This window comes from Mycolicibacter algericus DSM 45454 (assembly GCF_002086455.1).
GTDB lineage: Bacteria > Actinomycetota > Actinomycetes > Mycobacteriales > Mycobacteriaceae > Mycobacterium > Mycobacterium algericum.
Genome location: NZ_MVHC01000016.1, coordinates 1 through 57671, shown reverse-complemented (window position 1 = coordinate 57671; position 57671 = coordinate 1). Strand labels below are relative to the sequence as shown.

General features: G+C 69.2%; 49 protein-coding genes (1 of these 49 running past the window's edge). 20 read left to right on the top strand and 29 right to left on the bottom strand.

Annotated elements, in window-relative coordinates:
* Together cysD and BST10_RS14920 are read right to left on the bottom strand one after the other, a co-directional pair.
* Positions 1–432 carry the start of a sulfate adenylyltransferase subunit CysD gene (gene cysD / locus BST10_RS14925; protein ID WP_235673564.1) on the bottom strand. It extends 516 nt beyond the left edge of the window, so only the first 432 of its 948 coding nucleotides appear in the window; it begins with the start codon at positions 430–432; its stop codon lies off the left edge, out of view.
* Positions 433–656: 224 nt separating this feature from the next.
* A complete protein-coding gene (locus BST10_RS14920) occupies positions 657–1148 on the bottom strand; it encodes a beta-class carbonic anhydrase (RefSeq protein WP_013828219.1) in 492 nt (163 codons plus the stop codon).
* A gap of 219 nt (positions 1149–1367) precedes the next feature.
* Between BST10_RS14920 and BST10_RS14915 the strand changes: the two genes are divergently transcribed.
* From BST10_RS14915 to BST10_RS14900, 4 genes are read left to right on the top strand one after another with little or no spacing between them, the layout of a single operon-like run.
* Positions 1368–2345: an ABC transporter permease gene (locus tag BST10_RS14915; protein WP_083038637.1), complete on the top strand. Its 978-nt coding sequence runs from the start codon at positions 1368–1370 to the stop codon at positions 2343–2345.
* Entirely contained in the window at positions 2342–3226 is an 885-nt protein-coding gene (locus tag BST10_RS14910; RefSeq protein ID WP_013828217.1) for an ABC transporter permease, read from the top strand. The genes BST10_RS14915 and BST10_RS14910 overlap by 4 nt, the downstream gene beginning before the upstream one ends.
* Positions 3223–5052 carry a dipeptide ABC transporter ATP-binding protein gene (locus BST10_RS14905; protein WP_083038635.1) on the top strand — a complete coding sequence of 610 codons (1830 nt, stop codon included), beginning with the start codon at positions 3223–3225 and terminating at the stop codon, positions 5050–5052. The genes BST10_RS14910 and BST10_RS14905 overlap by 4 nt, the downstream gene beginning before the upstream one ends.
* Before the next feature lie 2 nt (positions 5053–5054).
* On the top strand, positions 5055–6761 hold the full coding sequence (locus BST10_RS14900) for an ABC transporter family substrate-binding protein (RefSeq protein ID WP_019737061.1): 1707 nt from the start codon (positions 5055–5057) through the stop codon (positions 6759–6761).
* A 105-nt stretch (positions 6762–6866) separates the two neighbouring features.
* On the opposite strand, the gene BST10_RS14895 is transcribed toward BST10_RS14900, so the two are convergent.
* Together BST10_RS14895 and BST10_RS14890 are read right to left on the bottom strand one after the other, a co-directional pair.
* On the bottom strand, positions 6867–9545 hold the full coding sequence (locus BST10_RS14895) for an AAA family ATPase (RefSeq protein WP_083038633.1): 2679 nt from the start codon (positions 9543–9545) through the stop codon (positions 6867–6869).
* Entirely contained in the window at positions 9542–10687 is a 1146-nt protein-coding gene (locus tag BST10_RS14890) for a metallophosphoesterase family protein (RefSeq protein ID WP_083038632.1), read from the bottom strand. The genes BST10_RS14895 and BST10_RS14890 overlap by 4 nt, the downstream gene beginning before the upstream one ends.
* 233 nt (positions 10688–10920) lie before the next feature.
* On the opposite strand from BST10_RS14890, the gene BST10_RS14885 reads away from it, so the two are divergent.
* Complete coding sequence (locus BST10_RS14885) at positions 10921–11427, top strand: SixA phosphatase family protein (protein ID WP_083038630.1); 507 nt, start codon at positions 10921–10923, stop codon at positions 11425–11427.
* A 31-nt stretch (positions 11428–11458) separates the two neighbouring features.
* Here the strand turns inward: BST10_RS14885 and BST10_RS14880 are convergent, their stop codons facing one another.
* From BST10_RS14880 to BST10_RS14850, 7 genes are all read right to left on the bottom strand, one after another.
* The gene (locus BST10_RS14880; protein ID WP_013828203.1) at positions 11459–11620 is read right to left on the bottom strand and encodes an excalibur calcium-binding domain-containing protein; all 162 of its coding nucleotides are present in this window, start codon (positions 11618–11620) and stop codon (positions 11459–11461) included.
* A gap of 169 nt (positions 11621–11789) precedes the next feature.
* Entirely contained in the window at positions 11790–12194 is a 405-nt protein-coding gene (locus tag BST10_RS14875; protein ID WP_197912079.1) for a type II toxin-antitoxin system VapC family toxin, read from the bottom strand.
* Complete coding sequence (locus BST10_RS14870) at positions 12187–12435, bottom strand: type II toxin-antitoxin system Phd/YefM family antitoxin (RefSeq protein ID WP_083038628.1); 249 nt, start codon at positions 12433–12435, stop codon at positions 12187–12189. The genes BST10_RS14875 and BST10_RS14870 overlap by 8 nt, the downstream gene beginning before the upstream one ends.
* Positions 12436–12797: 362 nt before the next feature.
* On the bottom strand, positions 12798–13061 hold the full coding sequence (locus tag BST10_RS14865) for a hypothetical protein (protein ID WP_083038626.1): 264 nt from the start codon (positions 13059–13061) through the stop codon (positions 12798–12800).
* The gene (locus BST10_RS14860; RefSeq protein ID WP_013828181.1) at positions 13058–13291 is read right to left on the bottom strand and encodes a hypothetical protein; all 234 of its coding nucleotides are present in this window, start codon (positions 13289–13291) and stop codon (positions 13058–13060) included. Before BST10_RS14860 ends, BST10_RS14865 begins: the two co-directional genes overlap by 4 nt.
* Positions 13292–13346: 55 nt before the next feature.
* A complete protein-coding gene (locus BST10_RS14855) occupies positions 13347–13889 on the bottom strand; it encodes a DUF3558 domain-containing protein (protein WP_083038624.1) in 543 nt (180 codons plus the stop codon).
* Positions 13886–14383, bottom strand: coding sequence for a DUF3558 domain-containing protein (locus tag BST10_RS14850; protein WP_109559532.1), 498 nt, complete (start codon positions 14381–14383; stop codon positions 13886–13888). The genes BST10_RS14855 and BST10_RS14850 overlap by 4 nt, the downstream gene beginning before the upstream one ends.
* A gap of 173 nt (positions 14384–14556) precedes the next feature.
* Here BST10_RS14850 and BST10_RS14845 point away from each other — a divergent pair, with 173 nt between their 5' ends.
* The gene (locus BST10_RS14845; protein WP_083038622.1) at positions 14557–16299 is read left to right on the top strand and encodes an ABC transporter ATP-binding protein; all 1743 of its coding nucleotides are present in this window, start codon (positions 14557–14559) and stop codon (positions 16297–16299) included.
* The gene (locus tag BST10_RS14840; RefSeq protein ID WP_083038620.1) at positions 16296–18233 is read left to right on the top strand and encodes an ABC transporter ATP-binding protein; all 1938 of its coding nucleotides are present in this window, start codon (positions 16296–16298) and stop codon (positions 18231–18233) included. The genes BST10_RS14845 and BST10_RS14840 overlap by 4 nt, the downstream gene beginning before the upstream one ends.
* Positions 18234–18405: 172 nt before the next feature.
* Here the strand turns inward: BST10_RS14840 and BST10_RS14835 are convergent, their stop codons facing one another.
* Positions 18406–19434, bottom strand: coding sequence for an Acg family FMN-binding oxidoreductase (locus BST10_RS14835; protein WP_264079495.1), 1029 nt, complete (start codon positions 19432–19434; stop codon positions 18406–18408).
* 222 nt (positions 19435–19656) lie between these two features.
* Positions 19657–20769, bottom strand: coding sequence for an adenylate/guanylate cyclase domain-containing protein (locus BST10_RS14830; RefSeq protein ID WP_083038616.1), 1113 nt, complete (start codon positions 20767–20769; stop codon positions 19657–19659).
* A gap of 33 nt (positions 20770–20802) precedes the next feature.
* Between BST10_RS14830 and BST10_RS14825 the strand changes: the two genes are divergently transcribed.
* From BST10_RS14825 to BST10_RS23320, 4 genes are all read left to right on the top strand, one after another.
* Complete coding sequence (locus BST10_RS14825) at positions 20803–21957, top strand: MalY/PatB family protein (protein ID WP_083038614.1); 1155 nt, start codon at positions 20803–20805, stop codon at positions 21955–21957.
* 9 nt (positions 21958–21966) lie between these two features.
* Positions 21967–22413 (top strand): HIT family protein, encoded by a 447-nt coding sequence (locus BST10_RS14820; protein WP_083038612.1) that lies wholly within the window; start codon positions 21967–21969, stop codon positions 22411–22413.
* A gap of 3 nt (positions 22414–22416) precedes the next feature.
* Positions 22417–22875, top strand: coding sequence for a nitroreductase family deazaflavin-dependent oxidoreductase (locus BST10_RS14815; protein WP_083038610.1), 459 nt, complete (start codon positions 22417–22419; stop codon positions 22873–22875).
* A gap of 132 nt (positions 22876–23007) precedes the next feature.
* On the top strand, positions 23008–26424 hold the full coding sequence (locus tag BST10_RS23320; protein ID WP_163762302.1) for a PecA family PE domain-processing aspartic protease: 3417 nt from the start codon (positions 23008–23010) through the stop codon (positions 26422–26424).
* Here BST10_RS23320 and BST10_RS14805 read toward each other — a convergent pair.
* From BST10_RS14805 to BST10_RS14795, 3 genes are read right to left on the bottom strand one after another with little or no spacing between them, the layout of a single operon-like run.
* Positions 26421–27452, bottom strand: coding sequence for an LLM class flavin-dependent oxidoreductase (locus tag BST10_RS14805; RefSeq protein ID WP_083038608.1), 1032 nt, complete (start codon positions 27450–27452; stop codon positions 26421–26423). The two genes, BST10_RS23320 and BST10_RS14805, sit on opposite strands and share 4 nt — an antisense overlap.
* Positions 27453–27473: 21 nt before the next feature.
* Entirely contained in the window at positions 27474–28292 is an 819-nt protein-coding gene (locus BST10_RS14800) for a uracil-DNA glycosylase (RefSeq protein ID WP_083038606.1), read from the bottom strand.
* A 41-nt stretch (positions 28293–28333) separates the two neighbouring features.
* Positions 28334–29215, bottom strand: coding sequence for a helix-turn-helix domain-containing protein (locus tag BST10_RS14795; protein WP_083038604.1), 882 nt, complete (start codon positions 29213–29215; stop codon positions 28334–28336).
* Positions 29216–29387: 172 nt separating this feature from the next.
* Here BST10_RS14795 and BST10_RS14790 point away from each other — a divergent pair, with 172 nt between their 5' ends.
* Positions 29388–31346, top strand: coding sequence for a hypothetical protein (locus BST10_RS14790; protein WP_083038602.1), 1959 nt, complete (start codon positions 29388–29390; stop codon positions 31344–31346).
* Positions 31347–31355: 9 nt separating this feature from the next.
* On the opposite strand, the gene BST10_RS14785 is transcribed toward BST10_RS14790, so the two are convergent.
* A complete protein-coding gene (locus BST10_RS14785) occupies positions 31356–32468 on the bottom strand; it encodes a hypothetical protein (protein ID WP_083038600.1) in 1113 nt (370 codons plus the stop codon).
* A gap of 96 nt (positions 32469–32564) precedes the next feature.
* On the opposite strand from BST10_RS14785, the gene BST10_RS14780 reads away from it, so the two are divergent.
* The 3 genes from BST10_RS14780 to BST10_RS14770 all read left to right on the top strand — a co-directional run bounded on the left by BST10_RS14780 (position 32565) and on the right by BST10_RS14770 (position 35876).
* Complete coding sequence (locus BST10_RS14780; protein WP_235673563.1) at positions 32565–33926, top strand: FAD-binding oxidoreductase; 1362 nt, start codon at positions 32565–32567, stop codon at positions 33924–33926.
* 136 nt (positions 33927–34062) lie between these two features.
* Complete coding sequence (locus tag BST10_RS14775; RefSeq protein ID WP_109559531.1) at positions 34063–35274, top strand: cytochrome P450; 1212 nt, start codon at positions 34063–34065, stop codon at positions 35272–35274.
* Positions 35274–35876, top strand: coding sequence for a TetR/AcrR family transcriptional regulator (locus tag BST10_RS14770; RefSeq protein WP_083038594.1), 603 nt, complete (start codon positions 35274–35276; stop codon positions 35874–35876). Before BST10_RS14775 ends, BST10_RS14770 begins: the two co-directional genes overlap by 1 nt.
* A gap of 93 nt (positions 35877–35969) precedes the next feature.
* Here BST10_RS14770 and BST10_RS14765 read toward each other — a convergent pair whose 3' ends face one another.
* Positions 35970–37109, bottom strand: coding sequence for an acyltransferase family protein (locus tag BST10_RS14765; RefSeq protein WP_083038592.1), 1140 nt, complete (start codon positions 37107–37109; stop codon positions 35970–35972).
* Complete coding sequence (locus BST10_RS14760; RefSeq protein WP_083038590.1) at positions 37106–38851, bottom strand: DEAD/DEAH box helicase; 1746 nt, start codon at positions 38849–38851, stop codon at positions 37106–37108. Before BST10_RS14760 ends, BST10_RS14765 begins: the two co-directional genes overlap by 4 nt.
* Positions 38852–38970: 119 nt before the next feature.
* On the opposite strand from BST10_RS14760, the gene BST10_RS14755 reads away from it, so the two are divergent.
* Positions 38971–39531, top strand: coding sequence for an LppP/LprE family lipoprotein (locus BST10_RS14755; protein ID WP_109559530.1), 561 nt, complete (start codon positions 38971–38973; stop codon positions 39529–39531).
* Between the two features lie 9 nt (positions 39532–39540).
* Here the strand turns inward: BST10_RS14755 and BST10_RS14750 are convergent, their stop codons facing one another.
* Entirely contained in the window at positions 39541–41631 is a 2091-nt protein-coding gene (locus BST10_RS14750) for an MFS transporter (RefSeq protein ID WP_205277377.1), read from the bottom strand.
* Between the two features lie 265 nt (positions 41632–41896).
* On the opposite strand from BST10_RS14750, the gene BST10_RS14745 reads away from it, so the two are divergent.
* The 3 genes from BST10_RS14745 to BST10_RS14735 all read left to right on the top strand — a co-directional run bounded on the left by BST10_RS14745 (position 41897) and on the right by BST10_RS14735 (position 47467).
* Positions 41897–42679 carry a hypothetical protein gene (locus tag BST10_RS14745; protein WP_083038588.1) on the top strand — a complete coding sequence of 261 codons (783 nt, stop codon included), beginning with the start codon at positions 41897–41899 and terminating at the stop codon, positions 42677–42679.
* A gap of 119 nt (positions 42680–42798) precedes the next feature.
* A complete protein-coding gene (locus BST10_RS14740; protein WP_083038586.1) occupies positions 42799–46485 on the top strand; it encodes a multifunctional oxoglutarate decarboxylase/oxoglutarate dehydrogenase thiamine pyrophosphate-binding subunit/dihydrolipoyllysine-residue succinyltransferase subunit in 3687 nt (1228 codons plus the stop codon).
* Between the two features lie 157 nt (positions 46486–46642).
* Positions 46643–47467, top strand: coding sequence for an SDR family NAD(P)-dependent oxidoreductase (locus BST10_RS14735; protein WP_083038584.1), 825 nt, complete (start codon positions 46643–46645; stop codon positions 47465–47467).
* Positions 47468–47477: 10 nt separating this feature from the next.
* On the opposite strand, the gene BST10_RS14730 is transcribed toward BST10_RS14735, so the two are convergent.
* From BST10_RS14730 to BST10_RS14720, 3 genes are all read right to left on the bottom strand, one after another.
* Positions 47478–48338: a glycine betaine ABC transporter substrate-binding protein gene (locus tag BST10_RS14730; RefSeq protein ID WP_083038582.1), complete on the bottom strand. Its 861-nt coding sequence runs from the start codon at positions 48336–48338 to the stop codon at positions 47478–47480.
* Positions 48339–48345: 7 nt separating this feature from the next.
* The gene (locus BST10_RS14725) at positions 48346–49533 is read right to left on the bottom strand and encodes an NAD(P)-dependent malic enzyme (RefSeq protein WP_083038581.1); all 1188 of its coding nucleotides are present in this window, start codon (positions 49531–49533) and stop codon (positions 48346–48348) included.
* Positions 49534–49603: 70 nt separating this feature from the next.
* Positions 49604–50593 (bottom strand): malate dehydrogenase, encoded by a 990-nt coding sequence (locus BST10_RS14720; RefSeq protein ID WP_013828153.1) that lies wholly within the window; start codon positions 50591–50593, stop codon positions 49604–49606.
* A 169-nt stretch (positions 50594–50762) separates the two neighbouring features.
* Between BST10_RS14720 and corA the strand changes: the two genes are divergently transcribed.
* The gene (gene corA / locus BST10_RS14715; protein ID WP_083038579.1) at positions 50763–51797 is read left to right on the top strand and encodes a magnesium/cobalt transporter CorA; all 1035 of its coding nucleotides are present in this window, start codon (positions 50763–50765) and stop codon (positions 51795–51797) included.
* Positions 51798–51898: 101 nt separating this feature from the next.
* Here the strand turns inward: corA and BST10_RS14710 are convergent, their stop codons facing one another.
* The 6 genes from BST10_RS14710 to BST10_RS14685 form a co-directional block, all read right to left on the bottom strand.
* Entirely contained in the window at positions 51899–52507 is a 609-nt protein-coding gene (locus BST10_RS14710; RefSeq protein ID WP_083038577.1) for a suppressor of fused domain protein, read from the bottom strand.
* Positions 52504–53646, bottom strand: a complete 1143-nt coding sequence (locus BST10_RS14705; RefSeq protein WP_083038575.1) for an ABC transporter ATP-binding protein — start codon at positions 53644–53646, stop codon at positions 52504–52506. The genes BST10_RS14710 and BST10_RS14705 overlap by 4 nt, the downstream gene beginning before the upstream one ends.
* Positions 53647–53650: 4 nt before the next feature.
* Positions 53651–54478, bottom strand: a complete 828-nt coding sequence (locus BST10_RS14700) for a carbohydrate ABC transporter permease (RefSeq protein ID WP_083038573.1) — start codon at positions 54476–54478, stop codon at positions 53651–53653.
* Positions 54475–55356: a carbohydrate ABC transporter permease gene (locus BST10_RS14695; RefSeq protein WP_083038571.1), complete on the bottom strand. Its 882-nt coding sequence runs from the start codon at positions 55354–55356 to the stop codon at positions 54475–54477. Before BST10_RS14695 ends, BST10_RS14700 begins: the two co-directional genes overlap by 4 nt.
* 10 nt (positions 55357–55366) lie before the next feature.
* Positions 55367–56782, bottom strand: coding sequence for an ABC transporter substrate-binding protein (locus tag BST10_RS14690; RefSeq protein ID WP_083038569.1), 1416 nt, complete (start codon positions 56780–56782; stop codon positions 55367–55369).
* Between the two features lie 73 nt (positions 56783–56855).
* Positions 56856–57380 carry a YflT domain-containing protein gene (locus tag BST10_RS14685; protein WP_013828146.1) on the bottom strand — a complete coding sequence of 175 codons (525 nt, stop codon included), beginning with the start codon at positions 57378–57380 and terminating at the stop codon, positions 56856–56858.
* Positions 57381–57671: the final 291 nt, after the last annotated feature.

Sequence of the window (57671 nt, the reverse complement as noted above, 5' to 3'; positions counted from 1 at the left end):
CGCGGCGTCGAACTTGTTCTCCCGGATGGCGCGCAGCAGGGTGACGGTCTGCAGCGGGTTGCGCGACGGCCCGTCGTCAACCACCCGTCCGGCGTCGATGTCGTCCTGCACGCTGGCCACCACCAGTCGCACGCCGGTGCGGGCGACCAGCTCGTCACGCGCGGCGATGACCTCGTCGAAGTTGTGGCCGGTGTCGACGTGCATCACCGGGAACGGCAGCCTCCCCGGCGCGAATGCCTTGACGGCCAGGTGCAGCATCACGATGGAGTCCTTGCCGCCGGAGAACAGCAGCACCGGCCGCTCGAATTCGGCGGCCACCTCCCGGATGATGTGGATGGCCTCGGCCTCCAGGGTGCGCAGATGCGTCAGCTGATACCGCCCGGCCTGCAACGGCGCCGACGGCTCCGGGGGTGCGGTGATGTTGCTGGTCATGGGTTCCTCGCCAGGGATATCCGATAATCTTGGTGAGACTTACCAGATTTGTTTGTTATAGGCGGTCATGTAACCAGGCCGGCCGGGCAGCTGTCAATGTGATCTGCGCAGGCCGCCCCCTCTCGGCGACCGTGCGTGTCCCCGGCCCCGCGCTCGGCGTGTCGACCGGATCGGCGCACGCTCGCCGGCGGCGGATGGCTCAGATCGCGCGGAGACCAGGCGCGCTAGACGGTGACTTCGCCGAGCTTGCCGGTGGCGACGTCGAAGACGAACCCGCGCAGCGAGGTCGTCGCGGTGATGAACGGGCTGGCCTTGACCCGGCGCAACGACTGCTTGACGTCTTCGGCCGGGTCCGGGAATGCCTCGGGCGCCCAGCCCGGCCGGATTCCGGTCTCCTCGAGGATCGAGCGCTTGAACTCATCGTCGGTGAAGGTGAGCATCCCGCAGTCGCTGTGGTGGATCAGGATGATCTCCCGGGTGCCCAGCAACCGCTGGCTGATCGCCAGGGACCGAATCACGTCGTCGGTGATCACCCCGCCGGCGTTGCGGATCGCGTGCGCCTCACCCTCGTTGAGGCCCAATACCCGGTACACGTCGAGGCGCGCGTCCATGCAGGCGACGATCGCGACGTGCTTGCTCGGCGGCATCGGCAGCGGACCCTTGAAGGTCTTCGCGTACTCCGCGTTGTTGGCCAGGTAGTCGTCGGTGACGGTCACGGGGTTCTCCCTCTGTCGCGGTCTGACGTCTGAGACTAATCAACGAGCCGCGAGTTTCCACGGGTAATAATCATTCGAATCAATGATTCGCCAGAGGGTCTCCCGGGCGCGAGCGTGCGTAAACCCGGTGATTCCCGCGGCGTGTCGGCCGGGGACACGCGCGCTCGCGGGAATGAGGCGTCCGGCGCGCCGCCGCGTGGGGGCTCTACCCTTTTGGCCATGATGCGGTTTCTGGCCGGCCGGGCGCTGAACTACCTGGTGCTGCTGGGCCTCGCATCCTTCCTCACCTTCTGCCTGACCTCGCTGGCGTTCGCCCCACTGGACAGCTTGATGCAGCGCAACCCGCGTCCCCCGCAGGCGGTCATCGACGCCAAGGCCGCCGAACTGGGCCTGGACAAGCCGATTCCGCTGCGCTACGCGCACTGGGCCTCGCATGCCGTCCGCGGCGATTTCGGTGTCACCGTCACCGGTCAGCCGGTCTCCGACGAGCTGGGCCGGCGCATCGGGGTGAGCCTGCGACTGCTGCTGGTCGGCTCGCTGGCGGGCACCGTCATCGGTGTGGTGGCCGGCGCGTGGGGCGCGGTGCGCCAGTACCGGCTCTCCGACCGGGTGATCACGATGGCGGCGCTGCTGGTGCTGTCGGTGCCCACGTTCGTGCTGGCCAACCTGGTGATCCTGGGCGCGCTGCGGGTGAACTGGGCACTGGGCACGCAACTGTTCGACTACACCGGCGAGACCTCCCCCGGGCTGGTCACCGGCTTCTGGCCCGGGCTGCTCGATCGGCTGCAGCACCTGGTGTTGCCGTCGCTGACCCTGGCGCTGGGGGCCGCCGCCAGCTTCAGCCGCTACCAGCGCAACGCGATGCTCGATGTGCTCGGCCAGGACTTCATCCGCACCGCCCGCGCCAAGGGGCTGACCCGGCGGCGCGCACTGTTCAAACACGGGCTGCGCACCGCGCTGATCCCGATGGCCACGCTGTTCGCCTACGGGGTAGCCGGGTTGGTCACCGGGGCGGTGTTCGTGGAGAAGATCTTCGGCTGGCACGGCATGGGCGAATGGGTGGTGCAAGGCGTGGCCACCCAGGACACCAACATCGTCGCGGCGATCACGGTGTTCTCCGGTGCGGTGGTCCTGCTGGCCGGGCTGCTCTCCGATGTCATCTATGCGCTGCTGGACCCGCGGGTGCGGGTGTCATGACGAGCACCGAGATCGCGTTCGCCTCCCGGCGCACCCTGGTGCTGCGCCGATTTCTGCGCAGCCGCACCGCGGTGGGCGCGCTGGCGCTGCTGGCGGTGATGTTCGTCGGCTGCTACACACTGCCGAGCCTGCTGCCCTACTCCTACACCGACCTGGACTACGACGCGCTGCTGGTGCCGCCGGGCGCCAAGCACTGGCTGGGCACCAACGCACTGGGCCAGGACCTGCTGGCCCAGATCCTGCGCGGCATGCAGAAGTCGATGCTGATCGGGGTATGCGTGGCGCTGATCTCCACGGTGATCGCCGCGACGGTCGGGGCGATCGCGGGATATTTCGGCGGCTGGCGCGACCGGATGCTGATGTGGCTGGTGGACCTGCTGCTGGTGGTGCCGGCGTTCATCCTGATCGCGATCATCACCCCGCGCACCAAAAACAGCGGCAACATCTTCATGCTGGTGTTGCTGCTGGCCGGGTTCAGCTGGATGATCAGCGCCCGCATGGTGCGCGGGCTGACGATGAGCCTGCGCGAACGTGAATTCATCCGCGCCGCACGGTATATGGGAGTGTCGAGTCGGCGCATCATCATCGACCACATCGTGCCCAACGTGGCGTCCATCCTGATCATCGACACCGCGCTCAACGTCGCGGTGGCGATTCTGGCCGAAACCGGCTTGAGCTACCTGGGTTTCGGCATCCAGCCGCCCGACGTGTCGTTGGGCACGCTGATCGCCGACGGCACCGCCTCGGCGATCACCTTCCCGTGGGTGTTCCTGTTCCCGGCCGGGGTGCTGATCACGATCCTGGTCTGCGCCAACCTCGCCGGCGACGGCCTGCGTGACGCGCTGGACCCCGACGCCGCCAGCTTGCGAGGCCGCCGATGAGCGCCCTGCTGGAAGTCGCCGACCTTGCCGTGACGTTCGGCGCCGGCCGCGATGCGGTACAAGCGGTGCGCGGCATCAGTTACCGGGTGGACCCCGGCGAAGTCGTGGCGATGGTCGGCGAATCGGGGTCGGGCAAATCCGCGGCGGCCATGGCGGTGATGGGGTTGCTGCCCGAGCACGCGCAGGTGTCCGGTTCGGTGCGGCTGGCCGGCACGCAGCTGATCGGGTTGGGCGACACCGCGATGTCGAAGTTCCGCGGCGCCTCGATCGGCATGGTGTTCCAGGATCCGATGTCGGCGCTGACGCCGGTCTACACCGTGGGTGATCAGATCGCCGAGGCCATCGAGGTGCATCAGCCCCGGATCGGGCGGGCCGAGGCGCGCCGACGCGCGGTGGAACTGCTGGAGTTGGTGGGTATCTCGCGGCCGCAGGAGCGGGCGCGGGCCTTCCCCCACGAACTCTCCGGCGGGGAGCGGCAGCGGGTGGTGATCGCGATCGCGATCTCGTGTGACCCGGACCTGCTGATCTGCGACGAGCCCACCACCGCACTGGATGTCACGGTGCAGGCGCAGATCCTCGAGGTGCTCAAGACCGCGCGTGATGTGACCGGCGCCGGCGTGCTGATCATCACCCACGACCTGGGGGTGGTCGCCGAGTTCGCCGACCGGGCGCTGGTGATGTACGCCGGACGGGTGGTGGAAGCCGCACCCGTGGCCGCGTTGTACGCCGATCGGCGGATGCCCTACACGGTGGGATTGCTGGGGTCGGTGCCCCGGCTGGATGCGCCGCAAGGCACCCGACTGGTGCCGATCCCCGGCGCTCCGCCGTCGCTGGCCGGCATCGAGCCGGGCTGTCCGTTCGCCCCGCGCTGCCCGCTGGTCACCGACGAGTGCCGGGCGCAGGAGCCGGAGCTATTGAACGTCGGGGTTTCTCACACCGCCGCCTGCATCCACACCGACCAGGTGGCCGGGCGCAGCGCCGCCGACATCTATCGCGTGCCCACCGCGGTCACCGCACCCGCTGTCACGGATTCGGGAACGGTGCTGCGGGTTCGTGACCTGGTCAAGACCTATCCGCTGACTAAGGGGGTGCTGCGCCGCCGGGTCGGTGAGGTGCGCGCCGTCTCTCGTGTCAGCTTCGCGTTGCAGCAGGGCCGCACCCTGGGAATCGTCGGCGAATCCGGCTCAGGCAAATCCACCACCTTGCACCAGATCCTGGAACTGGCTGCCCCGCAGGCGGGCTCGATCGAGGTGCTCGGCAGCGATGTCGCGGCGTTGACACGCGACGGCCGCCGCGCGCTGCGCCGCGACCTGCAGGTGGTGTTCCAGGATCCGGTGGCCTCGCTGGATCCGCGGCTGCCGGTCTTCGAGGTGCTCGCCGAGCCGTTGCGCGCCAACGGATTCGACAAGGCAATGACCCATGCCCGGGTGGCCGAGCTGCTGGAGCTGGTGGGGCTGCGCCGCGGCGACGCGCTGCGGTATCCGGCGGAGTTCTCCGGCGGTCAGAAACAGCGGATCGGGATCGCCCGGGCGCTGGCGTTGCAGCCGAAGATCCTGGCGCTCGATGAGCCGGTGTCGGCGCTGGACGTGTCAATTCAGGCCGGGATCATCAACCTGCTGCTGGATCTGCAACAGCAGTTCGGGTTGTCGTATCTGTTCGTCTCGCACGACCTCTCTGTGGTTAAACACCTGGCGCACAGCGTGGCGGTGATGTTCGCCGGGGAGATCGTCGAACAGGGTGAGGCGGGCCAGGTTTTCCGCGACCCGCAACACGACTACACCCGCCGGCTGCTGGCCGCGGTGCCCCAGCCGGTGGTGGGCTCATGAATATGACGTTGACGCTGCGCTCATGGCGAGGTTTTGCGAGAAGGGCACGCCCTGGATGCAGTGTCAACGCGGCAGTAGCGCTGCTCCTGGCCCTCAGCGGATGCGCGGCGGTGGATATCACCGCCCCCGAAGGCGTCTCGGCGGTGGGCAGCGCCAGCGACATCAACCCGCAGGATCCGGCCACACTGCGCGACGGCGGGAGCCTGCGGCTGTCGATGAGCCAGTTCCCGCCGAACTTCAACCCGCTGCACATCGACGGCAACCTGGCTGAGAACGCGGCCATGCTCAAAGCCACCATGCCGCGGGCGTTCATCATCGGCGCAGACGGCTCGGCGACGGTGGACACCGACTACTTCACCAGCGTGGAGCTGACCGGCACCAACCCGCAGGTGGTCACCTACACCATCAACCCGAAAGCCACCTGGAGCGACGGCACCCCGCTGTCCTGGCAGGACATCGCCAGCCAGATCCACGCCACCAGCGGCGCCGATCCCGGCTACGCGATCGCCACCACCAACGGCGCCGAACGAGTCGCCTCGGTGACGCGCGGCGTCGACGACCGGCAGGCCGTGGTGCGGTTCGCCAAGCCCTACGCGGAATGGCGGGGTATGTTCGCCGGCAACTCGATGCTGCTGCCCAAGAGCATGACCGCCGACCCGGAGACCTTCAACAAGGCGCAACTACAAAGCCCCGGGCCCTCGGCCGGGCCGTTCAAGCTGGCCACACTGGACCGCACCAGCCAGCGGATCACGTTGGTGCGCAACCCCGATTGGTGGGGCCGCACGCCGAAGCTGGACACCATCAACTACCTGGTGCTCGACGAGTCCGCGCGGATGCCGGCGCTGCAGAACCACACTATCGACGCCGCCGGGGTGGCCACTTTGGATCAGTTGACGATCGCCCGGCGCACCGAGGGCATCGCGATCCGCCGTGCACCGACCCCGGCGTGGAACCACTTCACCTTCAACGGGGCGCCGGGGGCGATCCTGTCCGACAAGGCGTTGCGGCTAGCGGTGATGCGCGGCATCGACCGGACCACGATCGCCAAGGTGACCCAGCGGGGCCTGACGTCTGACCCGGTGCCGCTGAACAATCACATCTACGTGGCCGGCCAGGAGGGCTACCAGGACAACTCCGGCGTGGTGGCCTACGATCCGCAGCGCGCGGCCCGGGAACTCGACGAACTGGGCTGGAAGCTGAATGGGAAATTCCGGGAGAAGGACGGTCGCCCGCTGGTGATCCGGCACCTGTTCTACGACGCGTCGAGCACCCGGCAGTTCGCCCAGGTGGCACAACACAATCTGGCCCAGATCGGGGTGAAACTGCAGCTGGACGCCAAGGCCGGCGGCGGGTTCTTCACCGACTACGTCAACGTCGGCGACTTCGACATCGCCCAGTTCAGTTGGGTCGGCGACGCTTTCCCGCTGGCCGGGTTGAACCAGATCTCGGCCTCCTACGGCGAAGCCAACTTCGGCAAGATCGGCAGCCCGGCCATCGACGCCAAGATCGAGGAGACGCTGCAGGCACTGGATCCGGCGGCGGCCCGCGCTCGTGCCAATGAGGTCGACGAGCTGTTGTGGGCCGAGGGGTTCAGCCTGCCGCTGATTCAGACCACCGGCAATGTGGCGGTGCGTAGTTCGCTGGCGAACTTCGGGGCGCCGGGCCTGGCGGATCTGGATTACACCGCGATCGGGTTCATGAAGGAGTGATACGGACTTCTGCGCCGAACGTGTACTGAGCGCGACAATCCCGCGAGTTTTCGCACTGACTGCACGCCCGGCGAACACCGGCGCGGCCAGAGCGTGCTGAAATGCTCAGGCACTCAAGTCGATGCGGTGTGCATCCTTGACGCTGCGGTAGCGGTCCGGGCTGCAGGTCAACACGATCACCTGGCCTTGGGCGCCGACGGCGTCGAACACCGCACCCATCTTCTCCAGCCGGTCCGGGTCGGTGAACCCCAGCGCGTCGTCGATCACCACCGGGACACTGTCCTCCTTGGCGACCAGCGCCGCGCCCGCGAGCCGGGTCAGGATGCCGAGCTGTTCCTTGGCCCCACCCGACAACGACTCGTAGGGCACGGTGCGCCCGTCGAGGGTGCGGGCGCAGATCTTCAGGTCGGTGTCGACCTCGACTTCGAAGTCCGCGCCGAACACGTGCACGCCCAGCCGCTGAATCTCGGCGCGGAACGGTTCGACGTAGCGCAGCCGGGTGTCGTCGCGGTGCCGGATCATGGTCGACCGCAACAGGGCTGCCGCCCGGGCCCGCCGGCCGATCCGATCGTGTTCGGCCACAGCGTGTTCCCGCGCGGTCTGGGCGGCATCGAGTTGGCCCTTGCGGCCCTCGGTACCGAAGACGGCGAGTTCCACCTCCACCTGGTGCAGTTCGCGGGCGGTCTCGGTGTGCCGGTCCGACAGCGCCTGCACTTGTTGCGCCGCGTCGGCCAGTTCGGCATCGACCAGCTCCGGTGCGGCGGCGGCCAACTGCTCGGACACCTCGGCGAGGCGCTGCTGCGCGGCCTGCAGCGCCTGGCCGCTGGATTCGGCGGCGCCCGCCAGATCCTCGTCGCCGACCGATGCCCGCTCGTCGGTGAGGCGCTGGGTGACGCTCTCCAGCTCGGCGCGCTGGGTGGCGCCCTTGTTCTGCAGCAGCGTCACGCTGGTAGCGGCTGCGGTGCGTGGGGGCGCCCCCACCCCGGGGGGCCCCCCCCCCGGGGGGGGGGGGGGGGGGGGGGGGGGGGGGGGGGCCCCCCCCCCCCCGCCCCCCCGACGCAGGGTTTCGCAGTCGGCGTGGGCCCGGGTGCGCTGCGCCTCGGCGGTGTCGCGTTCGGCGCGGGCCTCCTCGAGTGTGATCGCGGCGCCCACCTCGGCGTGTTCGCCGCGCAGCTGCGCCAGGCGGGTGCGCAGCTCCTCGACCGCGTCGTCGCCGCGCAACGCCACCAGGGTGGCGGCCAGCTGATCACGGCTGCCCTGCAACTCGCGGCGCCGCTGATCGCAGCGGCGGGCCGCCGCCAGGTCCGCGACACCGCCCGCAGCCAGCGCGGTAGCCAGTTCCTCTTGCGCCGCAGCGTGTTTGGTGCTGGCCTCGCGGGCGCTGTCGCCGGGCCTGACCCGCACGCTCAACAACCCGGGCACCGCCACCTCGGCGCCCGCGGCGACCGGCGCCGACCAGCTCTGGCCGGCGGCCAACGAGGTGTGCTCGCCGCCGATCAGCAGTTCGACGTCGGCGGCCGCGGTGACTTCCAGGGTCGCCGAGATCGCGGCCAAAGCGGCCTGGGCGCGGTCGAGGGCGGCCGCGGCGTCCTCGATCTGGCGCAGCACCGGCTCGGTCACCGTGATCGCGGCCAACTCGGCCACCGCCTGTTCGAGGTCGTGTTCGGTGGCATCGATACGCACCAACCGGGTTTCCAGCCGGTCGGCCTCGTCGCGGGCGGCGAGTTGGTCGATGATCCGCCGGGAGGTCTCGGCGTGTTCGGTGGCGGCTGCCAGCAGCCGCTCGGCCTCGGTGGCGGCGCCTTCCGCGGTGGTGGCTTCGGTGTCGGCAGTGTCGTGGGCTTGGGTGGCCTCGGCAAGCTCGCTGTCCAGCAGGGCGATCGCGGCCGCCCGGGATTCCAGTTCAGCGCAGAGCCGTTGCCGCTCGGCGTGGGCGGCCTGCGCCGCGGCGCCGGTCGCATCGGCCGCGGTCGCCACCAGTTGCGCGTCGCGCAGTTGGTCCCGCAGCGCGGCGATGGTGTCGCCGGCGGCTTTCGCAGCGCTGTGCCGAGCCTCTGCCGCTACTCGGTCGTCGGTCAGCCGGGCCAGCTGCTCGCTGAGTTCGGTGTGGCGAAGCACCCGGTCGTCGACCTCGGCGACCAAGTCGGTGCAGCGCGCCACCTCGGCGTCGGCGGTCGCCAGCGCGGCCACCGCAGCGGCCCACTCCCCCGTCGGGCGTCCGGTGGGGGTGAAGTAGCGCGCGTACTCGGCATCGATGCGTTCGATGAGAACGGGTTCGGTACCACTGGGAGTGGCGGTGTCACCGGCGGCGACATCCAAGGCGCGAGACAGCGCATCGCAGCCGGACAGATCCACCGCGGCCGTCGAGGCGGCCTGCAGCACCCGCTGGGCCTGCCACAGCCCGGTGTCCATGGTCTCGTCCAGCATGGCGCGGACGCGTTCGTGGGCCTCGTCACCGGTGAGCTGTTCACGACGGGGCTCCAGCACGGTCAGCTGCGTCCGGGGCGCCTTGTGGAAGCGTTTGTGGTAGACGAAACGGTAAGGGCCGGTGCTGATTTCGGCGGTGACTTCCGCGCCGACGTCGGCGTGGGTCGGCTTGACCTGTTTGACGTCCTTCTTGGCGGAGCGGTCCTTGGACTCCAGCAGCAGATCCAGCGCCTCGATCATCGAGGACTTGCCGATCTCATTGGCGCCGGCGACCACCACCACACCGTGATCGGGGAAGTCGATCTCGCGGTGCGCCACGCCGCGATAGTTGGTCAGGGTCAGCCGGTGCAGTCTCATGCCGCACCCCGGTCGACGAGGCGCAGCAACAGTGCCAGTGCGGCGTGGGCGTCATCGGCACCGTCGGTGTCACCGGCGCGGGCGGCGGCGATGAGTTCCTCGACCGCGTCGGCGGCGAATCCACCGAGCCCGAGGTCGATGAACTCCCCGTCGGCGGGCACCACCGCCAGGTCGGTGTGGCGGTTCCAGGTGCCCGCCCAGGCGAACAGCCGCGAATACCGGTCCAGGCAGGCGTCGAGGGCGGCCCGGTCGGTGACGCTGAGCGTGCCCGTCAACGCCAACTGCACCACGGTGCGCTCCTTGTCGGGCAACTGGTCGAGGTTGATGTCGAGGTCGGCGACGTCGCGACCGGTGTCCAGTTGGCGGTGCAGCGTGACGAACCGCCACCTGCCCACACGGTGGGATTCGACGCTGACCGCACCGCTGGTCTCGTCGATGTCGACGGCCAGCACGTAGCCGGGGTCGGGTTCGATGTCGTCATAGTTGGTGACTTCCGGTGAGCCGGAGTACCAGATCCGGCCGCCGGCGCCGACCTGGGTGCGGGAGTGCTTGTCCCCCAAGGCGACGTAGTGGATCACGCCGCGGTCCAGCGCGTCTTCCAGCGCGGCGAGCCGGATCAGCGCCGGATTGGTCGGGTCGGGGTCGAGCACGTCAACGCCGCCGTGGGCGAGCAGGATCCGGGTGGTGCCGTCGGCGAGCAGTCCCTGAACCGCCGCGGCCGCCAGGTCGCAGGTGGGCCGCTTGGAGGGCCACGGTGCGGCGACGATCTCGACCCCGGGACGCACCTGATGCGCCCCGGCGGTGCCGAGAACGACGACGTTGTCGGGGCGTTCGGCGGTGAACAACGCGCTGGTGTAGACCGATGCGGCGTTGAGCGGGTCATGGTTTCCAGGCAGCAAGTACACCGGAATCCCGATGGTGCGCATGGCTTCCAGCGACTGACTGACGACCTCCGGGGCGAGTTGATTGTCGTCGAACACATCCCCGGCGACGACGACGAACTCTGCACCCGTCTGCGCGGCGAGCGCGCCGAGGCCGGCCACCGCGTCGCGCCGGGCCGCCGAATAGCGCGGCTGGGCGTCACCGGCCAGAAAGTGCCGGGTCATACCGAGCTGCCAGTCGGCGGTGTGCAGGAATCGCATGTCGGTCGTCCTTTCATCCGGCTGGGGCCGGGCACCGCGAGTGTATGGCCGTCCACCGACAAGTCCTCGGACCCTGATCGGCAGGTCCGAGATCTCGACAGCGCGCCCGATCCCGCACGTCACACCCGACACATCCGTCACGCCCCCGGGACAGGTAGAGCATCCGCGATAACCGGCGCCGGCGACGTCGCACCGGTCACCTCACCGGCCGCAACTGGCATAACCTTGGGCGGATGAACGCCGCACCGCGCACGCTGATCTTGCTTCGCCACGCCAAATCGGACTATCCGCCCGGGGTGGCCGATCATGGCAGGCCGTTGGCCAAACGCGGGATACGCGAGGCCACACTGGCCGGGGACTGGTTGCGGGCCAACGCGCCGAGGATCGACCAGGTGCTGTGTTCGACGGCCACGCGCACCCGAAACACCCTGGAGCGCACCGGCCTCAACGCTCCCGTCAGCTACCTCGACGAGCTCTACGACGCCGTGCCCGGCACCGTCATCGCGACGATCAACACCGTCGGCGATGAGGTGCGCACCCTGCTGGTGATCGGACACGAACCCGCCATGTCGAGCGTCGCGCTCGGGATCGCGGGTGCGGCGGGCACCGACGCCGCTGTTGTCCAACGGATTTCGGAGAAATTCCCGACGTCGGGCATCGCGGTGTTACGCGTCGGCGGTAGCTGGTCCGGCGTGGAGCCGCGGTCGGCGGCGCTGGTCGGGTTTCACGTGCCGCGGTAGAGCTGACAGGCGGATGGCCGGCTGCCCGGCCTCAGCGCTTGGGTTCGCAGGCCAAGCCGTCGCCGTCGCGATCAAGCTTCGACGAGTAGGCGTCGTCACCTTCCGGGATGTTGTACCGGCCGTCGGCGTGAGCCTCGGAGCAGTTCTTGTACGGCGGGCCTGCCGAGACGACCGGCGCGAGGACGACGCCCATGGCAGCTGTGCTCGCGGCTGCCGCGGCGAGAAGAAGGTGACGGTTCACTGCCTACTCCTTGGGGTCTCATCGTGCGCGATGACGGTGGATCCCCCCTCCATGCCCGACTGAGTTTAGCCAGGCCGCGAAGCCCCTGGGCGGGTTTCGGCGACGGCCCCCGGACCAGCGATCAGACCGCGACGACGCGAATCAGGTCCCTGAGCCCGGCGAAATCCTGGGCATTGCGACTGTAGAGATCGAGTCGGTTGGCGTGGGCTGTCGCCGCGATCAACAGATCAGCGAACCTGCTGCGTGGCTTTCGGCCTTCGCGCACCACCGCGGCAACGACAAGCCCGTAACTGCGGGCGGCGGCCGCATCGAAGGGGATGGGCTCCAGGTGCGACTCCACCTCCTGCAACCGCGCCTGGCGTTTGGCCGCTTCGACGGCGCTGGTAGCCAACAGCGGGCCGGCGGCCAACTCCGCTGCGGTGATAGCCGAGATCGCGACCTCGTCGGGAAGCGCGACAACGACCTTCGGGTCGTGCCAGTCGATGACGACCGAGGTGTCCAGTAGCCCAGACGTCGGCTCAGACACGCTGATCAATCGCCCGGTCGAGGTCGGCGCGGAACTGGCGGTGGTCGATACGCACCGCCGCGCCCGCCAGCGCGGCGATATCACCGCGCGGGATGAACGTGCGGCGAGTGACCCGTATCGGCCGCAGTTCGGCCACCGGTTCGCCGTTGCGGGTCACGATGAACGTCGCGCCGCCCACAACGGCATCCATCACCTTGGCGTTGTCGTTGCGCAGTTCACGCTGCGGGATTGTCCGGGCCATACGGCAATCGTAGCGATATGTGCTACGGCACGCTACGGAAGCCGCAGCGCCGCCAAGCAACACCGCCGGGCAGGCGCTGCGGATCAGTTTCGCGGCACAGCAATTAGTGAGGTTTACCCGGGCACCAAGCACGTTCGGCAACGCGCCGTCGGGCCGGACTTCGCTGGTCAGCGAGATGTCCTGGCCCGCAACACCGAAACTGCCGCTTTGAACTATCTAGTTCAAACGGAAACAGCCGATGCCGCCCGCTTCGCGCGGGGAAGGTACGTCGTCGCGATCGTCAGGAGATCAGCGCCGTCACCATCGTCGTCGCTTCGCGTGGCGCTGCCGCACCGATGTTGCCGATGGGCTCACCGAGCACGTTATGCGGGCGGGAATATCGCTTCAATGCGGGGCCCTTCGGTGGACCAAAAGACTTTGTATGGCGGGTGCCCGATGACCGGTAGCCGCATCCGGATGCCGTCGGGCGTGGTGATCGCCGTCGACAGGGATTGCGCCTGCCCAGGCAGTCGGAGGATGAGTTCTATGGTGTCAAGGACGCTGTTGTACAGGTCGATATCCGGGCCGTTTTCGAGTTCGTCGAGTTGCGTATCGGCGACTTCGGAGTAATCACCGTCGAAGCTCACGTCCGGCGAACGCGTGTCCGGCGGACCGTCGGAGACGCCGCAGCCCGGGACAGCAGGTCGCGTAGTTCGGGATCGGTATCAAATTCGTGTTGAGCGTCGGTCACCACGCGGGCCGGCTGCAATAGCAAGCTGCCATCGGGATTCTCACGCATCACATAGCGCTGGTTGGGGCGGCCGGGCAGCACGGCGCGGCTTCGGCTGTCGGTTTCGACAAACGCAAGTTCGTTCATCAACCAACCATAGCCCATATTCCCACTATGGGAAGATGGCACGCGCGGAGCCGTCCTACGAATTCGTCTGCAGCGTCAGTTCCATCAGCTTGATCGCCTGCTCGCACGCGTCGATGCCGGGCGCCTGCGGGTTCACCCACCAGCCGACCACGCCGGCAGCGTCACTGGCCACCCCGCAGGAACCGTTGGGATCAGCCGGGCGCATCACGATCGACGGCACCCCCACGATCGACTTGTTCTCGACCTGATACTGCAAGAACTCGGCGACCTTGCGCTCGTTGTCCAGACTGCCCTGCTCGAACCAGAACCGGGTGATGTCGATCAGCCCGGCCGGGTTGGCCGCCTGCCAACGGCAGATCGCGCCGACGAAGGTGCTCTGGATGTCCAGCGGGTCCGCCCCCACCGTCTTGGCCAGGATGTCGGTGGTCAGCACCTCGCACTCCTTGAGCAGGTTGGGGTACTGCCGTTCGGAGTTGTTGTTGCGCTGGGTGTCACCGGCGCCGGCCTTGACCGCGGTGCCGCCCACCTCACGGGAGCAGCCCGTCGGCGCGATCAGCAGCGCGAGCACGGCAAAAACGGTCAGGATCCGGCGGCTCATTTGGCGTTCGCAATCGACTGGCGGGTCAGTTCCTTGGCGACGTCGCACGGGTCCGGGAACGGTTTCTGGGCGAAACTGACCGACCACTCGATGAAGTCGTCCTTGAACTGAATCCCGATCTCACACAGGTTGTCGCCCATCGTCGGCGCGGTGCCGATCGCGATGAAACCGCTGTGGCCGTCGATGTTGATGTCCTCCACCGACGTGCGCGACACCTCCTCGGTCTTGCGTTCCCGCCCGATCGGGCTGCCGCGATACCAGGAGAAGGAGAAGTGCGGGCCCATGATGCCGCCGCGGGCCAGCCACTGGCAGCCCGCCGAGTTCTGCGCGGTGTTCACCAGCCCGGACACCCGGGTCAGGTTGGTGACGGTCTCGTCGCTGACGCCCCCGCACTGCGGGAACAACGGCCCGTGGGTGCTCTGATCGGAGTTCGACGCCGGCGACTCGCCGGAGGAGGCTTCGGTCGAGCCGGAGTCGGAACACCCGGCGAGCATCGGGATCACGGTAGCGACCGCCAAGGCCGGGACCGTCAGTTTGAGCCGCACACGATGCACTGTAGCGGCACCACCGGCCACCAACCACGACACACCGGGTGACCAGTCGGTTTGTGTCGCCGCGCGATCGTCGCTGCCGCGGCCGGTGCACCGCGGTGTGCGACAGTAACCCCATGCTTCTGGCGCTGCTGCGCTGCTATATCACGCCGTACCGGTGGCCGGTCGCGGCGGTGATGACGCTGCAGCTGATCAGCAGTCTGGCGTCGCTGTACCTGCCGACCGTCAACGCCTCGATCATCGACGACGGGGTGGTGCGCGGCGACACCGCCGTCATCACCCGGCTGGGCGCGGTGATGCTGGCGGTCACCGGCCTGCAGGTGCTGTGCGCGGTGGCGGCGGTCTACTTCGGTGCGCGCACCGGCACCGGCTTCGGCCGCGACCTGCGCCGCGCGGTGTTCACCCGGGTCATCGGGTTCTCCGAACGCGAGACCACCCGGTTCGGCACGCCGACACTGTTGACCCGCACCACCAACGACGTCCGCCAGATCCAGCTGGTGGTGCAGTTGAGCGTGACCGTGCTGGTCGCCGCGCCGATCATGAGCATCGGCGGGGTGGCGATGGCGCTGCACCAAGACGCCGGGCTGGCCTGGCTGCTGGCGGTGGCCGTGCCGGTGCTGGCCGGCGCCAACTACGCGATCGTGGTGCGGATGCTGCCGCTGTTTCGTCGCATGCAGATGCTGATCGACAACATCAACCGGGTGCTGCGCGACCAGCTCACCGGGATCCGGGTGATCCGGGCGTTCGCCCGCGAAGCCCACGAGCAGGACCGGTTCGCGGCCGCCAACCACGCCCTGTCGGACACCTCGCTGGCCGTCGGCAACCTGCAGGCGCTGATGCTGCCGGCCACCACGCTGATCATCAACGCCTCCAGCGTCGCGCTGATCTGGTTCGGCGGGCTGCGCATCGACGCTGGGCACATGCAGGTCGGCTCGCTGATCGCCTTCCTGTCCTATTTCATGCAGATCCTGATGGCGGTGCTGATGGCCACCATGGTGGTGGCGATCCTGCCGCGGGCCTCGGTGTGCGCCGAGCGGATCACCGAGGTGCTGTCCACCGAGCCGACGATCGGCCCGCCGGCGCACCCGGTGACACCGGCCGTCACCACCGGCGAGGTCCGGCTTTCCGGGGTGGGTTTCGCCTATCCCGGCGCCGACCGGGCGGTGCTGCGCGACGTGTCGTTTGATGCGTCGCCCGGGACCACCACCGCGATCGTCGGCTCCACCGGGTCGGGGAAATCCACGCTGGTGTCGCTGCTCTGCCGGCTGCGCGACGTCACCGAGGGCGCGGTGCTCATCGACGGCGTGGACGTGCGCGACCGCGACCCCGAACAGTTGTGGTCGGGCATCGGGCTGGTGCCCCAGCGCGGCTACCTGTTCTCCGGCACCGTCGCCGACAACCTGCGCTACGGCGCCCCGGCCGGCGCCGAGATCAGCGACGAGCAGCTGTGGGAGGCGTTGCGGGTGGCTGCCGCTGCTGACTTCGTGGCCGCCCACCGCGACGGCCTGGCGATGCCGGTGGCCCAGGGCGGCATCAACCTGTCCGGGGGGCAGCGGCAACGGCTGGCGATCGCCCGGGCGGTGATCCGCCGGCCCTCGATTTATCTGTTCGACGACGCGTTCTCCGCGCTGGACACCCGCACCGATGCCGCGGTGCGCGCCGCCCTCGGTGAGGTGGCTGCCGCGGCGACGGTGATCATCGTGGCGCAACGGATCTCGACGGTCACCCGCGCCGATCAGGTGATCGTCGTCGACGACGGGCGGGTCGTCGGGGCCGGAACCCACCAGCAGCTGCTGGCCGAGTGCCCGGCCTACGTCGAGCTCGCCGAATCCCAGTCACTGGCGGGTGAGCCGGCGTGACTCCCCCGGTGATCGATCCGGCCGCGCGGGCCGCCGATTTCTCGGTGACCGCGCTGCGGCTGGTGCGCCGGATGGGCCCGCAGCGCCGGTTGATCGCCGCGGTGATCGGTTTGTCGCTGGCCGGTATCGCGATCGGGGTGGCCGGACCGCGGATCCTCGGGCACGCCACCGACCTAATCTTCAACGGGGTGATCGGCCGCAGTCTGCCCGCGGACATGACCAAGCAGCAGGCCGTCGAGGCCGCTCGCGCCGCCGACAACGGCACCTACGCCGACATGCTGTCCGGGATGAACGTGGTGCCCGGCGCCGGCGTCGACTTCGCCGCGGTGGCACGCACCCTGGCACTGGCGATGGGACTGTATCTGGTTGGCGCGGTGATGATCTGGGCCCAGGCCCGGCTGCTCAACGTCATCCTGCAGCGCACGCTGCGCGCGTTGCGCCGCGACGTCGAGGACAAGATCCACCGACTGCCGTTGCGCTATTTCGACACTTCTCGTCGCGGTGAGCTGCTCAGCCGGGTCACCAACGACGTCGACAACACCGCCACCTCGGTGTCGATGACCGTCAGTCAACTGTTCAGCTCGGTGCTGACCGTGCTGGTGGTGCTGGCGATGATGGTGTCCATCTCGCCACTGCTGGCCGCGGTCACCTTGGTCGGGGTGCCGGTGTCGCTGCTGGCGGTGCGGGCGATCACCCGGCGCTCGCAACGACTGTTCGCCGCGCAGTGGGCCGCCACCGGGCGGCTGGGCGCCCACCTGGAGGAGACGTACAGCGGCTTCACGCTGGTGCGCACGTTCGGCCACCGCGACTGGGCGCAGCAGCGCTTCGATGAGCACAACGACGAGTTGTATCGGGCCGGGTTCGGCGCCCAGTTCTTCTCCGGTCTGGTGGCGCCGGCCACCGGGCTGGTCGGCAACCTCGGCTACGTCGCGGTCGCGGTGATCGGCGGCGTTCAGGTGGCCACCGGCCAGATCAGCCTGGGCAGCATCCAGGCGTTCATCGCCTACGTGCGCCAGTTCAACCAGCCGCTGGGCAACCTGGCGGGCATGTACAACACGCTGCTGTCCGGGGCGGCCAGCGCCGAGCGGGTGTTCGCGTTCCTCGACGAACCCGAAGAGGCCGCGTCCTCGGCGGTTCAGCGAGGCTCGACGGAGGAGAGGGGAAGCTGGGACCGCCGCATCAACACGTCGGCGCCGTTGTCGCTCAACGGTTCCGGTGGGCGGGTGGAGTTCCGTGACGTCGGCTTCGGCTACCGGCCCGGCGTTCCGGTGATCGAAGAGCTGTCACTGAGTATCGAGCCGGGTAGCACGGTGGCGATCGTCGGGCCGACCGGAGCCGGCAAGACCACCCTGGTCAACCTGCTGATGCGCTTCTACGATGTCGACCGCGGCCAGATCCTGATCGACGGGGTGGACATCGCCGGCGTGGATCGCAGCTCACTGCGCTCGGCGATCGGCATGGTGCTGCAGGACACCTGGCTGTTCACCGGCACCATCGCCGACAACATCGGCTACGGCCGCCCCGACGCCACCGAGGACGAGGTGCTCGCGGCCGCGCGCGCCGCCCACGTCGACGCCTTTGTGCGCACCCTGCCGAAGGGCTATGCCACTCGGGTCAGCGACGACGGCGCCGGCATCAGCGCCGGTGAGAAACAGCTGATCACCATCGCCCGGGCGTTTCTGGCCCGCCCGCAACTGCTGATCCTCGACGAGGCGACCAGCTCGGTGGACACCCGCACCGAACTGCTGATCCAGCGGGCGATGCGCGAACTACGCCGGGACCGCACGAGTTTCATCATCGCCCACCGGCTCTCCACGATCCGCGACGCCGATGTGATCCTGGTGATGCAGGCTGGCCGGATCGTCGAACAGGGCACGCATGCGGAGCTGCTGGCCCGCCGCGGGGCGTACTGGGCGATGACCGAGGGCGGTTGAGGATTCGGGTCAGATCCCCCATTGCTGACCAGTGGTCACCGGCGTAGATTCGAGCGCGAAGCAGGCCCGGTAATGACGATCCGAAGAGCTGGACTCGTGGGTGACATCCAGCCGCGCAGGAAGTGTAGACGCCCCACCGTGTCAAACCGGGCCTGCCCCATGTCTCCGGAGATCAGACCTTGACGTGCAGCACCTCGACGAGTGCACGTCGCGGTGTCGGCTCCGGCGCCTTCTCCAGCGCCGGTGCGCCGCCGATCCGGATCAAGACCTGCGGGAGGTCATCGCGACCGGCCACCCCGGCCAGCATGGCCCGCCCGGCCGGCACCTCGGTCACATGCGTCACCGGGCAGGTGGCCAAGCCGGCCATCGTGCATTCCAGCAGCACCGCCGAGAGCGCCTCGCCGCAGGCCAGCGTGTCGGACGGATTGTCGGTGGCCGTCGACAACAGCACGATCTTCGCGTGGTCATCGCCGACCTCAACACGACGCTCCCGATTCCGGGTGACCGGGAAGGCGCGTCCGATGTCGACCCGGTCGCTTTCGGCGGCCGACACCAGCGCGCTCTGCGGAATCCCATCCCGGACCTCGAACGGCGCCGTCCACCAGTTGATTTCGGCGTGATACGCCGCGTCGTACATGCGCAGCGCCTCGGAGAGCTGGGACACCTCGGCCAGCTTGGGGCGCACGTCGTCGCCGAGCACGCACAGCCGCACCGGATCGTCGACACTGTCACGCAGCACCGCCTCGAACGGCTCCCAGTTGCTCGGCGCCATAAACGGCAGCCGATCAGTGCGCCGTAGCAGGATCGCGTTGGCCCGATAGCGCTGCATATCGCTGACGCGCCCGCCGGGAGTGAACTCGATCGAGGCCAGGTGGTCCGGTTGCTGCGCATCCGGGAACCGCTGCACCTCAGCCGCGAACCCGGCGGCGGCCATCGCCACCCGCAGGTGGTCGAGCACCGCACCGCAGCTGATCAACGCCTCGCGCGCCGACCGATCGCCGTGCACCGCCCGGGACGGTTCCAAGAACAGCTCCAGTCGGCCGCGCTCGGCAACCCAACGCCACGGCTGGCTGTTGTGCAGCGACGGCGCCCGGCACGCCAGCCGCACCGCTTCGGTGAGAACCTCGAGATCGACCATCGTGTCCGGCATCAGCCACCTCCAACAGCTCCGTTGACCTCCAGGCTCCCAGGCCGGGTGCAGCCGCGACAGGGGCCGTTGGTCACCGGCCGGTCGGCTTTGGTCACGCAGCCCGCATCGCGCCGGCCCGTCGCCCCATTGCCCTGTCGCCCATTGGGACCATGTCGTCAGGTGCCCGGCTCATAGCGACAAATTGCGGGCGTTGTCGCTGAGAGGCGGGCAATTATCGTGCCCACTCCCGGCTGTGACAGATGTGACGACCCGGGCCTGGAGCAAGTGCCCACCTCAGGTCGCCTGAGCACGCCGGACCCGGAACACACTCACCTCGCCCTTGATGCCCTTGAGATGCCGCGCACCCGCGAACGACCAGCGGAACGCGTCGTCCTCGGCGAGCTCGGCCTGCACCGGCCCTGCGACCAGCACCGACCCCGGCCGCGCCACCCCGGTTACCCGGCTGGCCAGGTTCACCGGGCTGCCGAACCAGTCCCCGACCCGGCTCACCGCCTCCCCCGCGGCGATCCCGGCGCGCAGCCGCGGCAGGCTCTCATCGGCCGCGGCCGCTTCGACCAGCCGCAGCACCGCATCGATCAACGGCGCCGGCTCCGGGCAGACGAACATCACCGCGTCGCCGATGGTCTTGATGAACCGCACCGGCGGAACGGCGATCTCGCGCGCCAGCCCGGTGAGGCGCTCGGCGAGCTGGACCAGCTCCTCGGGCGGGACCATCTCGCCGAGCCGGGTGAAGCCCACCAGGTCGGCGAACGCGACGGTGATGTGCCGCGCCCCGGGCAAGGGTGCGCCCGCGGCGCGCTCCCCGGCGTTGACGGCGTCGGTGTCGAACTGATGGCGCAGCTGCATCAGCAACATGTCCTGCACGAACGGGCCCAGCAGCGGCGCCAACCGGCCCACCAACTCCTGGGAACGTTGCGCGATCTGCAGCTCGGTGGCGCCCGGCTCCACGATGGCCGCCAGCATCGCCGCACGCATCGGGTCGATGGCATGCGCCAGCCCGTCGGCCAGCACCCGCAGCGTCTGCAGGGCGTGCTCAACACCGATCCCGGCCTCGATGAATCGGCGCGCGTGCACCGCGATGTTGCCGTCGGCGCGCATCTGCACCGCCGCATCGGCGTCGTCCACCCAGGGCAGCCCGACCGCGCGCTGCAGGCGCTGCAGCAGCTCGAGGTCCACTCCGGCGGATTCGCTGATGTCACGCGCCGAGACGTAGCTGCCGTCGTCACCGATCAGTCGCCGCGACGCCAACAGCATCGGCGACGCGGAGACACGGATCTCCTCGGCGGTGATGCCCTGCCCCAGCAGCCATTCGATCAGTTCGGCGCGTTCGGCTCGTGCCACACCGTCGAGCCCGTCGAGCAATTCGTCGATCTGGGGATCAGCCACGCCCGCAAACGTATCTCCCGGCAGACTGTCGGTGTGGCTGAAGTCTTCGACTCCCTGACCGACGAGCTGCTGCGCGCCCGCAACACCATCAAGTGGAATCACTACGGTCCCGACGTGCTGCCGCTGTGGATCGCCGAGATGGATTTTCCGACCGCGCCGGCGGTGCTCGACGGGGTGCGGGCCTGCGTGTCCGACGAGGAGTTCGGTTATCCGGCGCTGGGCTCCGACGCCCTTCCGGTGGCCACCGCGCGCTGGTGCGAGCAGCGTTACGGCTGGGCCGTCCGGCCCGAGTGGGTGCGCACCGTGCCCGACGTGCTCAAGGGCATGGAAGTCGTCATCGCGTTTCTCACCCGCCCGGAGAGCCCGGTGGTGCTGCCGGTGCCGGCCTACATGCCGTTCTTCGACCTGCTGCAGGTCTCCGGACGGCAGCGGGTGGAAATCCCGATGCTGCAACAGGATTCCGGACGGTACGTGATCGACTTGGATGCGCTGGACGCCGCGTTCGCCGCCGGCGCCGGGTCGCTGATCCTCTGCAACCCGAACAATCCGCTGGGCACCGCGTTCACCGCCGCCGAGATCAGCGCGATCGTCGAGATCGCCGCCCGCCACGGCGCCAGGGTGATCACCGACGAGATCCACGCACCGCTGGTCTACGACGGCCGCCATGTGCCCGCCGCCTCGGTGTCCGAGGCCGCCGCCGACACCGTCGTCACGCTGATGTCGGCGTCCAAGGGCTGGAACCTGCCCGGCCTGATGTGCGCCCAGGTGATCATGTCCAACCAGCGTGACGTCGACGCGTGGCGCAAGATCAACATGCTGCACGTCATGGGCGCGGCCACCGTCGGTATCCGCGCCAATATCGCCGCCTACACCCACGGCGCCGATTGGCTCGACGGCCTGCTGGCCTACCTGCGGGTCAACCGCGACCACCTGAGCCGGGTGCTGCCCGCGGCGGTGCCGGGGCTGCGGGTCAACCGGCCCGAGGCCACCTACCTGGCCTGGGTGGACTTCCGGGAATTGGCGCTGCCCGCCGAGCCGGCCGACTATCTGCTGGCCAATGCGCGGGTGGCGTTGAGTCCCGGCATCCCGTTCGGGGCCGGTCCCGGCTTTGCGCGGCTGAACTTCGGCACCACCCGGGCGATCCTGGACCGCGCCATCGACGCGATGGCCGCCGCGCTGAACGGCTAACGTGGCGAGATGTCCTGCGTGTTCTGCGCCGTGGTCTCCGGCGACGCCCCGGCCGTGCGGATCTTCGAAGACGACGACTACCTGGCGTTCCTCGACATCCGGCCGTTCACCCGCGGCCACACCCTGGTGATTCCCAAACAGCATTTCGTGGACCTGACCGACACCCCGGCGGCCACGCTGGCCGGCATGCTCGCGGTCGGGCAGCGAGTTGCCCGGGCGGCTCGGGCCTCCGGGCTGCACGCCGATGGCAACAACCTGGCGATCAACGACGGCAAGGCGGCGTTTCAGAGCGTGTTCCACATCCACCTGCACGTGGTGCCGCGCCGCGGTGTCGGTCTAGGCGACAAGCTGTCCTTCGCCAAGGGCATGCTGGTGCGCCGAGACCCCGACCGCGAGCGCACCGGGGAGCTGTTGCGCGCGGCGGTGGCACGGTTGGACGCTGCTGCGCCAGACTGAGTCATGGACATCTCCCGCTGGGTCGAAGACCAACTCGGGGTGCGACTGCTGCGCCTGCACGACAAGCTGTATCAGGGCAGCAACGGACGGATCGGGCACCGGTTTCCCGGCGTGCCGCCCAGCCTGCTGCTGCACACCGTCGGCGCCAAGACCGGCCAGACCCGCACCAATTCACTGACCTACGCCCGAGACGGGGACACCTACCTGATCGTGGCGTCGATGGGCGGGGCGCCGCGCTCCCCCGGCTGGTACCACAACCTCAAGGCGCATCCGGACGTCGAGATCAACGTCGGGCCGCGGCGCTTCGCCGTCACCGCGCGGCCGGTACTGCCCGACGACCCGGACTATGCCCGGCTGTGGCAGATCGTCAACGCCAACAACGCCCACCGTTACGAGGCCTACCAACGGCGAACCACCCGCCCGATCCCGGTCGTGGTCCTGACACCCGTCCCGTCCACTTAACCGCCCGCAATTCTGCCGTCGGAACCCACTTGTCCGTTGTTAAGTCCTTCCTTAGGTAGTACTTTGACTGGACCACGCGGTGGTGCGTGGGCCTCCGGGCAGGCTTCGCCCTCGATCTAGGCAAGGTGGGCGATGCGCCGACGTAATTCGCAGCCAAGTCACCGGCGCCGGACTCGCACCGCGATCGGCGCCGTGCTCGCGGCCGGGGCCATCGGTGGGTCGTTCGGGCTCGGCCCCCTCAGTGCGGCACCGTCGGCACACGCCGACGCCGACCTGGACTGGCTCATCGACCTGTTCACCCCGGGGGTGGCCGCCGACTCCGACCCGCTGGACTCCGCGGCGTGGTTCGACCAACTCTTCTACGACCCGCTGCATGCGTCCATCCAGGCCTGGATCACCAGCCCCTTCGGCGAACAGATCAACGACGGCATCAACCAGATGCTCGGGTCCTACGTGATCGGCAACGGCGTCGACGGGACGGCGGAGAACCCCCACGGCGGCGCCGGCGGCCTGTGGTTCGGCGACGGCGGCGACGGCTACGACCAGAGCGCCGCCGGGGTGGCCGGCGGCAACGGCGGGGCGGCCGGCATGTTCGGCGACGGTGGGGCCGGCGGTGACGGCGGCGCCGGTGCCGCCGGGGGCATCGGTGGCGCCGGCGGGTCGATCATGGGCAACGGCGGCGCCGGCGGCGACGGCGGGATCGGTATCAACGGCGGTGTCGGCGGGGCCGGCGGAGCCGGCGGTGACGCGATCGCCTGGTGGTTCGGCAACGGCGGGGCCGGCGGCAACGGCGGGATCGGGGCCACCGGGGTGGCCGGGACAGCGGGCTTCGTCGGCGGCGCCGGCGGCCTGGGCGGTGTCGGCGGTGCGGGCGGCTCCAGCTTGTCGGCCCAGTACGGCGACGGCGGCCGCGGCGGAACCGGCGGCACCGGCGGTACCGGTGGGGCAGGCGGGTCGGGGTCGACCGGGGCCGACGCGACCGTCGCGGGCGGCGCCGGCGGCAACGGCGGCAACGGCATGGCCGGCGGTAACGGCGGCACGGGCGGCAACGGCGGCGCGGGCGGCACCTCAGCACACGGCACCGCCGGCCTGCAGGGGGCCGGCGGCAACGGCGGAACCGGCGGCGCCGGCGGCAATCCCGGCGACGGCGGGGCCGGCGGCCACGGCGACGCGAGCAATCCCGACGGCGGTCGCGGCGGCAACGGTGGCCTCATCGGCGCCGGCGGCCACGGCGGCGACGGCGGCACGGGCTCCACCCAGGGACTCAGCGGGGCCGCCGGGGCGGCGCCCACCGGGCGCGCCGGAGACGGCGGCGCCGGCGGCAACGGCTACGACGCGGCATCCGACCCGAACGCCCTGCCCGGTGCCAACGGCGGCAACGGCGGCGACGGCGGAACCGGCAGTCTGCACGGCAACGGTGGCGCCGGCGGGGCCGGCGGCAACGGCGCGAACGGCGCGAACGGCGTCGCCGCTATCAACGACGGCAATGCCGGTGACGGTGGCAACGGTGGGGCCGGCGGCAACGGCGGCAACTCGCTGGGCGACGGCAACGGCGGCGCGGGCGGGGCCGGCGGCACGGCCGGTGACGGTGGCCGCGGTCTGGACCAATCCCAGCTCCCCCCCAGCGCCACGCTGCCCGGCAGCGGTGGCAACGGTGGGGCCGGTGGGGCCGGTGGGGCCGGCGGCAGCAGTGTCAGCGCGCATGGCGCCGGCACCGGCAACGGCGGCGCCGGCGGCGCGGGCGGGGCCGGCGGCAACGGCGGCGGCAACGGCATCGCCACCCTGGACGTCGCCAACAACGTCCAGTACGGCAGCGGCGGCGACGGCGGGGCAGGCGGCGTGGGCGGCAATGGCGGACTCGGCGACGACGGCGCCTCCGGCGGTGGTACCGGCTTCGATGGCGGCCACGGCGGTGCCGGCGGTTCCGGTGGCGCGGGCGGCTCGTCCTACCAGGGCAACGCCGCCCTGGGCGAGCACGGCCGGTTCGGCACCAACGGTGACGGCGGTGCCGGCGGCGGTGGCGGGACCGGCGGTGGCGGCGGCAGCGGCGGCGTCGGGGTGGCCAGTTCGGGTGGCACCGGTGGCACCGGCGGCAACGGCGGGGCGGCCGGCGACGGCGGCTCGCCCGGGTCGGGCTCCTTCGCCCAGCCCGGAATCAACCGGGCACCGGTCGGGATCGGCGGTGCCGGCGGCAACGGTGGAGCGGCCGGAGCCGGCGGGACCGGCGGCGTCGGCGATGCCGGGTTCAACGGCGGCAGCGGCGGCAACGGCGGAGTGGGCGGTGCCGGGGCGCACGGCGGGGACGCCACCGGCGACTTCTACTCGCAGGGGTCCAGCGGTGGCGACGGCGGCGACGGCGGGGCGGGCGGCAATGCCGGTTCCGGCGGGGCCGGTGGCTCGGGTGCCCTCGCGGGCGCCGGCGGCAATGCCGGCGCGGGCGGCGACGGCGGCAACGGCGGTCACGGCGGCGACACCACGCTGGCCTCCACCAACGTGCACGGTGGAGCGGCCGGTGACGGCGGCGCCGGTGGAGCCGCGGGCAGTGTGGCCGCCGGTGGGGCCGGCGCCGCGGGAGGCGATGGCGGCAACGGCGGTACCGGAGGCGACGGCGGACCGGTCGGCAGCAACGGGGCCAACGGTGCCGGGGGCAGCGGCGGCGCCGGCTCGGGCAGCGCGTCCGACGGGATCGCTGGCGGGCCCGACGGCCCGGTCAACGCGACCATTCCGCTGTATCTGCAAAGCGGCGGGATCAGCCCGATCGTCTACATCTCGATCAACGGCGGGCCGCCGGTGCCGGTCCAGATCGACACCGGTTCCACCGGGTTGACGATCCTGGGCAGCAGTCAGGGCCTGGGCGACTCGGTCTTCGCCGGCAGCGCAAGCTACGCCGGCCTGGGCGGTCAGTCCTACAGCTACACCACCTACGACACCACGGTCGGGTTCTGCGACAAGGCGGGCACCTGCTTCGAGGATCTGGTCACCGATCCCACCGCGGTCAATATCGTCGACCCGTCGTCCACGGCGCTGATGACGCAGTACTTCAACCAGTACAACATCGTCGGGGTGCTGGGCATCGGGCCGAACAACGGTTTCTCCGGCACCTCGACGATCATCTCGGCGCTGCCGGGCGCACTGAACCAGGGTGTGCTCATCGACGCCACCCGCGGCGAGGTGGTGTTCGGCCCCAACCCGCTGGACCCGGAACTGTCGGTACCCGGTTCACCGTTCGTCGACACCATGGTGTCGATCAACGGCGGTGTGCCGCAGCCGGTTTCCACGTCGATCGACTCCGGCGGCATGTTCGGCAGTGTCCCGCAGTGGCTGATTCCCAGTGCCGGCATCGGCTCGCAGCTGCCGGTCGGTACCGAGATCTCGGTGTACACCGCCGACGGCCAGACCCTGCTGTACTCCTACACGACCACCTCGTCCAACAGCCCGTGGGTGTGGTCGAACTCCTCGATGAACAGCGGCTACTTCCCGTTCTCGGAGAACCCGATCTACATCGACTACCGGCCCAGCGGTTTCGGGACGACGATCTTCAGCGGCTAGAACAGCTCTTTGGCGAGCAGTTCGCACGTCTGCTCGCGCCCGGGCGCGGTGGCCGGGTCGGTGCCGCGCCGCGCCGAGGCCACCGGGTTGACCATCACCTCGTCGACGTCGAAGTGTGCGGCCAGCGCCTTGAGCTGATCGGCCGCCTCGGCGGGTGCGCCCACCACCGCGCGCCGCAGTCCGCCGTCGACGATGCGCTGTTCGGCGTCGGAGATGCGCGCGGCCTGCGCATCCTCGACCAAATCGACCGCCCCCAGCGGCCGACCGGTGCGCAACCGGGCCATCATCTGCAGGTTGGGCAGCATCAATGCCGTTGCCTCGTCGTAGGTTTCGGCAACCGCGGCGTTCACGGTCAGGAAGGTCGTCGGCTCGGGGCACATCTCACTGGCGGTGAAATGCTCCCGGTAATAGGCCAGCGCCTCCTCGGTGCCGTGGCCGGAGAAGTGGTGGGCGAACACGTACGGCAGGCCCTTGGCCGCGGCCAGCCGCGCCGAATACATGCTGGAGCCCAACAGCCACAGCCGCGGCTCGCTCGTGGCGGCCGGGGTGGCCTTGAGCAGGTAGTCGCCGTCGCGCAGTTGGACCTGCACGCCGCGGCTGCTCATCATCGCCCGCACCTGGTCGAGATAGTCGGGGAAGTTCGCGATGTCTTCGTCGCCCCGGCCGGAGCGCAGCATGAACGAGGTGACCGGATCCGAGCCGGGCGCCCGCCCGATGCCCAGGTCGACACGGCCGGGCGCGGCGGCCTCGAGCAGCGCGAACTGCTCGGCGACGGCCAACGGGGCGTGATTGGGCAGCATCACCCCGCCCGAGCCCAGCCGCACCCGTGCGGTCTGCGCGGCCAGGTAGGCCAGCAACACCGGTGGGCTGGTGGCGCCGACCGAGGGCATGTTGTGGTGCTCGGCCACCCAGTAGCGGGTGAAACCGAGCCGGTCGGCGGCCTGGGCCAGTCGCACCGTGGCGGCCAGCGCGTCGGCGGTGGACTGGTCGGTGCGGACGGGGACGAGGTCAAGAACGGATAGGCGCACGTTGATAGTCAACGCGGCGGTTCAGCCGGATAGTCCCGCCAGCTCAGCGGCCCGCCCGAAGATGTCGTCGAGCATCGCCGGGGTGAGCCTGCCGGTGAACATGTTCTGCTGGCTGGGGTGATAGCAGCCCAGCAACCGCAGCGTCGGGCTGAGTTCGGCCAGGGCGCCGTGACCGAACTTCGGTTTGGGTTTGGGCGGCTGGTCGGTGGCCACCCGCAGCGCTATCTGCCAGGCGAAGCCGCCCAGCGCGACCATCACCCGCACATGCGGGGCGATCAGCCGCCATTCGGCGTCGATCCACGGCGCGCAGGTGTTGCGCTCGACCGTCGTCGGTGAGTTGTCCGGCGGGGCGCAGCGTACCGGGGCGATGATCCGGATCTTGTTGGCCTGCAGGCCGTCGGCGGCATCGACGCTGGTCGGCTGGTTGACCAGCCCGGCACGGTGCAATGCGGCGTAGAGCTGGTCACCGGAGCGGTCGCCGGTGAACATCCGCCCGGTGCGGTTCGCGCCGTTGGCGGCCGGCGCCAGCCCGACGATGACGAGCTGCGGTGTCGGTGACCCCCAGCCGGGCACCGGGCGTCCCCAATAGGGTTGGTCGGCAAACGATTTCCGCTTGGTTGCGGCCACCTCTTCGCGCCAGCTCACCAGCCGCGGGCAGGCCCGGCACACACTGATCAGCGCATCCAATTCGGCGATCGTCTCGGTTTGGCCGGCCAGCCGGGCCACCCGCGCGGCGTCGGCGGCTTGCGGGGTTTCCGGGGTGGCCGGGTCGCCGGGCCAGCCGGTACCCGCAGGCACCGGGGAGTCGAAGAGCTGACCGGTGCGCGGGTGGGCGAGCATGACACCATCCTGCCGCCGACCGATCGGCCACGAGAAGCGGGTCAAGAAGACAGCTGTTGGGCGGTCGCCCGGATCTCGCGGATGTAGCGGTCCCGGTCGGCTGCGCTCACGTCCCGCCGCAGCGGCCCCAACTGCAATTCGTAGGTCGCCTCGCCGTTGTCGAAGACCGGCGCCGCCAGATAGCTCACCGACAGCGGCTCGGCCGTCGCCAGTTGTGTTGCGGTGTAAGGGTTCCCGTTAACGCCGGTGAGCAGCTCGAAGACCCGCTGGCGCAGCGCCGCGCGACGGGGATGCTCGTCGAGCAGATCCACCACCTCGGCCAGCACATCCAGCGCCGCCAGTCCCGGACCACCCAGGCCGAACACCACGACGCCGTTGCTTCGCACCTGCGCCAGCACGTCGTCGAGCACGTCGCGGCCGACCCCGTGCGCCGACTCCAGCCACGCCTGCTGCGCCGACGCATCCCGGTGGGCGACCACGGTGGCGCCGACCGGGGCGATCAGCGGCAACCGGACCCCGACACCGACGCCGGCCGGGATACGGCCGCGGCCACGCACCAACGTCAGGAAACTCAACTCCGCAGGCCCCACCAGGGCCAGCCCCGCGCCGCACCCGGCCCGCTCGGCCAGTTGCTCGATCACGTGCGTGCTCTCGGTCGACAACGGCCACAGCCGCCGGACGGTGTCGGCGACGCCGATCAGCCCCGGCCCCAGGGTGTAGCTACGGTCGGCCCGGCGGACCGCCCAACCCGCCTGCTCGAGCGCCAGCAGGATCGACGTCACCGTGGCACGGTTCAATTCCAGCCGCGAGGCGATCGACGCGATCGAACTGGGTTGCGACTGAGCGGCCAATAACCCGACGACGGCGACGACCCGATCAGTGGGAGGAGAACCTCCCCGCTTCTCGTCGTCTCGCCCGCCCATCGCCCTCCTTAGCTCTCCGGCATATGCCCGGGTCTGCGGGGAATCACCGATGGTACGGCGTCGGATCGACCCCTTGCGCTGACGCCCACCCAGCGGTAGCGTCCCGTCTCATCCTATTTTCAGTTGTCATTCAAATGACAAATATTTGTCATTGGGGCGCAGAGGAGTCGCCGTGGCCACCGGACAAGGTAAGAAACGCAGCCAGGCGCTCTATGCGGCCGGAGTCGCGATGGCCGTGGCGGGCGGTGGTCTGGCGATCACGATGCAGCCCACCCGCCCGGCACAGCCGCGGCCGGTGGCGCTGACGGCGGTGTCGGCGGAGGTCCAGCAGGCGATCGATGCGCTGCTGGACGTGATGAAGCAGGCGGCGGCCGACGACGCGGCACTGCCGTTTGCGACCCCGGACGGCGTCGCGTCGCTGATGACGAGTCTGCAGAACACCAATTACGAACTGCTGATGTCCGGGGTTTCACGGGTCACCGAGTTGTTCGACGGATGGTTCTTCCAATCCCCGGAGGTGATCGCCGGCGACGCCGCCAGCCCGCGGCAGTACTTCCAGTTCTTCACCCCGGACATCTATTACCACGTGACCGCCGGCTTGGCCCCGGGCGCGACCTATGAGCTCACCGGCACCCTCGGTGGCGGAACCGAGGCGTTCGCCATCGCCACCGAGCAGATCACCGGTTCCCAGGCCGTCAGCAAGGAGAGCTTGGAACTCGGCCACGATCTGGTGGTCAACCCCGACGGCACCTTCACCGTCTATATCGGCCCGGAGGCGCCCAGCGGCGCGGTCAACTTCATCGACGACGACAGCGCCACCATCCAGGGGGCGGCTTCGCTGTTGATCCGGGACATGCTGGGCGACTGGGCGAAAGGGCCCAGCGACGTCAGCATCCACTGCGTGGCCGACTGCCCACCGTTCTTCGCCATCCCCGAAGGCGGCTTCTTCCCCAGCGACGACACGGTGGCGCCACCGAAGATCACCTCGATCGACGACGCACTGACCACGCTGTTCAGCGCCTTCGCCAAGATCGCCGGGCCGTTCAACACTCAGAACATGGGACTGGCCCAGATCGCCGGGATCCAACAGCCCGCCAACACCATGAGCCCGCTGACCACCGAGACCAGCCTGTTCGCCACCGGTCTGCCCAGTGCTGATGTGTCCGCGGGAAATTTCGACCTGGAGCCCGGCCAAGCCTTGATCGTCAAAGTGCCGGACGTGGAGGCCGCCTACAAAGGCATCGAGCTGATGAACGTCTACGGCGCGGCCTTGCCGTTCACACTGGCGCAGACCACGTTGAACAACACCACGGCATTTCACTCCGCCGACGGCTACACCTACTACGTGGTCAGCGCCACCAACCCCGGTGTGGCGAACTGGCTGGACACCGGCGGCATCCCCAACGGCGAGATCTTCGCCCGGTTCGAAAACCTCCCCGACGGAACCGACCCGACCGGTACGGAGGTGACCACGCAGGTGGTGCCGGTGGCCGATGTGGCCCAATACCTGCCCGACGACACCCCGACCGTCAGCGCAGCCGAATACGCCGCCGACATGACCCAGCGGGTGCTGTCGTATGACTACGCCCTGGACGTGTCCCGGATGAGCGCCCAACCCAGCTGGCTGATACAGCAATTGCTGTTCTCCGGGCTCAAGGGGCTCATCGGTGACGACAATTTCGCGGCGGTGTTCGGCGCGGAGCCGGAAACGCCGCTGGAGCTGCGATTCACTGACGCGCTGAGCCCGGATTGGGACGCGGTGTGGCACGGCATCGCAGCCGACCCGTTCGGCAGCCTGACCGCGGTGGTCGACAACCTGCCGCTGCTGTGGAGTGACATCAGCCTGCCGTTCCAGCTGGCGGCGGCGCAATCCGTGCTGTCGCTGCTGTTGCCCGGCACGGCCGGCTCGCTGCTGAATGACGCACTGCTGGACCCCAACAGCGGCATCGTCGCGGGACTGCTCAATGCCCGCGACGACCTGGCCACCGTGATCCTGACCGCCAACGACGCCTGGCCGACGGAGGTCGGTGAGACCGCCGCCCAGCAGTGGGCGAACATGTCCGAGCTGGTCGAGCAGACCGCCCCCACCGACCTGGGCTCGTTGTTCGCCTCGCTGTTCGACGCCGGCTGAGCACGCCCGTCACAGCTCGACGGTGTTGGCCCCGGGATTCGGCGTGGCTCCATAGAAGGTCATCGCCCCGCCGTCGGTATTGGAGATGTACACCGGGTTGTGCAGGAACGCGGCGTTGCCGGTGTTGACCACGCCGTCGATGTTCACCAGCATCTTCATCAGCCAGTTCGGCATGACCGTCATGGCGGAATCCTGCGTGACGTAGGAGTAGAGCAGCGTGCCGTCCGGCGCGTACACCGAGACCGGTAGCCCGCCCGGGACGAAACCGATCTCGAACTGCTCCAGCAGCCGGAACACATCGGGGTCCGGCGGCGGGTTCTCCGCGAGCAAATAGTCCATAAACGCGTCCGAGGTCACCCAGCCGCCCTTGCCACCGCTGTCGAAGACCGCTCCGGTCTCCACTAACGGCCCGTCGCCGAACTGGATCTTGATGGGGTCCAGGTCGCGCGGAGCACCGGGGAACGGCGCACCCTGGATGGTCGTGATCGGGCTCATTCCGTCCACGGTGTCGGGTTGTGCGCCGAAGACCAGACGCCCGCCGGGCTCGTCGATCAACACTCCCTGGCCGAGCTCACCGGGCAGGTCCGCGGTCACCAGGTGACTGCCACCGGCGTTGGGGCCGATGCCCAGAATGCCGTCCACGGGCGCACCGGCTTGCGCCTGGGCGTCGATGGCCGAGAACGGGAAACTGAACAGCAGTCCGTTGACGATGGTGTGCTCGGCGACGATGCCGTTGCCGAAATCGACCGAGGTGGGGATGTCCAGCCCGACGGTGAAGCCGGCCGGGAACGCCCCGAAGTTGATGTCGTCGAAGCTGAAGTGCTGCAGCTCGTTGAGGATGTCCTGCCAGGGCACGTCCCAGATCGAGACCACCAGCCCCCGCGAGCCGGTGTCGAGCGCGACCGAAATCGCTTCTCCCCCACCGATGGAGAGGTCGATGGTGGGCTGGCCGAATCCGTCACCGGCGACGGTCAGCGGAACCGAGGCGGCGTCGGCGACACTGTCGATCAGGTCGTCGATCTCAGCCCGGGCAGCCGTGGCGCCGGCCAGCGCGCCCAGGGGCAGCGTCACCGCCAGGCCCGCCAGTGCCGCCCTGCCGATCGTGTCTCTCAGGTTAAACACAGGAAAAGCTTAGTGGCAGCAGGGAAGCGGGTCAATGTCGGAAAAAGCGCGCTTTCTCGGATCGGCTGCCGGCTGCCGCTCCGTAGGATGACCCGCGTGGATGCCCTGGCCCAGCTGATCGCCGACCTGCCCGACGGGACGGTGGTGACCGATCCGACGATCACCGCGGGCTACCGGCAGGACAACGCCTTGGATCCGTTGGCCGGCACGCCGCTGGCCGTGGTGCGCCCGCTGCGCACCGAGGAAGTGCAGACGGTCATGCGGTGGGCCGCCGAGCACCGGGTTCCGGTGGTGACCCGGGGTGCGGGCACCGGTCTGTCCGGCGGTGCCACCGCCGTCGACGGCGGGATCGTGTTGTGCACCGAGAAGATGCGCGACATCACCGTCGACCCCGTCACCCGCACCGCGGTCTGCCAGCCGGGCCTGTTCAACGCCGAGGTGAAGAAAGCCGTTGCCGAACACGGGCTGTGGTATCCCCCGGACCCGTCGTCGTTCGAGATCTGCAGCATCGGCGGCAACATCGCCACCAACGCCGGCGGGTTGTGCTGCGTCAAGTACGGCGTCACCACCGACTACGTGCTGGGCCTGCAGGTGGTGCTGGCCGACGGCACGGCGGTGCGACTGGGCGGGCCGCGCCTGAAAGACGTCGCCGGGCTGTCGCTGACCAAACTGTTCGTCGGCAGCGAGGGCACCCTCGGGGTGATCACCGAGGTGACCCTGCGGCTGCTGCCGGCCCAGCCCAATTCCGCGGTGGTGGTGGCCACGTTCGACTCGGTGGCCGCGGCGGCCGACGCGGTGCTGGATGTCTCCGGGCGATTGCGCCCGTCGATGCTGGAGTTCATGGACCGCGCGGCCATCAATGCCGTCGAGGACCAGCTGCGCATGGGGCTGGACCGCGACGCCGCCGCCATGCTGGTGGCCGGCTCCGACGAACGAGGCCACGCCGGCGCGGAGGATATCGAGCTGATGGCCCGGGTGTTCTCCGAACACGGCGCCAAGGAGGTGTTCTCCACCGACGACCCGGTCGAGGCCGAGGGTTTCATCGCGGCCCGGCGGTTCTGCATCCCGGCGGTGGAGGCGAAGGGGCCGTTGTTGCTTGAGGACGTCGGGGTGCCGCTGCCCAGGCTGGCGGAACTGATCACCGGCATCGAGCAGATCGCCGAGGACCGCCGCTTGATGATCTCGGTGATCGCCCACGCCGGCGACGGCAACACCCACCCGCTGATCGTCCACGACCCGAACGACCCCGACCACGTGCAGCGCGCCGAAGCCGCCTACGGCGAGATCATGGATCTGGCGCTGTCGCTGGGCGGCACCATCACCGGGGAGCACGGTGTCGGGCGGCTGAAGCGGCCGTGGCTGGCCCAGCAGCTGGGCCCGGACGCGATGGCACTCAACCAACGGGTCAAGGCGGCGCTGGATCCGCTGAACATCCTCAATCCCGGCTCGGGGATCTGATCCCTCGGGAATTTCTGCGGTCAGCGTGCGCAAACCCGGGAATCTGCCCGGCGTGTCGACCGGGGACACGACCACTCGCGGTGATGGGGGGATTGACAGCTAATCATCGATGTCGTACCAATGAGACATGACGACGATGATGTCTCGACCGAAGTTCGTGCCGTGCAATGCCGAGACGTGGCCGAATCCCTACCCGATGTACGCCGCGTTGCGCGAGCACGACCCGGTCCACCACGTGATCCCCGACGGCCACCCCGACCAGGACTACTATGTGCTGTCCCGGCACGCCGACGTCTGGGCGGCCGCCGCCGACCATGAGACGTTCTCCTCGGCCAAGGGCCTGACGATCAACTACAACGACCTGGAGATGATCGGCCTGGCGGACAACCCGCCGATGGTGATGCAGGACCCGCCGCGGCACACCGAGTTCCGCAAGCTGGTGGCGCGCGCGTTCACCCCCGCACACGTCAAGCGCCTGGAGTCGCAGGTCCGGGAGTTCGTCGTCGAGCGCATCGAGAGGTTGCGTGCGGCGGGCTCCGGCGACATCGTCACCGAACTGTTCAAACCGCTGCCGTCGATGGTCGTCGCGCACTTCCTCGGCGTGCCGCAGGCCGACCGCGCCCAGTTCGATCGCTGGACCGATGCCATCGTCGCGGCCACCGTCAGCGAAGACGGGGTCGCCTCCGCCGGTGACGCGGTCGTCGAGATGATGACCTACTTCAGCGGACTGATCGAACGGCGCCGCACCGACCAGGAAGAGGACACCATCTCGCACCTGGTCGCCGCGGGCATGGGCGCTCCGGGCGACGACGCCGGGATCTTCGCGATCCTGGCGTTCGCCTTCACCATGGTCACCGGCGGCAACGACACCACCACCGGAATGCTCGGCGGCTCAGCGCAATTGCTGCATCGGCACCCGGATCAACGTCGACTGCTGGTCGACGACCCCTCGTTGATCCACGAGGCCGTCGAGGAACTGCTGCGGATGACCTCACCGGTGCAGGGTCTGGCGCGCACCGCCACCCGCGACGTCACTATCGGCGACACCACCATCCCGGCCGGCCGCCGGGTGCTGCTGCTGTACGGCTCGGCCAACCGCGACGAGCAACAGTTCGGGCCGACCGCCGGGGAACTCGACGTGCTGCGCAAGCCCCGCCAGATCCTCACCTTCGGCTACGGCGCCCACCACTGCATCGGCAACCAGGCCGCACGCATGCAGGCGCGGGTGGCGCTGGAGGAACTGCTCGCCCGCTGCCCGGACTTCACCGTCGACGAAGCCGGGATCAGGTGGGCCGGCGGCGCTTACGTGCGCCGACCGCTGTCGGTGCCGTTCACCGCGGGGGCGTGATGGCCGGGCGGTCCTGGCTGGCGGATCAGCGCGGCGAACTGGCCGCCGAGAAGATTCTCGACGCGGCCGAGAAACTGTTCGCCGACCACGACCCCGGATCGGTGGGCATGAACGAAATCGCCCGCGCCGCAGGCTGTTCCCGCGCCACGCTGTATCGCTACTTCGAGAGCCGCGACGCGCTGCACACCGCCTACGTGCACCGCTGGGCCAACGCGCTCTACCACGAGCTCACCGAACGGCTCGACGGCGTCGACGACCCGGCGCAGCGGCTGATCACCGGGATCACCGAGTCGCTGGCGCTGGTGCGCGGCAACCCGGCACTGGCGTCGTGGTTCGCCGAGACCGGCCCGCCGATCGGCACCGCGATGGCCGAACGATCCGACGTCATCACCGTGATGGTCACGACGTTCCTGTCGGGATTGGGCGGCAAGGACGCCGAGACCGAGCAGCGTGCCCGTTGGGTGGTGCGGGTGATGACGTCGCTGCTGAGCTTTCCGGGGCGCGACGCCGACGACGAGAAGGCGATGCTGGCGCAGTTCGTGGTCCCGGTCGTCGTTGCGCCGGACCGGCTCGGGTCGGCGCGGGCGAGATCGGGGATATAGCAGAGGGCTGTGGGTTGACATAACGAACGTTGTCGCTCAAAGGCGGGCAACTATCTCTATGGGTCCGCCGGGCTCTATGGGTCCGCCGGGGGCTCAGGACCTCACCCGGGTGAACCGGTGCAGCAGCCATGACACCGGGATCGTGACCACCATGGTGAGCACGAACAGGTTCAGCATCGATCCGGTGTAGACCGGGGCGCGCAGCACTTCCACCATCACCACCTCCATGAGCACCAGGTGGACCAGGAAGATCTCATAGGAGATCTCCCCCAGCCACACCATTGGCCGGCTGGCCAACAGGCGCGCGTACCAGCCTTCGTTGCCCAGCGCCAGCGGCGCCACCGCCAAGGTGGCGATCGCGGCGTAGAACACCGCTTTGACCAGTGCCTCCGACGTTCCGGTCGGTGACGTGGTGGGCTCCCCGGCGATCGGGGTCGATGCGATCAGATAACAGATGAGCGCCAACGGGATCGCCACGAAACCGTAGCAGCGCACGCCCATGGCCTGCAGCACCGCCAGTGCCATGCCGCCCAGGAACCACAGCAAATAGGTCGGCAGCCACAGCCGGGCGCCGTCGGGCAGGAAGTCGGTGGTATGCACCAAGACCAGCCACGCCGGGCTCATCAACGCCAACGCCGCCAGCGCCGCCAGCAATCGCACCGGCCGCCACTGGCGCCGGCACAGCCACACCAGCGTGAGGTAGGCCAGTCCCGGCAGCACCACGTAGAAGGCGACCTCCACCGCCAGGCTCCACATCTGGGTGAGGCCCTGATGCAGATAGCCGAACATGTAGTTGTCGGTGTAGATCTGGGTCAGCGTCAGGTTGCGCAGCAGACCGATCCAGTTGTGGCCGGGGTTCGGTCCGGCGGTGCGGAAGTGATAGATCAGGTAGGCCAGCGCCACCGTCACGACGTAGGCGGGCATGATGCGCCGCACCCGGTGCCAGGCGTAGCGCCGCACCGAGGGATCGGGGCGATCGAACGCAATGGCCCGCACCCAAGGCCGGAACAACAGAAAACCGGAGAGCACGAAGAAGATCGGCACACCGATCTCCATCCGGGAGCCCAGCAGGCCCGCGTAGCCGTGGGTGTACTTGCCGGTGGTGTAGGCCGCATGGGTGCCGACGACCAGGATCGCGGCCACCGCGCGCACACCGGTCAGCGAGGCGACCCGATCGACGTGGGCGACCTGTTCGAGCCCGCCCTGGGCGACCTCCTCCTTCGGCAGCGTCATCCCATCCGTTTCCGGTGCGTCCCCCCGTCGCCGTGGCGGGCGGGCTTGCCGGACGGCCGGTCCCGGCGCAGATTGATCAACTGGCCCTGGATGCGGGTCTGCTCCAGCGCCTTGAGCGTCTTGCCCGACAGCTTGGCGGGCAGTTCCACCAGCGAGTGGTCCACCCGGATGCTGATGTGGCCGAAGTCGCTGCGGTTCAGCCCGCCCTCGTTGGCCAGCGCCCCCACGATCGCGCCCGGGTTGACCTTGTGGCGCTTGCCCACCGCGATCCGGTAGGTGGCAAACCCCTCCTTGGGTGGACCCTTGCGGTCGCTCTTGCGGTCGGGCCGCTCGGATCTGTCGCGTGAGCGGCGTTCTCGGGCGGGCGGTTCCGGCGCCATCAGGAACGCCTCCCCGTCGCGGGACTGCAACGCCAACGCGGCGGCGATGTCGGCCATCGGCACGTTGTGTTCCCGGCTGTACTCCTCGACCAGGCTGCGGAACAGATCGGTGCCGTCCGCACCGAGGGTGGTGGTGATCGAGTCGGCGAACTTCGCCACTCGCTGGGCGTTGACGTCCTCGACGGTGGGCAGTGTCGACTCGGTGAGCTTCTGGCGGGTCGCCCGCTCGATCGCCTTGAGCAGGTGGCGTTCCCGCGGGCTGACGAACAACAGCGCGGTCCCCGATCGACCGGCCCGCCCGGTGCGGCCGATGCGGTGCACGTAGGCCTCGGTGTCGTGCGGGATGTCGTAGTTGACCACGTGCGAGATGCGTTCGACATCCAGGCCGCGGGCGGCGACATCGGTGGCCACCAGGATGTCGATATTGCCGCTCTTGAGCGACGCGATGGTCCGCTCGCGCTGCGCCTGAGCGATGTCACCGTTGATCGCCGCGGCGGCAAACCCTCGGGCGCGCAGCTTTTCGGCGACCTCCTCGGTGGCCTGCTTGGTGCGGACGAACACGATCATCGCCTCGAACGTCTCCACCTCGAGCACCCGCGTCAGTGCGTCCATCTTGCGCGGACCGGCGACCTCGATGTAGCGCTGCGAGATGTTCTCCGCCGTGGTGGTTTTCGCCTCGACGGTGACCTCGACCGGATCATGCAGATAGCGCGTGGTGATCCGGCGGATCGCCGGCGGCATCGTCGCGGAGAACAACGCCACCTGCTTGTACTCCGGGGTGTCGGCCAGGATGCGCTCGACGTCCTCGGCGAAACCCATCTGCAGCATCTCGTCGGCCTCGTCGAGCACCAGATAATCGAGGTGCGACAGGTCCAGGCTGCCCCGCTCCAGGTGGTCGATGACCCGGCCCGGGGTGCCGACCACCACCTGGGCGCCGCGTTTGAGACCCGACAGCTGCACGGTGTAGGACGCGCCGCCGTAGATCGGCAGCACGTTGACGCGCGGCAGGTGCGAGCCGTAGCGCCCGAACGCCTCGGCGACCTGCAGCGCCAGCTCGCGGGTGGGCGCCAGCACCAGCGCCTGGGTGGCCTTGCTGGCGGTGTCGATGCGCGACAGGATCGGGATGGCGAACGCCGCGGTCTTACCGGTGCCGGTCTGCGCCAGCCCGACCACGTCGGAGCCCGCCAACAGTGCCGGGATGGTGGCGGCCTGAATCGCCGATGGCGTCTCGTAGCCGACGTCGACGACGGCCTGCAGCACCGAAGGGTGTATCTGCAGGTCGGCGAACGTAGTAACAGGTGCGTTTGCGGGCGGGGCCGGCGAGTCCGGGATCGGCCCGGCGGGGGCATCAGGCGAGGTCATGACGCCTAGCAGTCTACGGCCAACCAGGCCTGCGATTCGCCACCACTGATTCGCAGCCGCCGACGCCGGTCGGCCGCGCCTCCCGAAGTTCTCGGCCGCGCACCGGTACGGTGCCCGATGTGTTTGCCGCAAGACCGTTAGGACTGTTCGCCGGCCTGGGCGCACTGTCCGCGGCGCTGCTGGCCGGTTGCGGTTCGGGCGACTCGACCGTCGCCAAGACCCCGCAGAACACCAGCCCCACCGCCACGGCTGCGCCGCCCGTCACCACGTCGACACCGGCCGGCAGCCCGGCGCCGGCCGACCCGTGCGCGGTCGACCTGGCCGCCCCGGCGATCGCCAAGGCCGTCTCGGAGCTGCCCAAAGACCCGCGCAGCGGCCAGCCCTGGAGCCCGGAACCGCTGGCCGGTAACTACAGCGAGTGCGCCGACCTGTCCGCGGTGATCGTGAAAGCCAACACCAACGCCGAGAAGCCGAGTACGCGTGCCGTGCTGTTTCACCGCGGCGCGTTCCTTCCGCAATCGGTGCCGGACACCTACGGGTTCAACGGAATCGACCTCGCGCACTGCACCGCTGACACGGTGGCCCTGCAGAACGCCAGCGGCATCGCTGGGTTGACGGGCCTGGTGAAGTTCCACTGGAACGGCGCCGGCGTCGAGATCATCGGCAACACCACCCGATAGGCCGCGCGATCAATCGTCGCGGTGGGAGTATCGCCCGAGTTCGTCGGTGTCGTCGGCGTCATCCCGATAGTGCCGGTTGCGGCGCCCCGGACGCCCACCGGTGATCCCGAACTTGGCCAGCACATCCGGCACCGGTTCGCCGTTGACGACCCGACGGTAGCGCCGTCCGGTACCGACATGAAAGCCGTTGTGCTGCAGCGGCGTCGGGTCCTCACCCCGCGGCCCGGCGGTTACCGGCGGAAGCTCGACGGTCAGCGGCTCGGTGGCAGGGTCCTCATGCCGGATCGGTGGGCGGACTTCACGCCGGACCGGCCGCGCCGACGGGGCAGGCCGGACAGGCCAGGGCACCTGATGTGCGTCGTGGCGGCCGGGGCGGCGCGATGCCGGGCGGAGACCCCGCCGACTCGGGACGACGACCGGAATCAGCTCGGTCGGGTCATCGTCTTCGCCGACTTCATCGGCTTCGTCGCTGCGTGGAGTGCTCAACGCCGCGAAGTGACGCGGCAGGCTGACGCGCTCCACGACGGGGGCATCCGAACCCCGGCGGCGGTCAGCGAGTTCGTCGAGGTCATCAAAGTCGTCGCAATCGTCGCCATCGAGGTAATCGTCGTCGTCGAGATCCGCGATCGGCCGGGCCGTCCGGCGAGCCGGCGCGATGACGAAGCCGACCATGAACAGCGCCGCGATCACGCCGAACAGCGTGACGAACGCCGGTAGCAGCGTCGACTCCGACATCGCCGCCGCGAACGGCTCGTGCAGGAATTCGGGCAGGTTCCGGTTACCGGACCCGGGGTGCAGACCACCCGGCATCGGCGGCAGATTGGTGGAGATCCGCGACGTCATGAACGCCGCCATGCCGGCGCTGCCCAGCACCGCCCCGATCTGGCGGGTTGCGTTGTAGACCCCGGAGCCGGCGCCGGCCAGGTGCGGCGGAAGGTTGCGGGTGGCCGTCGCAGCCAGCGGCGACCAGATGAACGCCATTCCGATACCGACGGCCGTGAACGGCAGCAGCAGCCGCCAGACCGGGGTGACCGGCGTCATCTCGATCGACAGCCACGTCAGCGCGATCGCCAGCATCGAGAAGCCGAACCCGACCATCGTCCGGGGGTGGGCCCGGTCGACGATCTTGCCGACGACGGGGGCCAGTACCCCGCTGGCGATCGCCATCGGTGCGGTCAGCAGCGCCGCACGGGTCGGCGACATGCCGCACACCGCCTGCGCATAGAACATCACCGGCAGCACCATCGCGGTGGCCGCGAAACCGATGACGGCTACCCCGATGTTGGCCAGACCGAAGTCGAGGTCACGAAAGATGTGCAACGGGACCAGCGGCTCGCCCCCGGTGACCGCCTGCCAGTACACGAACAGCGCCAGGCAGCCGATACCGCCGACGATCAGCGCCCAGATCCACGGCGCCCAGCCCTGCGACTCGCCCTCCTGGAGCGCGAAGACAAGCAGGAACATGCCGATTCCCGACAGCGCCACCCCGATCAGGTCGAATCGATGTCGATGGACCGGCAGGTCGGGGATGAGCACGTACGCCAGGACCAAGCCGAGGACGCCGACCGGCACATTGACGAAGAAGATCCACTCCCAGCCCAGCCCGTCGACCAGCACCCCGCCCGCCAGCGGCCCGACCAGCGTCGCCACTCCGGCCGTCGCTCCCCACACGCTCATCGCCATCCCGCGGCGGTCGGCGGGAAACGTCCGGGTGATCACCGTCAGGGTCTGCGGCGTCAACAGCGCGGCCCCGATCCCCTGCACCGCGCGCGCCGTGATCAACATGTCGATCCCGCCGGCCAGACCGCACCACAGTGAGGCGCCGGTGAACACTGCCAGCCCGGCCAGGTAGAGGTTCTTCGGGCCGAACTGATCGCCGAGCCGACCGGTGACCAGCAGCGGCACCGCATACCCCAGCAGGTAGGCGCTGGTCACCCAGATCACCGTGTCGTAGCCGACGTCGAGCGCCGCCATGATGCTGGGGTTGGCGACGGCCACGATCGTGGAATCCACCAGGATCACGAAGAATCCGAGCATCATCGCCCACAACGCGTTCCACGGATTGGCCGAATCCCCCCGACCGACCGGTCGCGGGATCATGAAACGCCCACCACCGGGGCGTCTCGGTTGGTCGCCGGGGCGAGTCCGGCTGCTCGTAGCGCTCAAGCGCCGCCCCTCCCCTCGCTGCGCTCTGCGGTTCCGGGCTGTAGCCACCTCATGCGACGCTACGGACAGAAGTTGCCTTGAACAACTCGCGGCGCCGGTGCCCTGATTCGCTGCCGAACGGCTAGCGGCCCGTTGAAGCGGGTAAACCCCCACCGGAACGTTAGCCTGAACAACTACGGAGTCGGAATGGGAGGCAACCATGGGCATCTTTCGGCGACGGCGGTCGGCGCAGGAGCCGGCGCCGGCCCCCGGCGGTGAGAAGCCCGGCATGACGGCGCGGGTGTTGTCGCGGGTCATCGAGAGCAGCGAGAAAGTGCAGGGCCCGGCGGTGCGCGCCTACGTCGAGCGGCTGCGCCACCGTGATCCCGGTGTCGGTCCGGCCCAAGTGGTGAAGAAGCTGGAGCGGCGTTACCTGGCCGCGGCCACCGCCAGCGGTGCCGCCGTGGGCGCCACGGCGGCGGTGCCGGCGATCGGCACCCTGCTCGCGCTGTCGGCGGTCGCCGGCGAGACCGCGGTCTTCCTGGAGGCCACCGCGTTCTTCGTGCTGTGCGTTGCCGAGGTGCACGGCATTCCCGTCGACAACCGGGAACGGCGGCGCGCCCTGGTGCTGGCGGTGCTGGTCGGCGACCAGGGCAAGGGCGCCATGGCCGACCTGCTCGGCTCGGGCCGCACCAGCGGCGCCTGGCTGGCTCAGGGGACGGCGGCGCTGCCGCTGCCGGCGGTGTCGGAGCTGAACTCGCGGTTGCTGCGGTACTTCGTCAAGCGCTTCACCCTGCGGCGGGGGGCGCTGGCGTTCGGCAAGCTGCTGCCGGTCGGGCTGGGCGCGGTGATCGGGGCGCTGGGCAATCGCTTCATCGGCAAGAAGATCGTCGGGAACGCCCGCAAGGCGTTCGGCCCGGCCGCCGACCGCTGGCCGGTCACGTTGCACCTGCTGCCGGCCCTGCCCGACGACGATGTGAGCCCCGCGCAACCGTCGGCGTGATCAATCGAACACCGGTGGCGGAATAACACGAAGGGGCTAGCCTTTATGCAGGCAGGCGGGCGCCGGTCGGGCGCCCGACCGGACGATCGGGAATACAGGAATAGAGGCGAGTAGCTGTCGTGAGCGGTATGAGTTCACCTTTCGGTCAGAACGAGTGGCTAGTCGAGGAGATGTACCGCAAATTCCGCGACGATCCCTCCTCGGTGGACCCGAGCTGGCACGAGTTCCTGGTCGACTACAAGCCCGGCGCGCAGCACGATGACGGCGCGGCCACATCCCCGCCTGCGACCGCCACGGCGCCACCGGCTCCCCCGGCTGCACCGCCCGCGGCGCCGGCACCCACTGCGAAGCCCGCAACGACCGCCCCGGCCGCCAAGCCCGCCCAGTCGAAATCGCCCGCTCCGGCCGCCGACGCCGAGGTGCAGGTGTTGCGCGGGGCCGCCGCCGCGGTGGTCAAGAACATGGCCACCTCGCTGGCGGTGCCCACGGCTACCAGCGTGCGCGCCGTGCCGGCCAAGCTGATGATCGACAACCGCATCGTCATCAACAACCAACTCAAGCGCACCCGTGGCGGCAAGATCTCGTTCACGCACCTGCTGGGCTATGCGCTCGTGCAGGCGGTCAAGCAGTTCCCCAACATGAACCGGCACTTCGCCGAGATCGACGGCAAGCCCAACGCCGTCACACCGGCGCACACCAATCTGGGGCTCGCGATCGACCTGCACGGCAAGGACGGCAAGCGCTCCCTGGTGGTGGCCGGCATCAAGGAGGCGGAGTCGCTGCGGTTCGCGCAGTTCGTCGCCGCCTACGAGGACATCGTGCGCCGCGCCCGGGACGGCAAACTGACCGCCGAGGACTTCGCCGGTGTGACGATCTCGCTGACCAACCCCGGAACCATCGGCACCGTGCACTCGGTGCCCCGGCTGATGGCGGGCCAAGGGGCGATCATCGGCGTCGGCGCCATGGAGTATCCCGCCGAGTTCCAGGGGGCCAGCGAGCAGCGCATCGCCGAACTCGGGGTGGGCAAGCTGATCACGCTGACCTCGACCTACGACCACCGCATCATCCAGGGCGCGGAATCGGGTGACTTCCTGCGCACCGTGCACGAATTGCTGCTCTCCGACGCGTTCTGGGACGAGATCTTCTTCGAGCTGTCCATCCCCTATGAGCCGGTGCGGTGGCGCACCGACAACCCGGACTCGGTGGTCGACAAGAACGCCCGCGTCATCGAGTTGATCGCCGCGTACCGCAACCGCGGTCACCTGATGGCCGACGTCGACCCGCTGCGGCTGGACAACACCCGGTTCCGCAGCCACCCCGACCTGGACGTGCTGACCCACGGTCTGACGCTGTGGGATCTGGACCGGGAGTTCAAGGTCGAGGGCCTGCCCGGCGGCGACTTCCGCAAGCTGCGCGAGATCCTCTCGGTGCTGCGCGACGCCTACTGCCGCCACGTCGGCGTGGAGTACACCCACATCCTCGAGCCCGAACAGCAGCAGTGGCTGCAGGAGCGCGTCGAGGTCAAGCACATCAAACCCACTGTGGCGCAGCAGAAGTACATTCTGAGCAAGCTGAATGCCGCCGAGGCGTTCGAGAGCTTCCTGCAGACCAAGTACGTCGGGCAGAAGCGGTTCAGCCTGGAAGGCGCCGAGTCGGTGATCCCGATGATGGACGCGGCGATCGACCAGTGCGCCGAGTACGGCCTCGACGAGGTCGTCATCGGCATGCCGCACCGCGGCCGGCTCAACGTGCTGGCCAACATCGTCGGCAAACCCTATTCGCAGATATTCACCGAGTTCGAGGGCAACCTCAACCCGGCCGAGGCGCACGGTTCCGGTGACGTCAAGTATCACCTGGGCTCCACCGGGGTGTACCTGCAGATGTTCGGCGACAACGACATTCAGGTATCGCTGACGGCCAACCCATCGCACCTGGAGGCCGTCGACCCGGTGCTGGAAGGACTGGTGCGGGCCCGCCAGGACCTGCTGGATCGGGGCGCCTCGGAAAACGGTGAACGGCCGGCGTTCTCGGTGGTGCCGATGATGCTGCACGGCGACGCCGCGTTCGCCGGCCAGGGTGTGGTGGCCGAGACGCTGAACATGGCGATGCTGCCCGGCTATCGGGTCGGCGGCACCATCCACATCATCGTCAACAACCAGATCGGGTTCACCACCGCACCGGACCACTCCCGCTCCAGCGAGTACTGCACCGACGTCGCCAAGATGATCGGCGCCCCGATCTTCCACGTCAACGGCGACGACCCGGAGGCCTGCGACTGGGTGGCCCGGCTGGCGGTGGACTTCCGGCAGAAGTTCCACAAGGACGTCGTCATCGACATGCTGTGCTACCGCCGCCGCGGGCACAACGAGGGCGATGACCCGTCGATGACCAACCCCTACATGTACGACGTGATCGGCACCAAGCGCGGCGTGCGCAAGAGCTACACCGAAGACCTGATCGGCCGTGGCGACATCTCGATGAAGGAGGCCGAGGACGCGCTGCGCGACTACCACGGCCAGCTGGAGCGGGTGTTCAACGAGATCCGTGAGCTGGAGAAGCACGCCGCGCAGCCCAGCGAGTCCGTCGAGTCCGAACAGCAGGTGCCGCGCGGGCTGAACACCGCGGTGGACAAGGCGATGCTGGCCCGCATCGGCGAGGCGTTCATGTCGATTCCCGAGGGCTTCACCGTGCACCCGCGGGTGTTGCCGGTGCTCGAGCGGCGCAAGGAGATGGCCTACGAAGGCAAGGTCGACTGGGCGTTCGCCGAACTGCTGGCGCTGGGTTCGCTGGTGGCCGAGGGCAAGCTGGTGCGACTGTCGGGGCAGGACACTCGCCGCGGCACCTTCTCGCAGCGGCACTCGGTGATCATCGACCACACCAACGGCGCGGAGTTCAGCCCGTTGCAGCTGCTGGCCACCACCCCCGACGGCACCCCCAGCGGCGGCAAGTTCCTGGTCTACGACTCGCCGCTGTCGGAGTTCGCCGCGGTCGGCTTCGAGTACGGCTACACCGTCGGCAACCCCGACGCGATGGTGCTGTGGGAGGCGCAGTTCGGCGACTTCGTCAACGGCGCGCAGTCGATCATCGACGAGTTCATCAGTTCCGGCGAGGCCAAGTGGGGCCAGCTGTCCAACGTGGTGCTGCTCCTGCCGCACGGCCATGAGGGCCAGGGCCCCGACCACACCTCCGGGCGCATCGAGCGCTTCCTGCAGCTGTGGGCGGAAGGCTCGATGACCATCGCGATGCCCTCGACCCCGTCGAATTACTTCCACCTGCTGCGCCGGCATGCCCTCGACGGGATCCAGCGGCCGCTGATCGTGTTCACCCCGAAGTCGATGCTGCGCAACAAGGCGGTGGTCAGCGACATCAAGGACTTCACCGACGTCAAGTTCCGCTCGGTGCTCGAAGAGCCCACCTACGGCGACGGCGAGGGCGACCGCAACAAGGTCACCCGGGTGCTGCTGACCAGCGGCAAGCTCTACTACGAGTTGGCGGCCCGCAAGGCCAAGGACGGCCGGGAGGACATCGCGCTGGTGCGCATCGAGCAGCTGGCCCCGCTGCCCAAGCGGCGCCTGGCCGCCACCTTGGACCGCTACCCCAATGCCGAGCAGTTCTTCTGGGTGCAGGAGGAGCCGGCCAACCAGGGGGCATGGCCGCGGTTCGGCCTGGAGCTGCCGGAGTTGCTGCCCGAGAAGCTCACCGGTATCAAACGGATCTCGCGCCGCGCCATGTCCGCGCCGTCGTCGGGTTCGTCGAAGGTGCACGCCGTCGAGCAGCAGGAGATCATCGACCTCGCATTTGGGTAGGCGTTCGGCTGACCTCGTCCCCTTCCCCGCGAGTGGGCGTGTCTGTACGTCGCAACGCGGCGTGTCGCGTACAACTCCGCACCCTCGCCGGGGCACTGAAGGCGGTACCGCCGGTACCGGATAGGCTCTGATGGTCAATCGACCGCGGGGAGGACACATGCAGGGATTCGCCGGGAAAGTCGCCGTCGTCACCGGCGCCGGCTCGGGGATCGGCCGTGCGCTGGCCGTCGAGCTGGCCCGCGCCGGCGCGCAGTTGGCGATCAGCGATGTCGACACCGACGGCCTGGCGCAGACCGAGCAACGGTTGACCGCGCTGGGCGTGCGGGTCAAGGCCGACCGGCTCGACGTCACCGAGCGCGAGGTGTTCATCGGCTACGCCGACGAGGTCAAAGACCACTTCGGCAAGGTCAACCAGATCTACAACAACGCCGGGATCGCGTTCAGCGGCGACGTCGAGGTCAGCGAGTTCAAGGACATCGAGCGGGTGATGGACGTCGACTTCTGGGGTGTGGTCAACGGCACCAAAGCCTTCTTGCCGCACCTGATCGCCTCCGGCGACGGCCACGTCATCAACATCTCCAGCCTGTTCGGGCTGCTGTCGATGCCCGGCCAGGCCGCCTACAACGCGGCCAAATTCGCGGTCCGCGGCTTCACCGAGGCGCTGCATCAGGAGATGGCGATCGCCAAGCACCCGGTCAAGGTCACCACGGTGCATCCCGGCGGCATCAAGACCGCGATCGCCCGCAACGCCACCACCGTCGAAGGAGTGGACCACGCGGCGATGGCCGACTTCTTCGACCGGCGGCTGGCCTCCACCAGTGCGGAAGAAGCCGCGCGGGTGATCCTCGACGGGGTGAGCAAGAACCGGGCCCGGGTGCTCATCGGCAACGACGCGCGGGCGCTCGACCTGCTCGTGCGCCTCACCGGTTCGCGCTACCAGCGGCTGTTCTCGTTCGTCATCCCCCGGTTCGGGCCCCGGTAGTTTCGCGGCGCTACCGCCCGAGCGGGTGCTCCTCCAGGAAGGCATCCACGACCGACTGCGGATCGGCGCCGTGAGCCACCCGCCGGCGCATGTCGGTCAGGGCTTCGGTATCCAGCACACCGGCGACCTGATTGATCGCCAGCAGTTGGGATTCGGTCAACGCGTTGCGCCGATACAGTGGCACCACATTCTCGGCGCGCACCAACGTCGGCCGGCCATCGGTCAGCACCACAACGTCGTCCGGTGTCGCCGGGTCGGCCGTACTGGTCCATGCCGCGGTGATCAGGCGGGCGCGCAGTGCGGCGAACAACGCTGCGCTATCGGGGAATTCGCGCAATCTGGGCAGCGTGCACCGTCCCACCGCCGCCGGCGCCCGCACCCCGGCGACAGCGCCGACGACCAGCCCGGAGCAGTGCCGCACCAGCGCGGACAGCTCGGTTCCGCCCCAGGCGTCGGCCGTTGCCTTCGTCACGGCCAACGCCGGTTTGTCGGCGGCGGTCATGGCGTAGTCACCGAGCGCAAGACCCTCCGGCAGCGCACCGGCCAACGCCCAGTAGACCTGCCGGTCGGAGCGTGCCGTGGAGTCGGGTGCGAACACCGCCAGCAGGCGGCCGGTGAAACCGGGAACCAGGGTCAACTGCCCGGCGTCCAGCGCCGCGACCGGGTCGGCCACCGATTCGATGCGCACCGCGGCTCCGGCACCGCGCAGGGCGCTCGCGTACAGCTGCGCCAAAACCTGCGATTGCGGGTCGGGCGCGGTTCCCACGCCCAGCGGCGCCGGCCCCGGGCGATCAGCGCACCCGGCGATCAGCAGGGCGGTGATCAGTGCCAGCGCCAACCGGCGCAGCTGATGTCTCGGCGGCCGCGGCACCGTGCGCTCAGGACGACGAACCGGCGGCCGCCGCGACCGCTGCCGCAACGGCCGGTTCGACACGCGGGTCCAGCGGGCTCGGCACGACCCGCTCCGGCGCCAGGTCGTCGGCGACCACGGAGTAAATCGCCTCCGCGGCAGCCAATTTCATCTCTTCGGTGATGCGTTCGGCACCGGCGTCCAGCGCCCCGCGGAACACGCCGGGGAAGGCCAGCACGTTGTTGATCTGGTTGGGGAAATCGCTGCGGCCGGTCGCCACCACCGCCGCATACTTGGCGGCCAGCTCGGGGTGGATCTCCGGGTCGGGGTTGGACAGTGCGAACACCACCCCGCCCGGGTTCATCGACGCGATCAACTCCTCGGGCACCACCCCTCCGGAGGCACCCAGGAACACGTCGGCACCGACCAGCGCCTCGGCCAGACCACCGGTGCGGCCACCGGGGTTGGTGCGCTGCGCCAGCTCGGTCTTGACGTCGTTCATGTCGGTACGTTCCGGATGCAGCACGCCCTGCGAATCGAGCACGATCATCTCCGAGATACCCACCGACATCAGGATGTTGGCGCAGGCCACGCCCGCGGCGCCGGCACCGGAGACGACCACCCGCAGCGACGAGATGTCGCGCCCGAGCACCTTGGCCGCACCCATCAGCGCCGCCAGCGCCACGATCGCGGTGCCGTGCTGATCGTCGTGCATCACCGGGCAGTCCAGCGCCTCGATCACGCGGCGCTCGATCTCGAAGCAGCGCGGCGCGGAGATGTCCTCCAGGTTGACCGCCCCGAACGACGGACGCAGCCGCACCAGCGTCTCGACGATCTCGTCGGGGTCCTTGGTGTCCAACACGATGGGAATGGAGTCCAGGCCGGCGAAGGTCTTGAACAGCGCGGCCTTGCCCTCCATCACCGGCAGCGACGCCGACGGACCGAGGTCACCCAGCCCGAGCACCGAGGTGCCGTCGCTGACCACCGCCACCAGCCGGTGCGCCCAGGTGTAGCGGGCGGCCAGGGTGTGGTCCGCGGCGATGGCGCGGCTGACCTGTGCCACCCCGGGCGTGTAGGCGATCGACAGCGCGCGCTGGCTGTCCAGCGGGGCCTTCAGGTCGACGGAGATCTTCCCGCCCATGTGGGCTTCGAAGATCTCTTCGTCTCCAATGACAATCGGCGAGTTGTCCACCGTGTTCGCAAGGTTCTCAGGCATCGATAGTCCAGGGTACTGCGCTGGCGCATCTCGATCGGCAACGGCCAGCGCCGGTGGGCGCCGGCCGCGCTCAGATCAGGCCCAGTCCCTTGACGGCCTCGCGCTCTTCGGCCAGCTCAGCGGTGGAGGCGTCGATCCGGCCGCGGGAGAAGTCGTCGATCTCCAGGCCGCCCACGATGCTCCAGTCGCCGCCGGAGGTGGTGACCGGGAACGACGAGATCAGGCCCTCGGGCACCCCGTAGGAGCCGTCGGAGACCACCGCCATCGACACCCAGTCGCCGTCCGGGCTGCCCAGCAGCCAGTCCCGGGCGGCGTCGACGGTGGCCGAAGCCGCCGAGGCGGCCGACGAGGCGCCGCGGGCGTCGATGATCGCCGCGCCGCGCTTGGCGACGGTGGGGATGAAGTCGTTCTCGATCCAGGCCTGGTCGCCCACGACCTCGGCCGCGTTACGACCGCCGACCTCGGCGTGAAACAGGTCCGGGTACTGGCTGGCCGAGTGGTTGCCCCAGATCGTCATCTTCTTGACGTCGGTGACCTTGGCGCCGGTCTTGGCCGCCAGCTGCGAGATCGCCCGGTTGTGGTCCAGGCGGGTCAGCGCGGAGAACCGCTCCTTGGGGATGTCGGGGGCGTTGGTCATCGCGATCAGCGCGTTGGTGTTGGCCGGGTTGCCGGTGACACCCACCCGGATGTCGGATGCCGCGACCGCGTTGAGCGCCTTGCCCTGCGCGGTGAAGATCGCACCGTTGGCCTCGAGCAGGTCGCTGCGCTCCATGCCCGGCCCACGCGGGCGGGCGCCGACCAGCAGCGCCAGGTTGGCGCCGTCGAAGATCTTGTTGGCATCCGAGCCGATCTGCACGCCCGACAGCAGCGGGAAGGCACAGTCGTCGAGCTCCATCACCACACCCTCGAGTGCCTTGAGCGCGGGCTCGATCTCCAGCAGCCGCAGTTCGATCGGCCGATCAGGGCCCAGCAGCGAGCCACTGGCCAGGCGGAAAAGCAGGCTGTAGCCGATCTGGCCGGCGGCGCCGGTGACGGCAACCTTGAGTGGGGTTGTGCTCACGTCAAGTGCTCCTCGAACGGGTTCGGCTTGGTCTGGATTGGTCCGGGTCGAAACTAGCGCACCGGCGCGGCCCCGAAAACTCCGGACCCCGCGGCGACCGCGCTGACCGGTCACTTTGGGTTCGGACGCGTAACATTTGACCGCGTATGCGCCGGGAGGGAGGGCTGCCATGACGGCGTTGCGAGGCCCGGTTCCGCGGGTGCTGGTCGACTGCGGCGTCTACGACGAAGGTGACCGGGTTCCCGGCGACTTCACGCCCGCCGGTGCGATGGCCAAGGTGCGCGAGATCGAGGCGAGCGGCCGGGACGGGTTCGTCTGGGTGGGCCTGCACGAGCCCGACGAGTCCCAGATGCAGGCCGTGGCGGCCACGTTCGACCTGCACGAACTGACCGTCGAGGACGCCGTGCACGCCCACCAGCGGCCGAAGCTGGAGCGCTACGACGAGACGCTGTTCCTGGTGCTCAAGACCGTCAACTACGTCCCGCACGAATCGGTGGGGCTGCCGCGACAGATCGTCGAGACCGGCGAGATCATGATCTTCGTCGGCAAGAACTTCGTCGTCACCGTCCGGCACGGTGAACACAGCGGACTGTCGGAGGTCCGCAAGCGGATGGACGCCGACCCCGAGCACCTGCGGCTGGGACCGTACGCGGTGATGCATGCCATCGCCGACTATGTCGTCGACCGCTACGTCGAGGTGACCAACCTGATGGAGACCGACATCGACGCCATCGAAGAGGTGGCGTTCGCTCCGGGCACCCGCACTGACGTCGAGCCGATCTACCAGATCAAACGCGAAGTCGTCGAACTGCGGCGCGCGGTGGCACCGTTGTCGATTCCGTTTCAGCGGATGCAGACCGACTACAAGGATCTGATCTCCAAAGAGGTGCGGCGTTACCTTCGTGACGTCGCCGACCACCAGACCCGCGCCGCCGAACAGATCGCCAGCTACGACGAGATGCTGAGTTCGCTGGTACAGGCGGCGCTGGCGCGGGTGGGGATGCAGCAGAACACCGACATGCGCAAGATGTCGGCGTGGGCCGGCATCATCGCGGTGCCCACCATGATCGCCGGCATCTACGGAATGAACTTCGATCACATGCCCGCGTTGCACTGGACGTTCAGTTACCCGACGGTGCTGCTGGGCATGGCCGGCATCAGCACGGTGCTCTATCGCGCGTTCCGCCGCAACGGCTGGCTCTGATCAGCGCGACGCTTCTATCGCCGAGCAGACATGAAAGCCCCTAAATTGCCCCGCGAGAGGGGGCTTTCGCGTCTGCTCGCGCAGTTAACCCGCGCAGTTAATCAGCGCGGCTGGGAGGCGGGGCGGTCCGGATCGAGCACATCCACCCCGTCGGCGCGCCAGGCCTCGCGCATCGCGTCGGCGCCCTTGAGCCGCACCCAGGCCGCCTCGGTCGCGGTGATCGGGATGGCCGACAAGAACCGCACCGGCTCGCGCGGTGCCGCCAGCGCCAACTCGGCGATGTCACTGTCGCCCAGCAGCATCGCGGTGAACGGCACGCCGCCCGACTGCCGGGTCCACAGCGGGCCGCCCAGGTCCATCAGCGCATCCGCCGCCAGCACCACGCCCTCCACCACCGGCGCGGCGGCCACCATCGCCAGGCTGCGCGCCAGCCCGGCATCAGAACCCGAGATCCGCAGCCGCAGCACGACCTCGGCACGCGGACCGTGCACCGGGTCGGCCAACACCTGACCGGGGTCGCCCATCGGGTGCCGCGAACAGCCCACCGAGACGTAATGCACCATCCGGTCGGGCCCGGGCCCGAACCGCAGCACCTCGATGGGCTCGACGCCCAGGAACGTCACCCGCGCGGCGCCGGGCTCCGACGCGATGCCCGCGGCCGCGTAGTGCGCTTTCAGGTGCGCCCGCACCCGGTCCAGGTCGTCGCTCACCGTTGGGCCGGCGGGACGGTCAGGTTCACCCCGGACGCGGCGTCGAACACCACCATCTTGGCCGCGTCCAGGGCCAACTCGATCGGCTGCCCGCCGGCGGCCTTCGACGCGGCGGGAACCCGTGCCACCAGGCCGTTTTCGGTCGACGTGCCGGCGGCTTCGTTCGGGGTGAAGTACAGGTACTTGTCGGCGCCCAGCGATTCGACCAGATCGACGCGCGCGGAGAAGGTCACCGCCCGGGCACGCTCGGCGTCGTCGAGCAACCCGGCGTCGCCGAGATGTTCGGGCCGCACGCCGATGACGACGTCATTGTGGGATCCGGGATGCCGCCCGATGGTGTCGCGGACCGCCGCGCCCAGCGGGACCTCACCGAACGGCAGTCGCGCACCGGTCGAGGTCAGCGTGCCGGGGAAGAAGTTCATCGCCGGCGAGCCGACGAAACCCGCGACGAACAGGTTGGCGGGCCGCTCGTAGAGCTCATCGGGGGTGCCGATCTGTTGGGCGATCCCGCCGTGCATCACCACCACCCGGTCGCCGAGCGTCATCGCCTCGGTCTGATCGTGGGTGACGTAGACGGTGGTGGTGCCCAGCCGGCGCTGCAGCCGGGCGATCTCACTGCGCATCTGCACCCGCAGCTTGGCGTCCAGGTTCGACAGCGGCTCGTCCATCAGAAACGCCTTGGGGTGCCGCACGATCGCCCGTCCCATCGCGACCCGCTGACGTTGCCCACCGGACAACTGCGACGGCTTGCGGTCCAGAAAATCCGACAGGTCAAGGATTTTCGCGACCTCGGCGACCTTCTCGGCGATCTGCGGCTTCTTCATCTTGGCCAGGGTCAGCGGAAAGGCGATGTTGCCCCGCACCGTCATGTGCGGGTAGAGGGCATAGGACTGGAACACCATCGCGATGTCGCGGTCCTTGGGGGCGCGCTCGTTGACGCGCTCACCACCGATGCGCAACTCCCCCGAGCTGATCTCCTCCAGGCCGGCGATCATGTTCAGCGTGGTGGATTTTCCGCAGCCGGACGGTCCCACCAGGATGATGAACTCGCCGTCGGCGATCCTCAGCGACAGGTCTTTGACCGCCACGGCGCCGTCGGGGTAGCTCTTGGTGATGTGGAGGAGTTCGATCTCTGCCATCGGCCTATCCCTTCACCGCGCCGGAGGTCAGTCCCGCCACGATCCGTCGTTGGAAGATTAGAACAAAGACGATGATCGGCACCGTGATCACCATCGCGCCGGCGGCGATCGAGCCGGTCGGCTCCTCGAATTGCGAACTGCCGGTGAAGTTGGCGATGGCCACCGGCGCGGTGATCGACGCCTTGGTCGCCGTCAGCGACAACGCCAACAGCAGGTCGTTCCAGGCGAAGATGAACACCAGGATCGCCGCGGTGACGATTCCCGGCGCCGCCAGCGGCGCGATCACCTTGCGGAACGCCTGGCCCGGGGTGGCGCCGTCCATCTTGGCGGCCTTCTCCAGGTCCCACGGGATCTCGGCGAAGAACGCCGAGAGCGTGTAGATCGCCAGCGGCAGCGCGAAGGTGATGTAGGGGATGATCAGTCCCGGCCAGGTGTCGAACAGCCCGATAGCCCGTTCGATGTTGAAAATCGGTGTCACCAGCGATATCTGGGGGAACATCGCGATGAGCAGCGCCGCCCCGACCAGCAGCCGCTTGCCGGGGAAGTCCAGCCGGGCCACCGCGTAGGCGGCCATCGCACCGATCACCACCGCGATGACGGTGGTGATCAGGCCGATGCCGACCGAGTTGATCAGCGCCGACCCGAACACATCGCCGGCAAAGATGCCGCGGTAGTTGTCGAGGGTTACCGACGACGGGATCAGCTTGCCGTCCTTCACCGTTGACGTCGGCTTGAGCGACAGCGAGAAGATCCACAGCACCGGCACCAGCGCGTAGACCACTACGGCCAGATCGATGATCAGCCATGCCGCGCGGCGTCGAACGTCGGTCATTTCTGTTCCGATCCCGGCGCCGCGGCACCGAACACCTTGACGAACAGCACCGCGATCAGCGCCACGCAGACGAAGATCAGCACCGAGATCGCCGAGCCCAGGCCGACGTTGAAGCCCTTGAACAGGTTGTCGTAGCCCAGGATCGACACCGAGCCGGTGTTGTTGGACCCGTTGGTGAGCACGTAGATGTTGTCGAAGATCCGGAACGCGTCGAGCGTGCGGAACAACAACGCCACCAGGATGGCCGGTTTCATCATCGGCAGGATGACGCTGACCAGACGCCGCCAGGCGCCGGCGCCGTCAACCTGTGCCGCCTTGAGCAGATCCTCGGGCACCAGCGCCAGCCCGGCCAGCAGCAGCAGCGCCATGAACGGGGTCGTCTTCCACACCTCGGCGAGGATCACGATCCCCAGCGACGGCAGCTGCTGGGTCAGCGGCGCACTACCGGCGGGCAGTAGATTCGCCAGATAGCCGGTGCCCGGTGTCCAGGCGTAATACCAGCTGTAGGCGGCGGCCACCGTGACGATGCCGTAGGGCACCAGTACCGCGGTGCGCACCATGCCTTTTGCGAACAGGCTGCGGTGCATCACCAGTGCCAGCGCAAGACCCAGCACGAATTCGATGGCCACCGAGACGACGGTGATGCCCAGCGTCACCGCGAACGCCGTCCACCAGTAGGAGTCGGTCAGCGTGGTCTGGTAGTTGGCCAGGCCGACGAAGGCGGTGTCGTCGGGGGTGGCCAGGTTGTAGCGCAGCAGGCTCAGCCAGATCGCATACCCGATCGGATAGGCCGTCACGGCCAGCATCAGCACCACCGCCGGGGCGATGAGCAGCAACGCCAGCCGCCGCTGCGACCGCTCGTCGGCGCGAGACGTCATAGCGCACCGCTCACGGGATCAGCCCCTTGCCGTCGATGGCCTTGCGCACCTGCACGGTGAGCTCGTCGGCAGTGCGCTCCGGGTCGATGGCGGTGATCGGCGCCAGCGTCGCCGATATCCGGGTCGACACCGCCTGGTAGACCGGTGTGGCCGGGCGCACCGCCGCTTCGGTGAGTTGGTCGCGAATCAGGTTGTGGTGCGGGTATTTCTCCTGAAGCTGCGGATCGGAGTACAGCGAGGCGCGCACCGGGGGCAGCCCGCCGTCGATCGCAAGGTACTTCTGGTTGGCGACGTCGCGCAGGCATCGCACCGCTTCGAATGCCTCGGCGCGGTGCCGGGTGGTGCGGGCCACCGCCAGGTTCATCCCGCCGAGCGTGACCTTGGCCGGCCGGCCGGGCGACACCGACGGATACGGTGCGAACCCGAGCACGTCGCGACTGGCCTCGTAGGCCAGCCGGTACTGGGCGTCGCTGGGGGCGAACATGCCGAGGTCGTTGATGCTGCCGGTCAGATCCGCACGCCGGTCCAGCGGCAGGAACCCGACGCCGCCCTTGACGGCGTTCTCCAGCATCGACGGCAGCACGAACGGCCAGTTGACCTCCAGAGCCGCCTTGCCCTGCTCGAACGCCAGCCGGGCGGTGCCCTCGTCACTCTGGGTGACCGACGGGTCAGCACCCGGAGCGGTCGCCACCGCGCGCATGATCCGCAGCGCCGCAACGGTGGCGGCCCGATGCTCGGCGGTGTCGGTCAGGGTGACGGTCTTGCCGTCGTCGTCGAGCACCCGGCCGCCGGCACTTGCCAGCAGCGTGTTGAACCACACCACCAGGCCCTCGTACTGCTTGGCCTGCACCGCGATCCAGCTCGGCTCGCCGGCGGCATGCAATCGGCCCGCCTCGGCGACCACCTGATCCCAGGTCGACGGCGCAGCGTCCATCAGATCCGGCCGGTACCAAAGCAATTGGGTGTTGGTGATGATCGGGGCGGCATAGAGCCGCTGTTGCCAGCGGGCGGTCGCCAGCGGACCGGGCAGCGTGTCGGCGACCGCGTCGGCCTCGGCCGCACCGGCCGGGTCGTCCGACAGCGGCAACGCCCAGCCGGCCTCGGCGAACTCAGCGGTCCACACCACATCCAGGCCCATGATGTCCAGCGTGCGGTCGTTGCCAGTGAGCCGGCGGGCCAGTTGCAGCCGCTGGTCGTCGGCGGCGCGCGGCAGGCTGAACTGCTCGACGCGGTAGCGGCCACCGGACTGCTCGGTACAGCGCCGTGCCAGCACCTGGAACGTCGCGGTGTCGTTGGCCGGGGTGTACACGCTGACCACCAGGCCGTCGTCGTGCCCGGACCAACCGCAGGCCGACCCGGAGGCGAGGGTCAGCGCCGCCAGCGCAGCCGCGCCCAGCCGCCGAACGCGACCGCGCCGACTCGCCACGCCACCCGCCTCCTGTTGCCGTTCTGTGCCAGAACGGTAAGGCCGGTCGGCCGCGCTGTGCAACAACGCCGAGTCAGAGCGTCAGCTTCGCCAACAGATCCCGGCCCTGCTCGGCGCTCTGCGGGTCGCAGAGCACGTCGTAGCGCCCCGCGACCAGCTGCATGGTCGAGCTGAAATCCCTTGTGCCGCGGGCCATCGCATACGGCACCGACGACGTGATCAAACCGAAGAACACGCCGGCGATCAGACCGGTCACCAACGCCTGTGCCGGGTTGTCGCTGAAGATGCCCAGCACCAGGCCGATGAACAGACCCAGCCAGGCCCCGGTCAGCACCCCGCCGCCGAGCACCTTGGGCCAGGTGAGCCGGCCGGTGACCCGTTCGACCTGCATCAGGTCGACGCCGACGATCGTCACCTGGTGCACCGGGAACTGTTGGTCGGACAGATAGTCCACCGCACGCTGCGCCTCGGCGTAGGTGGGGTAAGCCCCGATCGGCCAACCTTTGGGCGGCGTGGGCAACCGGGCCACGTCTCGCCGACCCGCGGCCGCCGCACCGAGCGGATCGGGAGCCTGTCCGGACTGAAAAGGGCTGGTCATGGGGCTTCTCTCTCCTTGTTCCGGGATACTTCCGGGGTGGCGGACCGGCACTCCGCGCGGATCTGGCACCCGACGCATCCGCTAGGTTGAACAGCATGACAGCTCCCGGCGGGGATTCTGGCGAGAATCCACGACCCAATGCCGACCAACCCTGGCCCGAGGCGGGTGCGCCCGGGCCCGAGCAGGGCGGCTGGGCCAACCCGTCGGGTTTCGATGGCTATCCTCCCCCACCGCCCGGTTACCCGCAGGGCCCTCCAGTGAATCCTCAGTGTGCAGGTTGCGCTCCCGGAA

Excerpts from the sequence above, each read along its gene's own strand:
- BST10_RS14775 (WP_109559531.1), top strand. The coding sequence starts at position 34,063 with ATGATGTCTCGACCGAAGTTCGTGCCGTGCAATGCCGAGACGTGGCCG.
- corA (WP_083038579.1), top strand. The coding sequence starts at position 50,763 with ATGACGGCGTTGCGAGGCCCGGTTCCGCGGGTGCTGGTCGACTGCGGC.
- BST10_RS14855 (WP_083038624.1), bottom strand. The coding sequence starts at position 13,889 with ATGAGCCGCCGGATCCTGACCGTTTTTGCCGTGCTCGCGCTGCTGATC.
- BST10_RS14915 (WP_083038637.1), top strand. The coding sequence starts at position 1,368 with ATGATGCGGTTTCTGGCCGGCCGGGCGCTGAACTACCTGGTGCTGCTG.
- BST10_RS14735 (WP_083038584.1), top strand. The coding sequence starts at position 46,643 with ATGCAGGGATTCGCCGGGAAAGTCGCCGTCGTCACCGGCGCCGGCTCG.
- BST10_RS14895 (WP_083038633.1), bottom strand. The coding sequence starts at position 9,545 with ATGAGACTGCACCGGCTGACCCTGACCAACTATCGCGGCGTGGCGCAC.
- BST10_RS14795 (WP_083038604.1), bottom strand. The coding sequence starts at position 29,215 with ATGGGCGGGCGAGACGACGAGAAGCGGGGAGGTTCTCCTCCCACTGAT.
- BST10_RS14860 (WP_013828181.1), bottom strand. The coding sequence starts at position 13,291 with ATGAACGAACTTGCGTTTGTCGAAACCGACAGCCGAAGCCGCGCCGTG.
- BST10_RS14820 (WP_083038612.1), top strand. The coding sequence starts at position 21,967 with ATGTCCTGCGTGTTCTGCGCCGTGGTCTCCGGCGACGCCCCGGCCGTG.
- BST10_RS14880 (WP_013828203.1), bottom strand. The coding sequence starts at position 11,620 with ATGGGCGTCGTCCTCGCGCCGGTCGTCTCGGCAGGCCCGCCGTACAAG.
- BST10_RS14760 (WP_083038590.1), bottom strand. The coding sequence starts at position 38,851 with ATGACCTCGCCTGATGCCCCCGCCGGGCCGATCCCGGACTCGCCGGCC.
- BST10_RS14885 (WP_083038630.1), top strand. The coding sequence starts at position 10,921 with ATGAACGCCGCACCGCGCACGCTGATCTTGCTTCGCCACGCCAAATCG.
- BST10_RS14685 (WP_013828146.1), bottom strand. The coding sequence starts at position 57,380 with ATGACCAGCCCTTTTCAGTCCGGACAGGCTCCCGATCCGCTCGGTGCG.
- BST10_RS14850 (WP_109559532.1), bottom strand. The coding sequence starts at position 14,383 with ATGCTCGCCGGGTGTTCCGACTCCGGCTCGACCGAAGCCTCCTCCGGC.
- BST10_RS14750 (WP_205277377.1), bottom strand. The coding sequence starts at position 41,631 with ATGATCCCGCGACCGGTCGGTCGGGGGGATTCGGCCAATCCGTGGAAC.
- BST10_RS14905 (WP_083038635.1), top strand. The coding sequence starts at position 3,223 with ATGAGCGCCCTGCTGGAAGTCGCCGACCTTGCCGTGACGTTCGGCGCC.
- BST10_RS14700 (WP_083038573.1), bottom strand. The coding sequence starts at position 54,478 with ATGACCGACGTTCGACGCCGCGCGGCATGGCTGATCATCGATCTGGCC.
- BST10_RS14725 (WP_083038581.1), bottom strand. The coding sequence starts at position 49,533 with ATGCCTGAGAACCTTGCGAACACGGTGGACAACTCGCCGATTGTCATT.
- BST10_RS14845 (WP_083038622.1), top strand. The coding sequence starts at position 14,557 with ATGCTTCTGGCGCTGCTGCGCTGCTATATCACGCCGTACCGGTGGCCG.
- BST10_RS14765 (WP_083038592.1), bottom strand. The coding sequence starts at position 37,109 with ATGACGCTGCCGAAGGAGGAGGTCGCCCAGGGCGGGCTCGAACAGGTC.
- BST10_RS23320 (WP_163762302.1), top strand. The coding sequence starts at position 23,008 with ATGCGCCGACGTAATTCGCAGCCAAGTCACCGGCGCCGGACTCGCACC.
- BST10_RS14815 (WP_083038610.1), top strand. The coding sequence starts at position 22,417 with ATGGACATCTCCCGCTGGGTCGAAGACCAACTCGGGGTGCGACTGCTG.
- BST10_RS14695 (WP_083038571.1), bottom strand. The coding sequence starts at position 55,356 with ATGACGTCTCGCGCCGACGAGCGGTCGCAGCGGCGGCTGGCGTTGCTG.
- BST10_RS14705 (WP_083038575.1), bottom strand. The coding sequence starts at position 53,646 with ATGGCAGAGATCGAACTCCTCCACATCACCAAGAGCTACCCCGACGGC.
- BST10_RS14910 (WP_013828217.1), top strand. The coding sequence starts at position 2,342 with ATGACGAGCACCGAGATCGCGTTCGCCTCCCGGCGCACCCTGGTGCTG.
- BST10_RS14900 (WP_019737061.1), top strand. The coding sequence starts at position 5,055 with ATGACGTTGACGCTGCGCTCATGGCGAGGTTTTGCGAGAAGGGCACGC.
- BST10_RS14870 (WP_083038628.1), bottom strand. The coding sequence starts at position 12,435 with ATGGCCCGGACAATCCCGCAGCGTGAACTGCGCAACGACAACGCCAAG.
- BST10_RS14890 (WP_083038632.1), bottom strand. The coding sequence starts at position 10,687 with ATGCGATTCCTGCACACCGCCGACTGGCAGCTCGGTATGACCCGGCAC.
- BST10_RS14745 (WP_083038588.1), top strand. The coding sequence starts at position 41,897 with ATGGGCATCTTTCGGCGACGGCGGTCGGCGCAGGAGCCGGCGCCGGCC.
- BST10_RS14800 (WP_083038606.1), bottom strand. The coding sequence starts at position 28,292 with ATGCTCGCCCACCCGCGCACCGGTCAGCTCTTCGACTCCCCGGTGCCT.
- BST10_RS14770 (WP_083038594.1), top strand. The coding sequence starts at position 35,274 with ATGGCCGGGCGGTCCTGGCTGGCGGATCAGCGCGGCGAACTGGCCGCC.